This window comes from Lentibacillus songyuanensis (assembly GCF_039548255.1).
In the GTDB taxonomy this organism is placed as follows: domain Bacteria; phylum Bacillota; class Bacilli; order Bacillales; family Amphibacillaceae; genus Lentibacillus_C; species Lentibacillus_C songyuanensis.
Genome location: NZ_JBCLVH010000025.1, coordinates 1 through 57,671 on the forward strand (window position 1 = coordinate 1; position 57,671 = coordinate 57,671).

Sequence of the window (57,671 nt, forward strand, 5' to 3'; positions counted from 1 at the left end):
ATTCCATAAGTTGGAATTGCCTAGTCTTTACTGGAGTGATGTGACCATCCTCCATTTGAACTAAGAACATTTCGCACAGCAATAGCGCCCGTTAATTGAATATCAGATATGTATTTAAATGTAATTGAAATAAAAGAGAGAAAACGCATTCCAAATAATATGAATAAATATTACGGGAACTATTGACCTTGTTAATTTAAACGTAATACCAAAAACAACTCCCAATACGAATCCAAATAATGGATACCCAGGATGAAGAAGTGCGAATAAAATTGAGGAAATCAATAGTGCTACAATGAAATAGGTAATCCTATCCCCTCAAAGTTTTAAATATTAAAGAACAACAATCTATCAATAATGATTAGTAAGCTTTTTCCAAACGCCCCTTATTCACTCATCATAACTAAAAGTAATAACTTTTTTAAAAGAAAAGTGCTATAAAAGTGCTACTCAGGAGATAGCAGTGTATTAATCATATTCTCTTGTGTTTTCCTCCATTAATTGCGCCTCCCGATTCTTGAATACCCGTTTATAAAAAGGTGCTACTTATTTAATCTTTTATAGAATTCCGAAGTTTATAATTATACAGTCCAAACTGTATAACTATAACCATGACGATTAACACTACTGAAATTAAATAATTCATTGTGGGTTCCCCATGTTTGAATAACCCGATGAACACCGCAACGATACCGACACTCCAGACCCCTTACTTCGCCCAACACACTTCTTTTTATTCCATGAAATCTGATAATTTCCTTGCCAGAAGCCAAACATCCGACCCTATAAGTACAACTAGAGAGAACAAGAACCAAATTAATGAAAAATCTTGATCTATGAACAAATAAACAGTTTCACCATTCCTCCAATCCCCAAAATCATACCTATTTGAAATGAAAAATTCATAGATAATCCCCCGGTTCCGTAAAAAGAACATTACTTTTATTCCCGATAAGCACCCGATTGCAGTATAGCTTTATTTTCCCCAAACAGCTTCATACCCTACTTTACATGCCAACTGTTCCTGTCCTTATCATCATCCAGAATATCCTTCAAAACATGTAAATTTTGGTTTACCTCTCTTTTTACATTTCCTTGCATAAAACCAAAGATAACATTGTTGATTCCTGAAGTTTGAATTTCCGATTTATTGATCAACCTTGTAAATCCTGAGGATTGAGGAATTAAATCATATGTCATGGAGTATGAAAAATGATTTCCTATCGATTCCAGAACTAATCTACTGTCACGAATATACTCTGTAATAGTAATTTCCTCAAAGGCCTGTACTCCTTGATTTCTAAGCAATTGGTAACGAGACCCCACTACATCACCACTTGAGGGAATTTTTTCCACTCTTCGTACTGCATAATTCCAGATAGAGAAGTTCTCCATTCTTTCCAGAAATCTAAAAACGTCTTTTACATTAGCCTGAATTAATAATGAGTTACTAAATTGGACCAACGTTATTCCCCCCTACACTTTTTTAAGTTAAACATGTTATTTATCACAAAGTTCCTCCACTTTTTCAATCAACCTTTTCAGACCCTGTAAAGAGTCATTTGCATCTAAGAAATACACGTTGTTTTTCCCTTTTTTGTCCATTTTTACTATGCTCGCTTCTTTTAAAATTCTTAAATGATGTGAAACTGCTGGTCTAGATACTTTCGTCAGAGAAGTGACTTCGCTGACATTTAATTGCTCATTTTCAGCCAAGATAATAATTATGTCCTGCCGTACTGGATCACCCAATGCCTGCAAAAGCGATAAATTCTCCCTAAAAAGATTAATAATCATATCATTTTTTTTGATTTATAACACACCCTTTATTTAATAATACGTTAATATGTTTAAACTTATAAACTTGTTGTAACACGTTAAAAATAAAAATGCAACGAATAAAATGCTGATTTAAAATAAAGTTCGATCAAAATGGAACTTTTAAATAATTCCAATATAAAAATCCTAATTCTCAATACTGAGAAATTAGGATTCGTTATTCCATTAAATAGCCTGTTTCTGAAAAAAGGGCGCATTTTTTATGCCGTTATCGCACTCCGATTGCGGCAATCAAAATATTAATTAGAGCGTACCTTTTTCTTTTCTAAAAACGAAATTGCTAATGCAATCACAGGAACTAGAGATAAAAAGACAGTCCACCCAATAAAGTAAAATATAGGTGCAAGGAAAGCCATTCCACCAAATAAAATAGATAATTGGGATTTCTTTTGAAAACCAAAAATAAATAGTAATAACCCTGCGATTGACAATATAACAAGAAAAACATTAAGTGAATTCATAATAATTACCTCCAACTGGCCCTATTGCTGAACGAAATCCTAGTTCCAGAATTGTTAGCAATAGGTAAGCCTTTGAAATCATCTCCAGCTTTTCCCCTGCTCCGCACCGAACGTGCCAGTTTCCCAGCATTCGGCGGTCCATCTACCGATGTATAATAAATTATAAGTTCTTCGTTACTTTTAGACGTGAGATTATTCTACCTTTTCAAGCCCGCACTCCATTCGGTATTGGTTTAGTTTCTTTATTATTGAGCTGTTTAACCCGAATTTTTGTGTTTCTACTGCAATTATTTCACTATCTTTACGATGTACAAGCCGATGTATGTCCTTATGAAGGATACGAAGATTGTTGAACCTATCCGTTCCTCCAAGATGTTTGGGTGTATAATGATGGCAGTGAACTTCATAAGCAGTTAAATCCCAACCTGTGATTTCACATTTGCCCATCTTCATACTAAAACAACTAATGCGGTTATCCATGTATTCAACTGTTCTATCAGGAAGGTTTGCCTTCATTAGTACGCTGATTTCAAGTTCAACATTTGGCTTTAATTTATCGTAAATTTTCTTTCTGCCTTCTTCTGTGAAAAGAGATAGTATTGGACTAAAGTTCATTGCATTAACTGTTTTAACATTTCCTATCGGAAATAAGTGTACAGAAGCAATTTCAAACGTTTTAAACCCTGTACTATAAAACTTCTTGTAGGTTGAAGTCGGGTTGATTGGATGTCCATATTTCCCAACAGAACGAAGGCGATTATACAGAAAGGCTTTTAGGTCATAGGCAAGACGCGAGAACTCTGGATTGACATGTGTGGCACGGTTAAAATAGTTATGAATACCTAAAACAAAACTGTTAAAGCGTAAAGCGTTTTGGATTGTAGGAGAGTCCTTCATCCTGCGGATGTGCATTTTAGCTTGTTCTTTAAGTTTCTCTCGTTTCTTGTGTTTAATGCCTGTGTGAGCAACTCTTTTACCCTTCTTCACATTTGCTTTAATGGTAAACCCTAAGAACTCTGATTTTCTTTTTCGCAGATTTACAATCTGCGATTTTTCAGGTGAGATATCTAGTTTTAAACGTTCTTTAATATATAATCTGGCTGCATGATACCACTTTTGGGCTGTTTTTCCATCTCGACAGAGAATTTTGAAGTCGTCCGCATAGCGGACGAGGTAGCCTTCTTTGAGGTTGGTACGTTTCTTCGCATATCTTTCTCCAACTTTTGATTTATAGTTTTTCGAGAGGGGGAAAAACTCCCATTGACCAACAACCCACTGGTCTAAATCGTTTAATACAACGTTCGATAATATTGTTGATAAAATACCACCCTGGGGTACACCCTTAGACGGCACCCCTTCTTTATCAATTTCAGCTTTCAGCATCTAGATATACAAGCTAATACTTTCTATCATGGATACCTAAATTCCATAGTTGTTTGATAAGAAGTGTATGATTAACATTATCGAAAAACCCCTTGATATCAACATCGACAACATAATGGAGCTGCGATTGATTGATTAAGGATTGTACTCTTGCCATAGCGTGATGGGTAGACCGTAACGGTCTGAATCCATAGCTATGTTTATAAAAGTGGGCTTCAACGATTGGCTCAAGAACTTGTTTAAAACACTGTTGAATGATACGGTCGAGAATACATGGAATTCCAAGTGGTCTTAATTTACCGTTTTCCTTTTCATTCCATTTTCTTCTGACCTTCTTAGGTTGATAGTTTTTTAGTTTTGTTTGGATTGCTTTCACTAATTCATTTTCCGTAAGCCTTTTGATATCTTTGATGGTTTTTCCATCTGTACCAGATGTTTTTGACCCTTTATTGGACTTGACCATCCGATAAGCTAGTAAAATATTCTTTCGTGACGTAATCATTTCATATAAATGGTTGATTGACTCATTGTTACTAGCTCTTTTGTGTAAATCTGTAAAGTTTTCCGTCATATCGTAGTAATCCCAATACCTCAAAGTTGACACTGTGGCATCCCTCCCAAAGAGTGACGTTCCCACATTCCTACCCGATCGGTGTCATTCACGTGAAGAAAATAATCGTTCTAATTCGCTAGACTTGGGGCTGTTCCTCCACTCCCATTACAGGAGATTCGTCAGTCGTACCCCTACCTTCGCAAGGATAAATGTATTTCAGCTTTCGCCTTATTACAAACGTTTCAGATGACAGTCCTTATTTCAACGTTCCTTACTTCCCAAGTACCTTACAACGTAGCTATCCATTCCAGACGTAGGTGCTTCCTTTAAACCTGCGAGCTTGATACCGCCATTGTTCGGTATAGCGTATTTCAGAGGGCGCAGTTTTACTTTACACCACCCGCCCCAACGTTAGTTGGGACATAGCTTTACACTACGTTGAATATTTAGACCCTTACATTCAGAAGTTTGTCAGAACCCCACCCTTATTCAACAATTGTACGATATGGACGCAATCGCTTGTTAATCAAACGCGCCCTTTAATGGAACAACGTAAAATTCTCTATTTTGCTAGTTCCATTCCTCGTCTTCAAAAGTACAGAACTGCTAGAACTAAATTGATAAATCCAATTGTTAGGAAGGTCGCAGAAAAATATTTTCCTCCTATTGTTGATGAATCAGATATCGCTATTCCACAAAGGACGTAAAATACACAAACTGACAGAAAAAACGTTATTATTTTTCTTGTGTTACTTTTTAACAGTAAGTATCCACTTAAAATTATTATATAGGATAAGCTTAATACATCAGGGTGGGGTATATGGGACTATACTTGGCTGCGTATATAAAATGGTCCAGCTGGGATATATCGGAACTATTTGCAACTTCCCCATTAAACATCTTTGAAAAAAAAGCAGTGTATTTCCAGTTCCACGGGTCTTCCCTTATTGCACTTCCTTCATACCAAGTTACCAATGTCGAAAATACCAATAGAACCAATGATACTAGGTATTGAATTGTATATTTCATTTGTATAGCCCCCTTGTGGTAACTTACATTATCCGATACCCAACAACAATTGCGATTATTTAAAGGACGCATTTCTTGTTATACAAAAGCGCCCGTTTGCGGTATAAAGACAAATCTAATTTATTTGGTATTACCTAAATTCAAAGGTGGAAATTTTAGATTTCTAGGTTAAAATGTCTCCTAAATTCCTCACAACCTTTTTCAGTAATGGTTACAGCTCGACTAGCTGGTTTTCGATCTATCCAGTTTAATTCAAGAAGTTGCGAAGTAATAGCCTGCCCTAAAGACCCAGCAAGATGGTGATTCCGTTCACTCCAGTCCAAACATGCCCGGGAGAACGAACGGCGTTTTTTCCTCAGATCTTCGAGATTCAACCCGAAATCATGAAAAAACTCCACTCCATTGGGAGTCACCGTAAACTCTTTTTTCCCGTCTTTTAAATAACCCATATTCACCATAGAGTTGGTCAATGCCACACCTAACTGGCCAGCCAAGTGGTCATAACAGGTCCTGGCTTTCCTTATCGCTTTATTTTCTATTGATTGATTTAACGATTTTATCTCCCCGGGTCGTGATACGGCAAGGAATGATTCCAATATACTCGCTATCTCTTGATTGGCAAGATGGAAATAACGATGCCGGCCATGTTTTTCAACGATAACAAGATTTCCTTCTACTAACTTTGCAAGATGAAAACTGGCTGTCTGTGGCTTGATGGCTGCCATATAGGCCAATTCACTTGCTGTATGAAAGCGATCATCCATTAAACTGGTTAAAATAGACGCTCTTGAAGGTTCAACGAGAAGAGAAGCAACTTCGGCAATATTTGGATTTGAACCCATCTTTAATCTCACCCTTTTGTTTGTATTTCATATTTCGATTATAGTTGAATTATCCCCATGATACAATAATCCTGAATCAAATAGTAACCAAATCTAATACATGAAATGGGGTATTTTTATGAGTCTAGGAAAACAATCTTTGAAAGCACAGCAATTTCATCAGCTTCATCAACGATCATCAACTTTTGTTCTTCCAAACGCCTGGGATGTCATAAGTGCAAGGGTATTTGAAGAATGTGGATTTGAAGCTATTGGGACGACCAGCGCTGGTATTTCCGTCTCATTAGGATATACGGACGGCCAAAATATACCTGCGGATAAAATGATAGAAGTCATTAAGTCAATCGCCGACTCTGTAAATATACCTGTTACTGCAGATATTGAAGCAGGGTATGGAAAGACAATCGAAGAAGTCTTGGAAACGGTAAGAAAAGTTATAGATACCGGGGCTGTCGGAATCAATATTGAAGATGGAACTGGAGATCACAGCCAACCACTATATGACCTTTTCTATCAAAAAGAAAGAATTGCAGCAATAAGAGAACTATCAAACGATACGAAGGACACCTCCATATTTATTAATGCGCGCACAGATACCTACTGGTTCAACATTGGAGACGCTTCGACACGGCTTCATGAAACCATTAAACGAGCAAAGGCATTTGAGGACGCTGGAGCAGATTGTATTTTTGTTCCAGGGTTACATGATCCGAAGATCATTTCTCATCTTAGGGAAGAAATCTCTTCTCCTATTAACCTTTTGGCTAGTCCGAAGATGCCTTCTTTTGCGGAACTAGCGAGCTTCGGAATTAAAAGGCTTAGTTGTGGGTCTGGTCCTTTTAGAGCAACGGTAACCTTACTGAAAACCATTAGTGAAGAAATCACGAATCAGCGAAGTTTCCGACATATGATGGATGATGTTATGCCCTACAGCAAAGTTGTAGACTTAATGAAATAAATACAAAACCTTTCTAAACTGAAAAACATTCACATTTCGATAAGGATTGAATCTTTTTGGTACTACAATATTAATGTAATAACTCTCTAAAAATCTTATATTCGCTGAGGAGGTCACTTTATGCAAAAGATACAAACGGAAATTATGCCAGCTCAACCATACGCATTTGGTCAAGCACTTGCGTATCTGCGAACATCACCTTCTTCCATTGTTGAATGTATTGATAATCAAGGATACCAACGCGTCTTTACTATTGCAGGACAGCCCTTCCTGGTTCGAATGATCCAAGAAGGAACAATTCATCAAGCAAAACTGAAGGTGGAAGTTATTGGTGAACGGGTAGATTCCACAATCCTAAATCATGCTGTTAAGATTCTTAAACGAATATTCTCTTTAACAGTGGATCCTGAACCATTCCATATCCTAATCTTAAAAGATCCTATACTTGGTAAACTTCTGCGCTCTTATCCCGGTCTGCGGCCGGTATTAATCGGAGATCCATTTGAAGCTCTTATTTGGGCGATTCTAGGTCAGCAAATAAACACCACATTTGCAAAAAATTTAAATATAAGATTGCTGAATCTCTGTGGAGACACTTTCGAGTTTGAAGGAAGACTTTATCCGATTTTTCCAAAACCAGAACAAATTATTGAACTTGGTGAAAAAAAACTCTATGAAAATCAATTCAGCCGGCTGAAAGCTAAATATCTAGTTGCTGCTTCAACAGCCGTGGCTAACGGCGATATTGACTTTACGGCATTAACACATTTGCCCTCGGACGAAGCCTGTCAATCACTCATGCAATTTGAAGGATTAGGTCGTTGGACAGCAGAGTATGTTTTAATGAGAGGTCTTGGGTTTAAAGATGTCATTCCGGCCGGTGACCTTGGTTTACAAGATATTATTGGTCATTCCTATAAACTGGAGAGAAGAGCCACTGAAGATGAAGTCCGACAAATTGCAAAAATCTGGTCACCTTGGCGTGGATGGCATTCGTGTGGTGGCTACAACTTCAGTTAATTCATTTTATTGAACTAAACCATCAAAGTGGGGTGAACGCAGATGAGTAAGAAAAACGCCGTAAGCTTTTGGCTAGTGGGTTATACGCTTCTTATGTTAATGGTAGGGGCGAATATTCCATCACCTTTATACAACGTCTATCAACAGCAATGGGGATTCTCATCAGGGATACTAACACTAATTTTCGCTGTTTATGCTTTGGTTCTTATTCCTTCCCTATTAATTTTTGGGCAATTGTCTGACCGTTTTGGTAGGAAAAAAGTGTTGCTAATTGGTCTACTAATTTCAGCTGCGGGATCTGCTATTTTTGCATTGGCCTCCAGTCTGGCATGGTTATACATTGCCCGCGGCCTGCAAGGTTTGGCAGCAGGGATGATGAGTGGAACGGCAACCGCTGCATTGGTTGAGCTTCGCCCCGATAACCGAAAAACTGCTTCCCTTGTTGCCTCGATTGCAACAGCCGGCGGCACAGCCATCGGACCCATACTTGGGGGAGTACTTGCCGAATATGGCCCCATGCCTATTGTATTGCCTTATATCGTACATATAATTCTATTTGTACCAGGCCTGATTACCATTTTGCTAATGGATGAAACAGTGAAATCAAAGCAACCTGGACCCTGGCGACCTCAAAAACCTAGTGTGCCGTCAACTATCCGTACACCGTTTGCAATCGGGGCTGCTACTGCTTTCGCCGCATGGTCCGTGACAGCTCTATTTATGTCACTTGTGCCGTCTTATGTCTCTTCTTTAATGGGTATTCATAATTTGGCTATCACCGGCGGTGTCGTCTTCCTTATGCTTGGAACCTCAGCTATAACCCAATTGACGTTCAAAAAATTGTCTTCACGTTCGTCCATGGTTTCCGGGCTTATTTTATTAATCGTTGGCCTAGCAGGAACCTTACTTGCAGTGCCAGCTATGTCTGTTGCACTGTTAAGTCTTAGTACCGTTATTACAGGATTAGGCCAGGGACTTGCTTTTATGGGAAGCATGGTACTTGTTAATGAAATCGTTCCGGCAAGTCGTCGTGGGGACGTTGTATCCATGCTGTATGTAATCATTTATATTGGGGTCGGATTGCCCACCATAGGTATTGGCTTTGGAGCTGTTTGGATTGGTTTATACAAAGCCATTTTCATTTTCGCTTGTTTTATTGCTACATTGTCCATTTTTATTTCCATTCTGATTTCAAGAAAGTTGAAAACAAAATTTAAAATGAATGCGGTGTAATAATAATTTTTATAGAAAAGTCGATTACTTTTAAGCGTATACACGCTGAAGTAATCGACTTTTTCCCGTGAGAATTTGGTAAGGATCCTTTAGCTTTAAAAATTCATATTTTGTTTTTTATTCAACAAAGCGCCCGTTAGCTGAATATCATCGTTCACTCATTCCTACTGCAAATAAAACTAAACCGACAAATACTAACACAGCTCCGTTCAGTAAAATTCCTGTTATGATAAACCAAGTTTTTCTGGACAATACAGCAAAGATAATTCCAAATATAGATAGCACCGTCAACACGCCCGCAAACAAAGTTAAATTTATATTGGGTCCCCTTATTATTAAAAAAAGATAAAACTTATTGCCGCTGTTAATACAGAAACAGAACCCAAGATTGCTCTGTTCTTGCTCAATTTTATCCCTCCTTTTTCAGTATTTTATTTTGTAGATTTGGTAATTATTACATCTGGCTTTGATAAAACAATCTGGCCCTATCAATTCCTTTTGTCTCATTCTTTCCCGTCTTTCTTCTGGAGTTTCACTATCTCTGCCCATTTTGACACCCCCAAAAGTAATATTCACAATGCGACAAACGTTAGCAATAGGTAAGCATTTGAAGTTATCTCCGGCTTTTCCCCTGCTCCACACAGAGCGTGCAAGTTTCCCCGCACTCCGCGTTCCATCTAACGATATGTACTAGATGATAAGTTCCTCGTTACTTTCAAGTAGGAAAGAGCTACCGAACCTAACCTGGAAGCTCGCACTATGTAAAGTCACACATTCCTACCCGATCGGTGCGATGCACGCTTGGAAAACCACCGTTCCATTCGCTAGACTTGGGGCAGTTCTTCCACTCCCATTACAGGAGCTTCATCAGTCGTACCCCTACCCTCGCAAGGATTAATACTTTTCAGCATGTGCCTTATAGTAAACGTTTCGGATGACAGTCCTTGTTACAACGCCCCTTACTTTCCAAGTCCCTTACAACGTAGCTATCAATACTAGACGTAGGTGCCTCCTGTAAGCCCGTGAGCTGGATACCGCCATGGTTCGGTATAGCGTATTTCAGAGGGCGCATTTTTACTTTACACCACTCACGTCATCGTTGGATGACCCATAAGTTTCCTTATGTTCAATCTTTAGACCTGTACATTCGGAGATTTGTCAGTTCCTTTCTGTTAGGAACATTCTCACCATACCTAGTTTTTCAGCCGCGCGGCATATCCGTTGGCATACCTTTTCGCAAGGAGTGGCTCCAGCCTTCGTTCTGCCGAATCACCTGGCTTCATACCCCAAGACCTGTCAGCCTTGACGCATGCAGGATTTGTTGGCGGGATGGTTTCGGGAAACATGGTTCCGTCATTCCCATCCTCCGTTGTAAAGTTGGAATTGATTCTTAAATATTCCCCGCATTTCACGCCATGTGGCGTTTATAGCGGAACTTGTCGCGCGTACCCGATTGCTGTAAATTGTTTACGTTTGTTCTTGCCCCTTTTTCATTGCTTTAAAGTTAAGATCTATACCATATCCTCCAGCTAGAATTAAAAGTATTTGTCCGTATCCAAAGCTTAAATCAAGCCAATAGGCAAATAAAAATAAGGAGATAATCACAATGAAAAATATTGCAATGATATTATTTTGAAGATACTTACTCATTTTTCTTTAATCCCTCCCTCTATATACTTTAATTATCTTCAAAATTGTCTTGATTTCTTAGAATTACTACAACTTCTACTAAAGATTTTGCAGAGAGTACAAACTGAAACATCTGGTCCAGAAAATTCTAACATGGTTTTATCCATCCTCCTTTTTACATTAATATATAACTATTTGATTATATGGTGACAATTAGAAAAGCTCTGAGATTCTTTCAAAGCTAATTTATTCACCAGTTTTCGCAAAACATCTTATTCTTTCCCCGATCTCATCTCGTACACGTTGAAAAACTGCCCATTTTTCTTGGTCCGTTCCTTCTGCTTTTGCGGGATCGTCAAAACCCCAGTGTTCCCTTTTGACATGAAGTGGAGTCATTGGACATCTGTCTTCAGCATCATCACAAAGTGTAACAACCATATCAGCATTATTTAATATTTCTGTATCAATAACCTCTGATTTTTGGTCAGAGATATCAATCCCGGCTTCCTTCATGGCTTTGACGGCATTCGGGTTGAGCCCGTGCGCTTCAATCCCTGCACTTCTAACCTTACAACTGCCCCCAAGATAATGTTTCGCCCAGCCTTCAGCTATTTGGCTACGGCATGAGTTCCCTGTACAAAGAAAATAGATTACTTTTTCAGACATCCTAATGCTCCTTTATTTTATTCTTCGTCTTTTGATAAAACTTTTTAAAGATGGCCTGCTATAACTAGATCTATAAGACCAATAACGTTAAGAATAATCCTAGTAAAGTGATTAACAGGATTGGAATTGTTAACATGATTCCCGTTTTAAAATAAGTCCCCCATGAAATCTTTACGCCTTTTCGTGATAAAACATGGAGCCATACCAAGGTCGCAAGTGAACCAATTGGTGTAATTTTTGGTCCCAAGTCAGATCCAACAACATTTGCATAAATTTGTGCTTCTTTTAGCACACCAGACGTACTGGTTTCAGCAATCGCCAAAGCATCTATCATAACCGTTGGCATATTGTTCATAATTGAAGATAGAAATGCCGCGATAAAACCCATCACAATCGTAGCTATGAATAGGCCTTGTTCTGCAGCCGCTTGAATTACAGTAGCTAACGCATCCGTAAGCCCAGCATTTCCCAACCCATACACTACTACATACATTCCGATGGAGAAAAATACGATATTCCAAGGCGCTCCCTTAATGACTGCTGGGGTATCGACTGCTTTACTTCCTCTTGCCATTAAAATGAAGAAAATTGCTATGGCACCCGCAATAATCGAAACGGGAAGATTAATGAATTCACTTACAAAGTAACCAATAACTAATAACGCGAGTACATACCAAGATGTGTGGAACATTTTATGATCTTTAATGGCAGATTTAGGCTCACCAAGTTTAGATACATCATATGATTTCGGGATACTTTTTCGAAAGTAAATTAATAGTACAGTAATGGTTGCAGCTAATGAAAACAGGTTCGGAATAACCATTCTAGATGCATATTCCACAAATCCAATTCCAAAGAAATCCGCTGAAACAATATTAACCAGGTTACTTACTATAAATGGTAAAGATGTAGTATCCGCCATAAAACCACTTGCCATAATAAATGGAAAAATCATTTTTTCTTTGAAATTTAGATTTCGGACCATTGCAAGTACAATTGGTGTAAGTATTAACGCTGCACCATCATTGGCAAAAAAGGCAGCTACAATTGCACCTAGAATACTTATATAGACAAACATTTTTATGCCATTGCCTTTTGCTATTCTGGCCATATGAAGCGCCGCCCACTCAAACAGCCCAATTTCATCCAATATTAGTGATATGAGAATAATGGCAACAAATGCCAAGGTTGCATTCCATACGATTTCCGTTACTGCTATGACATCACTAAATCCAACTACACCAACTGTTAAAGCAAGGATCGCTCCACCAATTGCCGACCATCCAATCGATAGCCCTTTTGGCTGCCAAATAACTAAAACAAGTGTTACTATAAAAATCAAAATCGCAAGTATAAGCGTTAATGACAAAATATTCCCCTCCAATTACCAGCAAATAATTCGTGTGCCTTTTTCTACTAATTCTTTAAGTTTTTGATCTTGACTTGGTATTTGTTGAATAATTTGCTGAACAAAAGGATAATATTCATTATTTTTATTGATAGAGTAAAAAATCCATTGCCCTTTTCGTTCTTCTATAACCAATCCAACATCTCGCAGTTTTCTAAGGTGTTGACTAATGGATGGTTGGCTTATTTTAAAAATCTCAACAAATTCACAAACACAACAATCGTGGCTGTCAAGTATTTTCATCATTGTTAAGCGGGTTTTATCACCCAATAATTTTAGGATCTTTGCAGCTTTTTCCAATTCAATTACTGTTTTCAGCATAGCAATACACCTCCCACATAATTTGTATATTAACATATAACAATTTAATTATATGTTCAAGTGATATGTCATATCACCTTTGTTCTTGCTTAGAAAACTATACAATTTTGTAGTTGTAGGTAACTGAACAACTAACATGAGCCACGTCCGGCTCCAGCGCCCAGCTTCTGGCAAACTTCGAACTCCTCCAATACGATAGATAAGTCAACATCGGTTCGTATAGGAAGGAGGGCTGACTAAAAACGGGCTTTTCGCCTTTGTTCTGATATTAAGAGATATTAATAATCATTCTAATGTTTATTGCCGTGGCGCAAGTAACATCACTGAAACACCAACTAAGCAGATACCTGCACCTAGCCAATCATATAAATCAGGAGTTTTTTTATCAATACCCCACCCCCATAGCACAGATAGAACGATGAAAACCCTTCCATATGCGGCATAAACTCTACCGAATGATGGGAAATTTTGAAATGTAGCAATAACTCCGTACAAAGCTAAGGCTACACCTCCAAAGATACCCGAATAAAACGGCTGATTTTCTCTTAGCCATAGCCAAATAAGATAGCCTCCACCAATTTCGGCTAATCCTGCAAATATAAATAATACAATTGCATAAATCATAGAAGCGCCTTCTTGAAAAACTAATCAATATAGTTATTATAACGTATCCTTATGAATCATGGTAACTAGTCGGGTGGTATTAACCCTCTTTTTGTCCATATTAAAAAGGGGTTCAATAAGAACCCCACTTTTATCACCCGGCACAACAGGACAATTTGATACATCTTTATCAAATGTTAGAGAAAATAATTTTAATCCTTCTGCCATTGTTAAATATTGAGTAAGAGTTTCGTGGAGATCCTCTATGGTTAAACCAAATTTAACAGCTAATGTCGCGGCATAAATCACATCTCCTGCATTTACTGCTATCACATGAGCCTCTAATTAGTGTCTTCACATCCACCTCCAGTTTAAACACGCTTTTTGTTTCTCGATTCGTCAAGGCTTTTGGACAGCATCTAATGGTAAAACAGAAGTTTTCACTTCATAGCCCTTCTTTTTTGCCTGCTGCTCCGTTAAACCAACAGTTGCAATTGCGGTAGTGGTAAAGGTAACTGTTGGAATGACTCTAAATTGAACTTTTTGTTAATTCCCCAATAGAATTCCCCACCGTAATTCTCCATGATAAGCTGCTGCAACATAGACAAATTGAGGGCTTAGTATAACATCTCCTGCTGTATAGATCGGGTCATTCGTTGTTTTCAAATAGTCATCGAGGCACCTTTTTCTACCAGAAAAGTTATCGAAATTAATTTTTACCTAGAAAAATATATTCATGATTTGGGACTACTTAACCCTAATTCTACCATCCGCGTTCCTGCATTCTTTCTTCCTGGCGCAAACTGGACATCTCAATCCCTTTCATCGCGATTCCGAGTTCCTGGGACAGTTTGCCGATTAGTTCATAGTCGTTATAATTGGCCGTCGCCTGGACGATCGCTTTAGCAAATTTCTCCGGATTCCCGGATTTGAATATTCCAGATCCTACAAATACGCCGTCAGCCCCTAATTCCATCATTAATGCGGCATCTGATGGGGTTGCAACGCCACCTGCAGCATAGTTCACTACTGGCAACTTTCCTTCATCTTTTATTTGTTTTAGGATCTCATAAGATGCCCCAAGATTTTTTGCTTCTGTCATCAGTTCATCATCTTTCATCAATGTAATTTTGCGGACTTGTGCCTGAACTTTACGCATATGACGAACAGCTTCCACTATGTTTCCAGTGCCGGGCTCACCTTTTGTGCGAAGCATTGAGGCTCCTTCTCCAATTCTTCTTACAGCTTCGCCCAAGTCCCTGCATCCACATACAAACGGAACCGTAAAATCACTTTTTAAAATATGGAATTCCTCATCAGCTGGAGTTAGTACTTCACTTTCATCAATGAAATCAATACCTAATCCCTCCAGAACCCGCGCCTCCACGATATGACCAATACGCACTTTTGCCATGACAGGGATATTGACAACGTTCATTACTTCCTTAACAATGCGAGGATCCGCCATTCTGGCTACCCCCCCTGCTGCTCGGATATCCGATGGTACACGTTCGAGTGCCATAACCGCAATAGCCCCGCTCGATTCAGCAATTTTAGCTTGTTCAGCATTTACAACGTCCATAATGACGCCACCAGTTTTAATTTGTTCCATAGTTTTAACTGCTTCTGTTGCTGATAAATTTTCCAAATATAACACTCCAATCAATTAAAATAGTTGATTAATTTGCATTTTATTTTATTATAAATAATAATTGGTATTGTTTAAAGTGTCAGTTCCATATATTTTGACAAGGTCAGATTAGGAGGTTTTTGATATGAATATGTTCTCTTGTAACTTAGACCGGGAAAATGGGATACCGCTGTATGAGCAATTATATGCCTGCATCAAAACGGAAATAATGGAAGGACGTATTTCCTATGGAACAAAGCTTCCCTCGAAGCGTAAGCTATCCGAATTCCTATTAATAAGCCAAAACACGGTAGAACAATCATATGAACAGTTGGTTGCAGAAGGGTATATAGAAGGGATAGCAAGAAAGGGTTATTTTGTTTTGGCTAATGAGAACCTGGAATATGTACAACCCATTCTGATAAAAAATCACACCAAGCAGACAGAACAGAAAATACGGTATGATTTCCATCCTAGTCAGATAGACACAGAAAATTTTCCCTTTATGAAATGGAGGAAATATGCAAAAAATATCATTACTAAAGAGAATCAATCCTTGCTGCTAATGGGGGATCCACAGGGGGAATTTGTTTTACGTGAAGAAATTGCCAATTATTTGTATCAAGCCCGGGGAGTCCATTGCTCCCCTGATGATATCATTATCGGTGCGGGGGTGGAAACCTTGCTGCAACAGTTCATTCTTGTACTGGGACATAAAGCGACTTATGGTGTAGAGGATCCAGGTTATCATGTCATATCACGCATTCTAAAAAACTATCCGAATAAGGTTTATCCATTAAAGGTCGATGACAAGGGGATAAAGGTAGATTCACTTGACAGTTCATCAATTGATTTAGTTTATGTGACACCTTCACATCACTTTCCGTATGGATCAGTACTTCCTGCAAATCGAAGAATTAAACTATTAAACTGGGCATTTGGCAACAAAAATCGCTATATCATAGAAGATGATTATGACAGTGAGTTTCGATACGTCGGTAAAACTATTCCCTCATTGCAAAGCATGGATTACAATGAGAAAGTCATTTATCTCGGAACATTCTCAAAATCACTGATTCCTTCAATCCGTATAAGTTATATGGTACTGCCAAAACGATTGATGGTGTTTTATAAAGTTAAATTATCTTTTTTTCAATGCTCCGTGTCCCGAATTGATCAGCATATTCTTGCGCAATTCATGAAAGAAGGCGATTTTGAAAAGCACCTTAACCGAATGAGAAAAGTATATCGAAGAAAAATGGAAAAGACATTGGAATTATTGAAACCTTACAAGGAAATAGTAGAAGTTGCCGGTGATTTATCCGGGTTTCATGTTGTCTTAAAAATAAAAAATAATCTGAGTGAGGAAGAACTGGTAAACAGGGCGCTGAAAGCTAATATTAAAATCTATCCACTATCTTCTTACGTAATGGAAGGTCAATATGAATCCCAGCCGAAAATTATTTTAGGATTCGGCGGGATACCGGAAGCTGAATTAACAGAAGCTATTGGTCTTTTATTAAAAGGCTGGACGATCTGGCATTTTAAACATATCTCTGTGAACCGACACTGACATTAGAATGTTGATAACAAGAAATATATCTGCATATAATAAGGTAATAAATGGATCCCCACATTACTTTATTAAACAAATTTTAGCGTAATTACCTCCAAATTCATTATGACGGAGGTAACTTGTCTATTCTTTTACCCATAATTTTTTTAAAAGTCATCATCAGATGGCTTGTTTTGCTATGCCTCTTTACTTTAGAAACCACAACTTTTGCCTATTTCATGCTTTACTTCTTGAATTTGCCCATCAAAAATTTAATCGATCACTTCATTCATCAATTCTTTAATCTTTAACTTGGCTTCTTCCAAAGCTTCCTTTCCTTTATCGGTAATCGTATAATATTTACGGATTTTACCCCCTTCTAAACGTTCCTCTTTTTCAAGATAGCCACTTTGCTCTAAACGATTAAGAGTGGGATAAATGGTACCAGGGCTAACTTCATACCCGTGTCCTGCTAACTCTTCCATCATAAAGGCCCCGTACACTGGTTCCACATTGGCATGATAAAGAATATGAATTTTAATAAAACCTAAAAAGAATTCGCGTATCATAAGATCCCCACTTTCATTGAAAGTTTTAATCAATGAGTTGACTGTGATTGTTAAAGAAAGATTTGTATCCAAGTTGTACAAACAGAATCACGGTGAATGATACAGCTCCCGCAATGCCAAGCATAATCGCAAGCTGATACTCAATGGCGACAAGCGGGGAAATACCTGAAAGAATTTGCCCGGTCATCATTCCCGGTAAAAAAACAATCCCCATACCAACCATTGAATTGATTGTTGGCAGAATCGCTGAATCGAATGCATGATTGACGATCCTTTTCGTGGCAGCTTTCGGGGTAGCACCCAGCATTAAAGCGGCCTCTACCGTATGCTTTTGTGTTTTCATCCCTTCGACAAGCGTACTCACACCGAGGGTGATGCCTGTCATCGAATTTCCGATAATCATTCCTGCTATCGGGATAAAATAACGGGGTTCATACCACGGTGAAAATTGGATGACGATGAAATTAAAATAAAGCAAACTGGCAAGAGTGCCGATAACCATAGAAAGAGCAATAATTTTTTTTACAGCCCATGAAATATCCATCTTCACCCGTTTATATATATTATAAACCGCAAACCCTTCCATCATTGTCACAACAAGTAGGGTCAATAATGGATGAGGGTGTTCAAACAAGTACATTAACACATAGCCAACCATGACCAATTGAATCGTCATCCGTAATGTGGCAATCAAAATTTCTTTTTCACGCGGGATTTTCCGGAATTTAACGATTACGACTAACACCAATACAAAAAGATAGGCGGCAACAAGTTGCCAAAGTCCAAGATCAATAATGTTTTTATTCACCTAAAGGATCTCCTTTCACCTTAAAAGTTTGGATGTCAACTAGACGATCAGCAAATTGGCGGGCCAATTGGTTGGAATGCGTTACGATCACGACGGTCTTTTCTTGACCTTTAATGGAATCAAAAAACTGCTTCATCACCAGCTCTTCCAGTTCCTCATCAAGCGCTGAAGTCGGTTCATCCAACAAAAAAACAGGTGAATCGACCAACAGAATCCGTGCCAAAGCGAGACGCTGTTGTTCACCCCCAGAAAGCTGTTCAGCTTTTTCCCCTAACGCTTTATCCAATTGGACCACCTGTAACGCTTGATTTAGCTGTTCATCGTCTACTGATTGTTTTTCAGCAAAACGCATACCAATAAGCAAATTTTCTTTCACAGATTCTCCAAACAAAGCTGGCGTTTGTGGTAACATCACCACCTGTCGTCTTAGTTCAACCGGATTATAATTTTCGATCGGCTTTTCGTTAACCTGAATATTACCTTCATCACAGCTGATCAAATGATTCAGCAGTTTCAACAAAGTCGATTTACCACTTCCACTTTCCCCAACAACACAAGTCGTTTGTGCTGTTGGAATGTCAAGTTTCGGTATATGTAGAATGTTTTTATATGCTACTTTTCTTAATGTGAACATAGCACCTTCTCCTTTAGAAAATAATGAAAAAATACGTTCTAATAACGTTAAACGATATCGCCATCCGTTATCATAATTTGATAATATCATGAATAACATATAGGGACAAGCCATACTAAATGTTGTCTCTGTGAAACGTTTAATCAATATCAAATTGAGAGGTGATTCTATTGTATAATCAAAAGTCTATGCGAACTACATTGTTGATTCGCCTGTTGGTAGGTTCGGTTTTCTTGTCGGAAGGAATTCAAAAATTCCTCTTTCCGGATGAACGCGGGGTAGGCCGTTTCATCAATATTGGCATTCCGATGCCTGAAACAACTGCTTACTTTGTAGCGGTAGTTGAAGTAGGTTGTGGTCTACTGATTTTACTTGGTTTAGTAACACACTTGGCCTCGATACCCTTAATTATTGACATGCTGGTAGCCATTGCTACCACAAAAATTCCTATTTTATTTGAAGGTGGTTTTTGGGAGATGGCACGCGAAGCACGAACGGATTATGCCATGTTGTTGGGAGCGATTTTCTTGTTTTTCATGGGAGCAGGTGCATACTCACTTGACAGCTTTACCAAGAAAATTCACGTGATTAAGGTAAAGGACAACCGCTGATACATTAAAGGATTCTTAAAAGTTTATTTCCATTTCACTGTGCTTATTTCACCTGTAATATAGCTTATAATCTATACCAAAACGTATGGTAGGATAACGGGCTCCACTATTTGAAATGGAAACCGGGCCAGGATACCTTAACGGTGTAAATCAAAAGAATTCAACACCATCGCTCTGGAGCTTGACAACATATTGACAGGCTCCTTTATCATAATTAAAATATATGAAATTTACTTCTTTTATATCCATTTTGTCATTTTGAATTTTAGCGAGAATTAAAGGGTATGGGACTATTCAACAATATGGCCATTAAATATTTGTACTGGTATAGAGACAAGCGACTTTCGAACATTTCTTCCCTACGCCCAAAGATGGGAACATATGGCGGAGCTTATTGAAGAACCCACTTACCTTAAGTGTTAGAAAGGTAAGCCACGCCACCGGTGATAATTAACACTTAAAATCTTCTAGTGTCACCAGTCCTCTAAAGATATTCGAGCAATGACTTCATAACCGTTCCCAGGTCCATAAGGTTTTACAATTACAGTCCCCATGTTCGGAATTTCGCCTAAACCAATTTCTTCTGGAAAACTATGAGCAATAATAACTTGATTGTACCCCGGTAAAGGTTGTATTTCCAAAGCTAATTTGAAGGAGTTTAATATCCTTTCTTGTTCCATCTCACTCACATTACCGCTTAACTTATAAATTTCAAACCAAAAAGGGTCAATTTGAACAATCTTTTTTCCAAAAGCCAATTCCCCAGTTTGTCTGGCTCTGCAAAAAGGGCTAGTGAGAACCGGATACCCAACAGGTATGCGTAAATTGTAAAGCTTCTCCCCATATGCGATGGCTTGCTTTCTTCCATCCTCGGAAAGATTTCGTTGGGTAGAACAATCTTGAAAATTGATGACTCGTTGATCCTCCCCCACAGTTGCTTCGCCATGCCTAGCATAAAGAATATATCCTCCTTCTCGTAGCGAATTCATTAATGAGCGGTGATAAAATAAAGATGGGTAGTTTGCTGATGTTGTCTCTAAATGTTCGGAAAGCCCCATCTGTGCAAATTGATAAGAACTTTGATCTATGTCAGTATTTGAATGGTTAAACAATTTATTTTCCCCCCTCCGTTACTGTTCAGTTTTTTATAAAGTATGTTATCAGCCTTTTAGGTGTTACTGATGGATAAAGAGCCCTTCTTTACTTTTTAAATTGACCATTTATAGTTCAAAAGTAAATTTAACTAGTATTTTATAAACAACCTTGGTGATACCACACATTGTAAAACACCCTTCCATGTTTCCAATTGCATTCAAGAAATATGGTATGCACTGTTTTTGTATTTAAGTATCTGTTACACTGTTCGATGATCACTTGCATCTATTTAAAATTAAGTAGTATTATTAAAACTTTTTTATGTGTACACAACAAAGTCATTTTGTTTAAAATTAAACACTTACTTTGATGAAGTTTATGGTAAAATATATTGAAACAAAAAGGACATGGCATTTCATTAAGATTAAACATAGAAAGAAATGAGGAGAAATAAGTGAATTACGAATTGTTTAAGGGAATCCGTCAGCTTGCTGGTCATCATCCCATTTTAGATGGTTTTATGGTATTTATTAGTGAAAAATCGTTAATTATATATGCAATAGCCTTTATTTTAATGTGGATTTTTGGCAATGAAAAATATAAGAAAACCATATTCTTTGCTACTATTACAGGCTTTTTAGGGCTATTTCTCAACTTAATAATTAGTTATATATATTTTGAACCACGCCCATTTGTCACACATTCAGTTAATGTTTTAATTAACCATGCTGCCGATGCGTCATTCCCAAGTGATCATACAACTGGTGCTTTTTCGCTTGCCTTAGCTGTTTTTTTACGTCAACGTAAAATAGGTGTAGGTATGCTATTATTTGCAGTTTTAACTGGTGTATCCCGTATTTATGTAGGTCACCATTATCCGATTGATATACTTGGTAGTATAGTTGTAGCCGTATTGGTAAGTGTCTTAATTTATAAAATCAGTCCATTTTTGGAGCCGGTTTCTCGTACAATCATTAACATTTATAATCGGATTCCTTTCGTTCCAAAAGAACGTGAAAAATCCAATATGCAGTGAATAAAAAAGGCCACCCGAATAGAAAGGAATCAGTGAGAAATATCAAAAACGATCAACGTTGATATCTTGGAAAAGAATTGTAATCGTATAGGTGTCACTTTTGGAGTTATTTTGCACCTATTTCAAATGATATTTTACACAATAAACTGCCACGTACAGCTTCAACCACTTCAGTTGTTATATTTTAAGATAGTTATTTAGAGTATTCAATCATTTTATACGGGCAATCGTGTATAAGTCTCAAAAGGTGAGAAGGGTTTTAAAAAACTGGTTGCCTAAACATTTACACTCCCTGAAATACAAATGATGCCCATTTCTGTGCAAGCCCTGGACAGAGGAAAGAATATGTATGAAAAGGGTGGTTTTATTGCTCATTTCTTTTAAAAAAAAACGATAGAAAAGTTGTCAGATGGATTTGAAATTCTGCTAGTAAGTGTATTTGAAGAAGGTAGATAACCGAGAATACTTTATCTTGTTATTCAAGAAAAAGTTATATAAAAACCCGTATAACAGATGTGATCGTTTAAGAAATAATTCCTAATCTCTTTTTCGTTTGAACGAGAGAGTTAGGCTTTATTTAAGTGAGTGTAAAAGCAAAATAGCTGTAAAAATGACAGGTAAAAATACACGTTTTAAACATAGGGCTGGTGGAAGATACGCCAACAGGATGACTGATTTTTAATGTGATGCTCGCTTTTGCTGAATTTGAAGGGGATATGATTGTGGAGAGTAGATAGGAAGGAAAAGCTATTGCGAAACGAGGGAAGGTCTGCCAAGGGTTTATAAAAAGAACAGATTGAACTTCCCTCAAACTAAAAGATACGCATAGGTATCGGCAGGTAGAGGACAAAGCGGGTATTTCTAGGAGCACACTGATTCGTGCCAGACGCAAGAAAGGGCTTGATTGAACCCCCTTATGACTGAAATCATAAGGGGGTTCAATCGTAAATATTACGTCTATATCCTATTTCTAAAATTAAAATGATAATAGCCTCATCATTGATATGCGCGATAATTCTATAATCACCTATTCTGTATCGCCATTTTTCACAGATAATTCTTTCCCATGTGCTATAGAATTTGGCATACGGAGCGCAAAAGAATTAATCATATTAAAAGATTGCACCAAATGCAGAGGGTATTATAAATTACCCCCAACAATTAATGAATATGATAGTCTTTATATTTTTTGAATTCCCTTTTCCGTCAATATTCCGACATCTTGTGACCAGATCATTTTTATGCTTACATTTTAGGACTACCCCTTGTTATACCAGCGTCTCTTCGTTTAAGTATGCCATTACCTCTCCTTCAATTTTCAAACCCACATACTCTCCTGGCGTAAATCCTGGTGATCCCATGACACGAATTTGTACCTCATCTCCACCAAATCGCTCATCCAGTTTTAGATAAACTAATGCATCATGACCATAAAAGGTTGTCTTGACGACATGGCCACCGATTTCACTGTTTGGTTTTCCGATAAGAAATTGTTCCGGACGAATCATAATCGAGGCAAGTGCACAATCAGTGGGACAGCCTGATGCTACTGGAAGGTTTCCAAACAAGCTTTTAATATTGCCATTAATCACTTCCGCTTTAAGTATCGTTGCCTCTCCTACAAATTTGGCAACATGCAGATCTGCAGGATATTTATAAAGTGAGACAGGGTCTGTTGTTTGTACACATGATCCTTGACGCATGACAGCAACAAGGTCGGCCATTGAGAGAGCTTCTTCTTGATCGTGGGTTACCAGGATTGCCGTGGCACCGATTTTCTTGAGGGTTGTTTTAACGTCTTCACGAAGGGTAGCCCGCAGACCGGCATCCAGGGCACTAAAAGGCTCATCCAAAAGTACTAACGATGGAGAGGGTGCAAGTGCCCGTGCCAATGCGACTCGCTGCTGCTGACCGCCAGACAGCTCATGTGGCATTCTGGCGCCAAGACCGGCCATTCCAACCAGCTCTAGCATTTCATCAATACGATAAGAACGTTTTTCTTTCCCGGATAAGCCAAATGCAATGTTTTGTGCGACCGTCAAATGGGGGAACAATACACCTTCTTGTGGTACATACCCTATCCAGCGTTTTTCCGGTTTTACAATGGTTGTTCCATCATAAACGGTCCGTCCACTTATAGTGATGGTGCCGGTATCTGGTGTTTCAAATCCCGCAATACAACGGAGAAGGGTTGTTTTCCCGCAACCGGATGGTCCAAGTACGGCTAGCATTTGTCCTTCATCAAGATCCAGTTGGATATCGTGTAATGCATGAACGTTCCTGAACGTTTTGGATAGGTGCTTGATTTGTAATTTCTTCATCATGATTCCTCTTTTTTTCGGTGCGTAAATGATCGCATCGTTAATAAGTAAACAGGTAACCCGGAGATTAGAATAAGTAATGCTGCATACGGTGCTGAAGCAGCATATTCTACGGATGACGTATGTTCCCAAATCTTAGTGGCCAGTGTATCAATACCTGTGGGTCGAAGAAGCAATGTGGCCGTTAGTTCCTTCATTACTTCAAGGAAAACCAATGCTAGCCCCGCACCTACCCCTGGTGAGATAATTGGCAATGTAACTTTAAAAAAGATGGTAAGGGGACGTTTCCCCAATGATCCTGCTGTTTCTTCCAATTGTTTCGGGACCTGCTCCATGGCCCCCCTGATGGACGACTGGGCAAGCGGTAAATAAAGCATGGCATAACCAATTAGTAGTAATGGTGTTGTTTGGTATAAAGGATAAACAAATCGGACCGCAAAAAAGACCAGCGTTAGGCCAATTACCAGTCCGGGTAAGCTATGGATAAAGTACGGTAATCGATCGGCCATAGCGGAAAAGGCACCTCTGTAACGAATTGCAAGGACGACGAGTGGCAATGCGAAAATAATGGTTAATACAGATCCGCCCAAGCCAAATGACAGTGTCGCATAAAGGGCAGTGCTCACCTCTGTAAAGATAAAGGTAGCGGAACTGCCGATAACGAGCCAGTAGGTGATCGTCCCAAGTGGGATACCAACCGCAAAGAAAGTTAATACACTAAAACCAATCAAGGTAAATGGCATTTTCCAACCTAGTTTGATCACTTCCAGCTTTCCCGGTGCACCTTTTCGAGGGACTGCATATTTGGAAGTACCGCGGATAAGCATTTCCAGTCCTAAAATGAACAGACACAAGATAAGCAATACAAATGTAAGCATGGCTGCTGAAGCACTGTCAAATACTACATTATATTGGTCGAAAATAGCCGTAGTAAACGTTTCATAATTTAAAAATGCCAATGACCCAAACTCGGCAAGCATATGTAATGCTATGAGAATGGCTCCCCCCAATAATGACGGACGCAGCTGTGGCAATGTTACACGGAAAAATGTTGCTGTTCTTCCGTAACCGAGCGATCGAGATGTTTCTTCGAGGGCTGGATCCATTCCCCTTAAAGCAGCAGCAACTGGCAAATGGACTAATGGATAACTGGATAATGTCAGGATAAGTACAGCGCCGCCAAATCCTTCAAATCCAGGGTAAATGGATATCCAGCTATAGCTACTCACGAATGCAGGTACTGCAAACGGTAAGGTCACCAAAGCATTCCATATTTTTTTGCCTGGTAAGTTGGTTCGTTCAATAAACCAAGCCGTTGTGACACCGATTAGTGCACCTAAAACGGTAACCGCAACATCCAATTTCAACGTGTTCACTAATAATTTGTAAACCCGAGGTCGAAAAATTAGCTGTATTGCTTCACTCCAACCAGCCTCCTGTGCCCGTAGAGTAATATATAAAACTGGCAGACAAGATAGTAGGACTAATAATAAAACAGGGAGTAAAAGCAATATAGGGCTGCGTTTATGTCGGGAATGATGTTTCCCGAATAAACGCATGCCCCGGTTGGAACGGATCATTAGAGTAGACCTACTTCCTGAAGCAGTTCAATGGCTGCTTTTCCATCGCTGTATTCGCCTAAATCGAGGGTGCCATTAGGCGGTGTCAGTTCGGAGAATGGCTTCAAACCATGTGAATCAGCTTTTTGATTTAAAGGATACTGTGAGCTTTTGTCTGTTAAGATTTGCTGTGCCTCTTCACTTGTAGCAAATTCCATGAACTTTTGTGCTGCTTCTTGGTTTGGACTCGATTTCAAAATAGCTGCACCAGAAACAGTAACCATATCCCCGAGATCATGGGTACCAAAGAAATATAGCTTGGAATTCATGGCGTCTGCCCCTTTTTCCTTTGCCTGACGGTCCCAATAATAATTGTTAATCAGTGCGAATGGAATCTCTTCACGCTCAACAGCATCAAGGGCGTTTTGATTATGTTTGTATGTTTTGCCGTTTTTCTTCAAGCCTTCTAACCATGTTTTTGTTGCTTCTTTACCATCTAGCTTTATCATAGCTGATAGTTGCGCTTGAAATGCACCACTAGTCGGAACAAAGCCTAATTTATCCTTCCACTTTGGTTGTTCTAGATCCACGACAGATGTTGGTAGATCTGATTCTTTAATCAAATCTGGATTGTAGACAACAACCCTAGAACGCGCTAGGAGTCCGACCCATTTGCCATCAGCATCTCGGTATTCCTCTGGGATCGGCTTGAGTGCCTTATCGTCAATTTTACTGAGCATCCCTTTTTCAGCAAGCATGATCAACGGAGTGGATTCCTCGGTATAGATGATATCAGCCGGTGATTTGTCGCCTTCTTCCACAACCTGATGGGCCAGTTCATTACTGGATCCATCTCTTTCTTCAACCTTGATGTCAGTCTTTTTCTCGAAAGCTTTAATTAGTGCGGTAGTCGCGTCTTTATGCTGCCCGTTATAGATTGTTAGCGTGTCAGATTCAGAATCGTCATCTTCACCGTCACTATTATCGGATCCACACGCAGCAAGTAGGCTAATTAATACCGCCGACATCAGCGCTAGTAAACCGAATCGATATGCTTGCTTCGAAATCTTTTCCATTAAAATTCCCCCATTATAATTATGTAGAATAATTATAATTTTTATATAAAACTCTTTCTAATTAATAATGATAATCATTATCAATTATATATTCCATGATTAATATACCATAAACGAAGAGAAAGTCAATAACAAATATTTATCTTTAATTATAGTCCCTAGTTTCCAGCGAATAACAAGCCTTTTTATTAGACAATCAATGTTTTCAGTTTAAGTGAAGAAAGAATTAATACGATTATGTATGAAAATTACTCTTTTATTACATTGTTAACTTTATTTTCTTATAACCTACTGAAACAGATCTCTACACACTTATATTCCATTTAACGATGAAATTAAGAAAATTAAGATCCCTCCTTATTTAGGGGCAATTTTCTTGACTACTTCAATACATTTTTTCACGAACTTTTTTCAATTTTAATGATATAAACTTTATGGTGTTACATCAATGACAAGGGCAAAAACAATCTTTCATTGTTTTTGCCCTTGTATCTTTCATCCTTTAACTTGCTGATTGTTGTGTTGCGGCATCAATTGCGGATTTGACAGTTTCGGCAAGGGATTTGGGATCGCCCGAGCCTTGGAAATGAAGATAAAGAACCTCTGGTTGCTCGAACCAATGGTTATGCAGTGCGGAAATTTCTATATCCCCTTTTCGAAAGGCATCAATTACAGGGTTTACTTCTTTAGGAAACAGTGCAAATTCCCCCGTAACTACGGATGTATTTCCAACCCTTTCAAAATTAGCACCAAATGCAAGCTCAAGCATTTCTGGGGATACCTTTTCTCCCTCCAACGAGACGTTAAGGTTTTTACGACTAATTTCCACCTTACAAACATTGTCCACCTGCTTAGCATTATCAACAAACAGATTCTTTATATGAAGACATTCAGGGGATTCTGCTCCATATGCCATACCTGCTGGTTGCAACAAAAACAGGCTCAAAACGAGAATTGGAATTATTTTTTTCACATTTAGACCTCCCTTTAATTGGATTTATAATGTCCAAGATAAGACTATATATACACAATCATAAAAATAAGTTAATGTCCTTATTTATTTAAGTTTACCTAAAAATAATAATTGACTTTTAACAAAAAACAGGCATCGAAAAGTTCTAATGATAAATGAACTTTTTGATGCCTATTTCAGCTTTTTTGGCTTAAAATGTACGTTATTTATTGAAAAATAAAATAAAAAGCCTCCCTATATGTGTTAAAATTTTATTGGGTTAAAACAAAATATATGAACACAAAAAGGAGACTCTTCATGTCTAATCATAACACATTTAACCAATCAATTTATACCACAAAACGTTCCATTTTTCATTTTGCGTCCAAATTAGCCCAAGGGCTGCAAAAACCCAACAAAAACTTTATCCTAGATATGTTATTTGGACTAGCAAAAGGCAGATCTGTTTTGCTTACAAAAATTGCACGCGCTCTGGAAGAACCCATTGATGCGATACAAACCGTCAAGCGACTGTCCAATCGCCTAGACGAATTTCACGAAACATCCGAGCTGTTGGAGAACTATGAGGAAATGATAAAACCTTTTCTACAAGAGGAAGATAATCTGATTTTAGTGGATAACTCCGAGATTGTGAAATCTACTGCCTGTAAAATGGAAGCACTTGGACAAGTGAGAGATGGTTCAACAGGAAAGATAGGCAATGGATATTGGACAACCAACATGATTGCCGTTGCGCCGAAGACAAAGCATCCGATTTCGGTTTATTCCCATCTGTACTCCTCCGCGGAAAAGGGATTTGTCAGCGAAAATGAAGAAACATACAAGGGATTGGATTACGTGAATGGGATTGTAAAAGGGAAAAAAGCAACCTTCGTTATGGACCGTGGATATGACAATATAGAAGTCATGAAAAAGGTGCTCAAGCAGGAGAATAACTTTATCATACGGTTAAAGAAAAACCGGAATTTATTGTATCAGAATAAAAAATTCTCTGTACATGATTTGGCGATCAGAAGGAAAGGGAAAATCAATTTTCGTTCTGAAATAAAGGGAACTGTCTATGATTTGAAAGTCTCTCATCTTACTATAGAAATCCCTTCGCTAAAGGGAAAAAAGCTCACGATGGTTGTCGTGTATGGATATGGAAAAGAGCCAATGGTGCTGCTTACAAATAAACGGGTTCAAAAAAAGGAAGAGGTTCTGTCTATCTTAAAAGCTTATATTACTAGATGGCGTATCGAAGAAATGTTTCGTGTACAAAAGCAGGAATTTGACTTGGAAAATGTTCGGGTTCGTACATTGCCAAGACTGAAAAGAATGTTTTTACTCGTTTCCATTATGATAACATTTATGACACTGAAAGTAGAAAAGAAAAATGGATTTTTCCATGATGTGATTGAACGGGCAAAAGGTATTAAAGCAAAGGATCAAATTAAGATGTTTCTATATCGTTTTTCAGCAGGAATGAAAGCCATATTAGAAAAAGATAAACATGGCATCCGGCATTTTAAATACATAGAGAAGCCAGTAGGTTCACGACAGCTAGCATTACAACTCTGAATTTATTAATTGAATAATTCGAAAAAACATACTACAACGTATGTCTTTTTGTGCTGGTTAAAATTTGCTTCTTTCAAAAAAACCAATAGAAAAACCTTCTAGAGGACCCCTAGGGTGAAATAATTCCGTTTTAGTCGGAGAAAAAAGGTAAACTTAAATTATTTAGTCTTGAAAACTAATTTAATATATGTTATGTTATCAATATCGAAATCCAATAATGATATTAAATATCGGTATTCGTTATTTAGGAGATGGTAGATTGGAAGACAAGGTATTACGGAAGCTTTTTCTTGGTTTTATTCATATACACATATTACACCATGCGAAAGAACATCCCATTTTCGGTGTATGGATGTTAGAAGAGCTAAGGGAACACGGCTACAGTATCAGTTCGGGTACTCTCTACCCTATCCTGCATTCAATGGAGTCTGATGGACTTCTAATAAGAGAAGACAGAAACGTGGAGGGGAAAATCAGGAAATATTATACGATAACTGAAAAAGGTGATTTAGTTCTTGGTGAAGCTAGGAAAAAAGCTTATGAACTCTTTAAAAAAATCAAATAAGAAAGAGAGGGTAACATGGAAAAACAAATGAACAATAAAGGCAATTTCCAGATTCTTTTGGAGATTCTAATGGCTTCCACGAAATTGGGGTTAACATCGTTTGGTGGGCCTGTTGCTCATCTAGCTTACTTTAAAGATGAATATATTGATCGCAGGAGATGGTTAGATGATAAAACCTACGCGGATATAATTGCACTATGCCAATTTCTTCCGGGGCCTGCGAGTAGCCAAGTAGGAATATCAATAGGTATGATGCGTGGAGGCCTTTTAGGGGGAATAGTATCGTGGATAGGGTTTACATTGCCATCGATTATTGTTCTAGTAGTATTCGCTATGCTTTATCAGACCTTTTCCTTGGAAGACGCAGGTTTTATTCATAGCTTGAAGGTTGTAGCTGCAGCTGTTGTGTTACATGCTTTAATAGGATTAGGGAAGAAGTTAACACCGGATAAAACGCGTCTCGCGATAGCTGTTGTGGCTGCGTCTGTTATGTTAATTTATCCATCGGCATGGATGCAGATTCTAATTATTTTGGGAGCAGGATTATTTGGTCTAAAACTTTTTAAAGACAAAGCGGAGTCCAATGTAAAACCTTTTTCTGTAAATATCTCAAAGAAAACTGGAATAATTTCATTGAGTATTCTGGTTATCGCCCTCATTGTTTTACCGATCATAACAAAGCTTACGAATAACCCTTTGGTTAGCATATTTGATACATTTTTCAGAGTAGGTTCTTTAGTCTTTGGCGGAGGCCACGTAGTATTACCAATGATTGAACGTGAAATTGTACCACAGGGCTTATTGTCACCTGATGCATTCTTAGCTGGTTATGGAATGGCTCAAGCTGTACCCGGACCTTTGTTTACTTTTTCCAGCTACCTTGGAACAATGATGGAAGGAATAGGAGGGGCTGTAGTAGCAATCATTGGAATATTTTTACCGGCATTTTTATTTATTGTAGCAGCTTTACCATTTTTAAATGAGTTGCGTAAACGTGCTTCTTTCCAAGGAATTCTTATGGGTGTTAATGCCAGTGTTGTTGGGATATTATTAGCTGCATTTTATGACCCTGTAATAAAAAGTTCCATCCTAAATGCATCGGATTTTGCTTTAGGCGTTATATTATTTGCTTTGCTAAACATTTGGAAAGTTCCTGCATGGCTTATTGTTATATTAGGTGTTGTAGGTGGGTACATTATTAGTTTTATAAGTATCTAAACCCTTTTACTGTTTGGGAAGCCAGGAGTATATGAGTGATAAAAGGGGAAGGGGTTGTAATAGTCTTTCCCAATAATCCTTTAAAGTTCCACTGGGTATTTGTTTGGCAGTTAAAATGGGCATATATGACAGCCGTTTATAAGCATCCAAATATATCCGTTCCTTAACTTCTGCGGATAAGCAAGTATATGACTCAACTCATCAAGGGCGGTTTGTGTCCAATAGGCATTATAAGTTTTGTTCACCTTCAAACTCCTTGATTTTGTTCTGAAGGTACTTTAGTCCCTGCTCTTGATCATAAATACGTCCATTTACCCGATCTTCCCAACTTTTCAGTACTTGACGAATGAGTTCTTTATCTTTGGAAAAAAGGTCTAATTCCATTTCATCAATGGCTTCTCTATCCCGTTTCATATTTAAATAACCAATAAAGTCATATACCTCAGCCGTATCTTCTTCGTGAATAAAGTCAATTAGCCGCTTTAGTTCTTCACGGTTAACACTCATTTAAACACCGCCTTTATATACTTATACCATTATACCATTAAATTTATTACTTCTAGAACCCATTCTTATGCCAACTTAAAAATCCCCCCTAAAAAGTGATGAATATAACTTTCCTTAGAAATTGAGTTACACAGAAACTTATTATCGCTTCAAAATCTAGCCCGATTTCAAAGAGCGCACTATTCGTTCATTAAGTGCACCCGTAGCTGAAAATGTTCTCACATCTGGAACATCGTCTGTTAATAGCACTTTCTGGCGCACATCATGATACTTCTCCAATACCTTGTTCATTAGTTGAGAACCTACTTCGTTATTTTGATATGCCTTCAATATCAAAATATCCTGAATATAAATAACCGTATGTCCGTCTCCAATAAGCATTATTAAGCCAATAAGTTTCGACTCATCCCAGGCTGTTAATACATAGAGTGACTGATGCAAAGCATTCATTAATCGTGGCATATCATCAAAGCAGTCCAACCTACATCACTATACAGGGACTTGAGTTCATTTTCCACGATTTCAATATCCTCTTTAAATTTCATCTAAATTTTTCAACCCCTTTGTATTCCGTTAACTGGTCCGTTTATGAATTAAATTGTTCCTGAATCGCGCCCGTTTTGCGGAATAAATATTTCTTATATTATTTAACATTACCTTCCCAACCCAACATTCCATCAACTACATTCGTTGCGTTATAACCCATTTGTATTAATTGTTCAGTCACACTATCACTTCTCGCGCCTTTCGTACATACCATATAATAATGTTCGTTTTTATCAAACTCATTTAAACGATTTGTAATTTTCCCTAATGGGATATGTTTAGCTCCAGTAATTTTACCCTTTGCAACTTCATCAGCTTCACGAACATCGATAATGTTTACCTTTTCCCCTGCTTTTATCTTTTTTTCTAAATCCTTTGCTGTAATTTGTTTCATTTAAGACTCCTCCATTTCTTTATTTTTACTGCCAATAGACCAAATCACAAACGGAATAATTATTAAGGACAAAATCCCTCCAGCAAGTGATAACATTTCAAAACTGGAATCAGCAACAACCATTCCTGATAAGGCACCACCGGAAGCTCCTCCTAATGCAATAAAAACATCCACTGTCCCTTGAGTTTTAGCACGAATTGAAGGTTTTGTTGAATCGACAATTAAAGCTGTACCACTTATCAAGCCAAAATTCCAGCCTATACCAAGTAAGGAAAGAGCAAGAATCATTAGAAATAAAGAATCTACCGGTGCAATCGCTGCTATGATACCTGAGGCGAGCAATGTAATTCCAGAAGCAATCGCCATGGCAGGACGACCAATCTTATCAACAAGAATTCCTGTAAACAGTGATGGAAGGTACATAGCACCTATATGAAAGCCGATAACAAGTCCGATTGCACGTAAACTGTGACCATGATTCCCCATGTGAACTGGTGTCATTGTCATAATGGCAAGCATCACAATTTGAGTAAGCACCATAATGATAGCGCCAACTGTTATTGCTTTTTTATTTATTTGATTCTTCTCCGATATCGTATTAGATCCTGTATTTTGCTTATTCGCATTAATTTTTAATGCGATAATGAATGGATCAGGACGTAAAAAGACAAATAACACAAGACCTGCCAATATAAATGCTGCTGCGGATAAGATAAATGGTCCTGCGAGTTCTGGAACACCAATAGAGTGAGCGAAATTTCCCATCACATCCACTAAATTTGGACCTGCAACTGCACCGAATGTTGTGGAGACCATCGCTATACTTACAGCAGTACCTCGCTGTTTGTTCGTTGCCAAGTCTGTACCAGCATAACGGGCTTGTAAATTAGTTGCAGTACCTGCACCATATACAAGTAGAGAAGCGAATAATAAAAACATACTATTTAAGATAGCGGCAAGCACAACACCTACTGCTCCAAGGCCACCTGTTATAAATCCTGTTGCTAAGCCCATACGTCTTCCATAACGGTTAGAAAGTCTTCCTACTGCTAATGCAGCTCCTGCTGATCCTAAAGTAAATAAAGCAGCAGGAAGACCTGCAAATGCATCTGTGCCAAGCATTTGTTCTGCAAGTAATGCCCCAACTGTTATTCCAGCAGCTAATCCTGCCCCACCAAACATTTGTGAGATAACGACAATGATTAATGTACGTTTATATAATTGTTTTTGTTTTTCTGGATTATCTATATATCTTTGTACCGAATCATTCGTTTCACCAACCATAGTAAGCATCAACACCTTCTTCTCTAGATTTATCTCTTAACAAGTAATAACCTTATCAGCCAACATCCATAAGCTAATAATTTCAATTTAATTCAAATGGTCTTGAAATTCATTCCAGTCTTGAACGCTTTTTTCTAAACGATAGGCATTGATACCTTTACTTCTTAAGAGCTCTACAGCTTCTACCGACATCAAACAGTATGGTCCTCTGCAATAGGCAACAACTTCACGGTTGGTTGGTAAAGAGGAGAGTTTTTCCCTTAATTCCTCAACCGGTATGGAAACAGCACCGGAAATATGAGCATTTTCATATTCTTCTTTCGGCCTGACATCTAACAATAAAACTTCACCTTTTTTCATTCGATCTTTAAGTTCTGAAAGTGAAACCCCATCCATACCAAGATTGGCATTTAAGAATTCTTGTTTGATTTGTTGAACCTCTACAAACTGTTTTTCTGACAATGTATGCAAGGAATTTAAAAAGTCCAAAATAGCTGTATCCGCTAATTCGTAAATCACATAGTTACCATTCTTTTGATACTTTACCATCCTGGAATTATAGAGGGTTTGTAGATGTTGTGATACATTCGCCACAGACATAGTTGTTACTTTCGATAATGCTTCCACCGATTTTGGTCCTTGAGACAAAAGATCAAGAATCTCCAAGCGTTTGGGACTAGAAAGACTTTTACCTATCCTTGCAAACTCTTGGTACAATAAATTTTTTAAATTTCTTTCATTTAGCATTTTGAATCACCACCAAATCTATTCAAGTGTTTTATTGATTACTTGAATTATAATCGTAATTAATATTCTTTTCAACAATTTACCCTTGAATTAACCTGACTTGTTAGTTCTAGGATAAACATCCATAATCTCTTCTTTCTAACCTCTTGTTCAAGAATCTGGCCCAATTCCAGAATAATATTTATTACGGAATTGCACCAAATTCTGGAATATTTATTTGTTGTTTTTCTCCAAATTAGTGAAGCAATAAGAAGTATAACGCCAGCTAAGGCCACAATAATTTGAAGATTCTCCAGCCCAGAAATAAGAATAATAAAATTATCACCAAATATTATAATCATTAAAGTTGCAAATTGAATAAGGAATTGATTGATTTTCATTGAATCCTCCCTGTTATCTGGCCTGATAATGAATTTCTGGACATTTCTTTGTTCCATTAAAGCCGCCCGCCTTATTAAAGGCTAATGCAGTCAGGATTATTGAAAAAGGCGTTCATCTTTATCACTTAATTTTATACGAAAAAGAAGAAGTGGAACGAATATAAGACTTAGATACCCTAGTGTAAATAATCTTTGTGTTTCAGCGGAAATATATTGTTTATGCCCGCAATTAGGGCAGCTTTTTCCATTCTTTGAAAATCCGAGCGACAAAACTTCTTTGGCTTTCCATTTATAATTACTCAACTTTCGCACCGGAAAAATCGTAGCTAGATCAAGACATGCAAGTGCTTGTAGTCCTTGAAATATGTTCCTTGACATAACGCTTAAACATGAAAAAACACCTCAACATTTGGTATAGTTGATTTGTAGAATCACTACCAAAATAGAAGAGGTGCTCCTGTTATGATAGCGGAAAACAGTCAAAATAAGCAACCACCAAATGAAATGAAATCAACTTTTAAAGAATTGAACGTGTCAAAACACTTACGTAATGCAGGTATTACAAAGTCTTTTGGTTTTTCCTGTGCTTATATTTTCAAATTGATCTTTTGTTTAATCTTTGAAAACAAAAACTGGATTCGCATGCTTGAAAGCGGGAAATCTTCGGATGTTCCAGCTAAAGATACTGTTTATCGCTTTTTGAATGAATCCACGTTCAATTGGCGACGGTTTCTGCTTTCGCTGGCTGCTTGCGCGATTGCCAAAGTCTCAAAACTTACACATCATAATCGCCCAAGAGTATTCATTTTAGATGATTCATCCTATGACCGAAATCGAAGTAAACATGTCGAACTTTTGGCTCGTTGCTTTGATCACGCATCACAAAGATGCGTTTCGCATGCTTACCCTTGGCTGGTCCGATGGTGCAACTTTCATGCCGATTGACTTTTCTCTATTGAGTACAAGAAAATGCCAAATAAATGGTATATCCGAAACAGTTGATAAACGCACTTCGGGTTACAAACGCCGCCAAAATGCGTTACAAACAGCACCAGATCAAATTCCAAATATGCTTGAGCGTGCCTTCAATATTGGGATTGATGCTTCTTACGTGTTAATGGATTCATGGTTTACCCAACAACCATTGATAAAAACGATCACGGAACAAGGTCTTGATGTGATCAGTATGGTTAAAAAACTAAAGCAGCGTTATGTTGTAGATGGAGAGCGTGTCAACCTAGATCAGCTATATCGTTTAGCTAAGCCAAGTGACGGTAAAAAAGGCATTTTGCGTTCCATCCATACCATACAAGCCAATGGTGTTCCGATTAAGGTGGTATTCGTGCTCAATCGGAATAAAAAAAGCGATTGGCTTGCCATTTTGAGTACCGACTGCACTTTGAGTGAACAGGAAATCATTCGTCTCTATGGCATGCGCTGGTTGAAGTCTTTTTCAAAACAACCAAATCCCTTTTGAAACTTCAGAAGGAATTCCTAAGTCGTTCCTATGATGCGTTAATCAGTCACACAACCATTGTATTTACAAGGTATATCTTGCTTTCATGGCAAAATCGCTGCAGCACGGATGAGCGAACCCTAGGTGGCATATTTTATGAGTTATGTGATGAAATAGATGAACTTGATTGGGCTGTAGCGTTACAGCAATTAATCGAGCTTCTTGAAGATACCCTAAAACATACTAATAAAAAAATACAATAGTTGATCAAAAATCAACTACAACAATGGGTTGCGGGTTTCCCTAACTATATCAAGATTTACATGCCTGTCAGCCTGCGAAAGTTGAGTAATTACAGTTGGTGCAACGTGGCATAGAATCCCCTCCTATTTTCTACTTGGAAACCTGTCTCTTACTTTTCAGCATAATTTACTCAATAAAATGACTCGGTTAAAGAATATGTTATTCAGCTAAACCGCCCGATCATATTATAGGGTCAGCCAGTCATTTTTTCAGGCATATTGCTCATCCTTTACTACTCTGCGGTGTTAAGGTATCAAATATAGATTTGATATCGAAATCATCAGCGTTAAATTCTTTTTATGACCACTAATGCACTTAGAAAATCCCTTAAAGTATTTATATAATGGGTGATCGGAAAATAGTGTATGAAATCCTTTTGTAAACCTTGCTAAACTACTGTACCCTTCAGTACGGTGTTAGCCGGTTTACTTGAATAGGGAGTTGTAAAAAAAGTTCCTTTAGCCTGCACAACAAGATAATTTCGAAACGTCTTTATCGAACGTAAGTGCAGCTAATTTTAGCCCTTCAGCCATTGTTAAATATGGTGCTAGGGTTTCTGTTAAATCTTCTATCGTCAAGCCAAATTTAACAGCTAATGATGCTGCATAGATGACATCTCCTGCATTCCCAGATACAATATGAACCCCTAATACTTTTAATGTTTCTACATCTGCTACTAGTTTAAATACACCGGTTGTTTCACGGTTTACAATTGCTCTTGGAATAGCATCTAAAGGTAATACAGATGTCTTCACATTATATCCTTTCTCTTTTGCTTGTTCTTCTGTTAAACCAACCGTTGCAACCGTTGGATTCGTAAACGTAACAGCAGGAACTACCGATAAATCTATTTTTTTGTTTAACCCACCGATAGCATTATCAGTAACAATTCCACCTTCATAGGCTGCAACATATACAAATTGTGGTCCTAACGTCACATCTCCTGCTGCATAAATCTTTTCATTACTTGTTTGACTAAAATCATTGATCAGGATTTCATTATTTTTTCCAATTTCAACACCTGCCGCACTTAAATTTAAAGAATCCGTATTTGGTTTTCTTCCAGTGGCAACAAGTAACTGATCTGATTCAATGACTTCTTTACTGCCATCAACTGTTACGTAAACCTTTTTTATCTCTCCACTTTGTTCAACACGCTCAAAAATTGTCCCTTTGACAAGGTTTATACCCTGTTCAATTAACGCTTTTTCAACTGCCTCTGAAATCTCAGGATCATATTCTTTTAATAGTCGCTCACTTCTTTGCATAAGCGTTATTTCTGAACCCAAATGATGAAATAGTTGTCCAAGCTCCATTCCAATGTATCCTGAACCAATCACTGTTAATCGTTTTGGTATTTTCTTTAATTCAAGAAGTGTTGTACTAGTTAAATAGTCCATTTCTTTAAGTCCTGAAATTTGGGGCAACGAAGGAGTTGCACCTGTTGCAATTAAAAAGCGTTTTGCAGATAACTTTACCCCATTGACCTCAACCGTACTTGCATCAACGAATTTTGCTTCACCTTCAATTAAATCAATACCATATTCATCAATTAAATCCACATATTTTTGATTCCGAAGTTCGCTCACCAATTTATCCTTTTGCGTGATTAAACTAGCTAAATCCACTTCTCCTGCAGATGTTTGTAAACCTATAAACGGGTTTTCTTTTGATAAATAATTGATTTTCCCTGCACTAAGAAGAGTTTTTGAGGGAACACAGCCAATATTTACACAGGTTCCCCCAACCGTTCCACGCTCAATCATTACAACTTTTGCACCGTATTCAATAGCCTTAATTGCCGAAGAAAAAGCAGCAGCACCAGAACCAATAATAAGAAGGTCATAATTGTCTTCATTACTTAATGCCACGTTTTCTTGTAATGATACTTCTTCAATTTCTCCGGCTTGGTAATTTGCTTCATCAATCGCCTTTTTTGCACTTTCAACCTCAATATCATCGGGCAATTTAAATACTGCTTCACCACGACGAAAACTAGACTCAATATTTTTAGCACCTATATTTTCAAGTGCTGATTCTACGTGTTTTTCACAACCCGTACAAGTCATTCCTTGAATGTTTACTCTAAATTTATTCATAATAAAGCTCCCTTCGTTAATCTCTCATGTTAATGATTCTATTATTGGACACGAATGTAATTGCTTTTCATCTGGACATCGTTGTTTTAAGTCATCTAACATAGTTTCAATTCGTTTTAAATCCTCTATTTGCTTTTGAACTTCCTTTTGTTTTTTAGAAATAAATTCGAACATATCTTGACAACGAACTTCATCTTTATCTACAACGCCAAGTAATTTATAAATCTCACTTAAAGAAAAACCAAGTTCCTGCATTCGTTTAATAAACCCAACACGCTTAACGTCATCATATGAATATATTCGATAACCAGTATCCGTTCGGTGAGGTTGTTGTAATAAATTTTTTCGCTCGTAATATCTGATAGTTTCTTTATTAACTCCACATTTATCTGCGAACTCACTAATGCGATAAATCACCTTATTTCACCCCATGAATATTTTAAACTGTGTACCATAGTACACGGTCAAACAAATTGAACTCTTTTATTTTTCTTCCAACGTATCACTCGTATGTGATTGATACTTTTATGATACTATTGATTGTCCTAATATCCCATCAGATAATCCGATTTAAACACTAGTTGTTTTTAAACTAAAAAAAAAGTAATTCCACTATATATTCCGAATACCTTAAATTTATAATAATTCCTTAACCAATAGGCAATAGAATATCCATTCTAAAAACCTCCATTTCGGCTTGGACTCTTATTACATTAAAGGGCAAGAAAAGCCAATAAATAAAGCATTCTTATTCCAGGTAAGCGTCCATTGCTTGAATAATCTCTTTACAGTTCACTAATACCAACTGCAAGCAAAAGAAAATAAGCAACCACTAATACCGCACCGTTCAGTAGTTAACGTGGTATAAGCCATCCCCTATCCGAAGCCGATTCAGCTCATGATTAAAATCGCGAGTGTTTTCAGCTAGTTCATAAAATAAGCAAGCCCCTCTTGATTGAAGGGGCTTGCTTGCATGAATACCAAATTATCCCGCTGTTAGAATGCACAAACTATCTATTTATCCTTTAATTTTTTCAGATATATCCTGATCGTTTTAATTTCTTTTTACATATTAATAAATCCGAACTGGTAAAGCCAGCTGGATAAAGTCGTGTTTTTCCAATGGTTTGATAACAAACGGGCGTGTTGTACCATTGAATTCAATAACGACTGTTTCTTCATCAATACGTTTTAGAGCATCAATCATATATTTTGGGTTAAACGAAATTGTAATTTCCTCCCCCTCAATTTTTTCCACTATAATATCTTCTTTAGATTGACCTAACTCACTATTGGTATGGGACAATTCAATAGTCTCGAAAATCCCATTATTTTTATTTGTCACCTTTAATGTAATCGTGTTGTTTTCTGTTGCTAAAATTGCAGACCGCTCTATAGATGAAAGTAATTGCCTTCTATCTGCCGTTAAAAGTGTTTTATAATCCATTGGAATTAACCGATCTGTTTGCGGATAATTCCCCTCTAACACACGAGAAAGTACATAAAATTCATCCGTTTGAAATACAATTTGATTGTCTTTTTGCATCACAGTAACATAACTAGAATCACTGATTAGCGAAGACAATTCTTTTAGCGTCTTCTCAGGAAGAGTAACAGTATTAGGAATATCGCCCGCCACTTCATCGCCAACAACCTTTGATAAACGGTGTGAATCAGTTGCAACCATTGCAATTCTTCCATTTTGTGCGAATAAATTGACACCAGTAATTATCGGTCTTGCATCAATTTTTGATACAGCATATATCGTCTTATCAATCATTTCTTTTAAATAGGTTGCTTTAATCTGAAAGCTTTCTCCCTTAATTTCTGGCAGTTTTGGATATTCATTACCATCCATACCATTAAGAGTAAATTTTGATTTTCCAGATGAAATTTCTACTTTAAGACCATCCAGCATTTTAACGGAAATAATATTATCCGGCATAGAACGTACTATATTAGATAATTGTTTTGCTGGAAGAATAATACTCCCTGCGTTTAAGATTTCTGCTCCAGCCATCTCGTCATTTTGAATGAATGTACGGATTGACAGGTCAGAGTCGCTTCCAGTAATAATTATACCTTCCTCGTTAGCTACTAGGTGAACACCGGATAAAGCTGGAACAACAGCTCGTGTACTAACCGCGCCTGCACCTTTTTTAATCGCATTATTAAAGATTCCTTTTTCAATTTGAAATTCCATTATAAATCTCTCCTTTTTATTTTCTATACAAAAAAAGCATTAATTCTGGCAATAGACCAAATCAATGCTTTTTAAATAAAATCTTCAATTTCTTTGTTTATTTTATTTTGCGATTTCAAGTAAATCCACTTCACTTGGAATTTCTTCTCGTTTGTTTAATTTAAAAAACAACTCTTTTTCAAGTAATTGTCTAACAACTCCATAAAGAACCAAATTTTCTGTGTCATCATCACAGGTTTTACATTTGTGATAAGGTGCGTTCTTTACGATAAGCTCCCTTTCTTCACCATTATAATCATAATATAATGTTTTAGGGGAATAAATTACATCCAATTTATTTCCGCATCTGCTACAATGCTTTACTGATCCTTCTTTTTCAAGCAACTCTTTTAATTCATGAATCATCTTTAAATTCTTCCCTTCTTTTATTACATTACATAAGAAAGGATTATCTTTTATTGAAGCCATGCGATCAACTCCTTTAAGACTATCCTTTCATTGTATCATTATTCTTAACAAAAACACATTCTCTCTGTGAAATCATTATTCCATTTATGCAATTTAGCTAATGGTGTATAAACAGTGATAAGAGTCCATTCATATTCTTTAACTACTTCATAAACCAGATGTAATGGTCTTTGCTTTTCGGTGTAACCCATAATGACAAGTATAGGCATTTGAGTGTCCGCTGAAATATTCCTTTCAATAACCCATCCCCAAAATGTGACATCGGCAATGTCTTTTTCTGTTACAGCTCTTTGGAAATCACGAATCTTTGAGTGATGTGAAGCCCTAGCTTTATAGGTATTTGCCTTAATATGCTTTCGATACAATTCATGTTCGCTTTCTCCAATAGGAATAAATTTTTGTTGATTCCTTTTCCATCTTTTATGTTTTTCTTGGCATAGTTTTGGGTTGTGACAACTCATTTTTTTGCCTTGTATAATCAATTAGGGGAACTTGCCCCTGTATTGAAACATACAGAGGGCAATTCCTCCCTTCGTTTATTTTTTCTTTGTGTTTTAAAAAAACCGACGGAATCTTCTTTTTCGTTTGATGTTTTCATTGTTCCTTTTCATAGGATCCCTCTCTTCTAAGATTAGAAAAGAGCAGGCTCCTACTCTAAGCTGTCCCCATTTCTTCCTTGCTCTGGATAACCCACAGCAAGTACATTTGAAATCTCATCTATTAACCTCATTGGCAGGTAATCTTCCAACACATTTAGCAAGTGAATCTGATTGACTTCATACGTGGTAAAACGCTCACCACATTCTAAACATTCTCTCCTACGATAGTGCCTACCATCTTTTTTTCGAACATCAATCACTTTTGTTTTTCCTTTACAGAAGATACATTGCATAGCTTAAACCTCCTTTACCCTTTTGCGAAACTAAAGAAGGGATTGCACTCTTTGACACTTACCAAAGGGCTATCCTTTTTAGATTTTATATTTCACGTGTAAAAGAATATCCGGTTACACTAAGCAATTTTCTTATCTTCATTGACTTCTCCAAGAATATAGTCGCTTGCTTTTTGAGCTTGCTGAGAGGCATAAACAATCATTGTGTGATCGTTTTTCAACGCTTGCAGCCAACTTTGGATGTAACTTGTCGAGTTATCAATGGTTTCGTTATCAATTCCGGCTATATTACAAAGAAAACTAGCACCAATTTCAGCAACTAATTCTTCTTTTGAATATCCTTCACTACCAAAACGGTTTTCGGTAATTCCTTTACGGCTTAATCTGTTGGAATGACCAGTTGAATGAATTAATTCATGAAAAATAGTTGAATAGTATTCTTGTATACTTTCAAATTCCTTTTTGTTAGGAACATTTACACGATCTTGACTCTTGCGGTACCACGCACCTGTTGGTTCAAACGTAATGTTGGGCGGATTTTTATAGCCAGTCACGATCTGCTCTGCTGCTTCAATAGGATCATGTTCATATGCCACAGTTGGTCGTTTACTATCCAATCCATCAACTTGCGTATTAATTTCAAACACATTGTAATAGCGTAGGAATGGAACCTTTTTGATCATTTCATCATCATCTTTATCTTCTACTTCGAGCCATTTCCAAAAGACAGCTAAATGACTCTTTGCGCCTTTTTTCACCTTAGCATTGTACTTTTTAATCTGTGAGAATGTGGCATACTCCCCAGGTTGAAGAAGTATTGTATTGATACCACGATAAGGTTTTTGAGTTTGCCAATTAATAGCTCTGTAATTTTTAAAAGGCATTTTCCATGGAATAACCCCTTCCTCTAACTTTTCAACAATCTTTTGTGTAACGAGCTCATAAACTTTTTTACTCATTTCAAATCCTCCCTTTTTCTGATGTAAAAGAAGGCAAATCCCCATGTTAGAGAAATGCCTTTATTTTTACATATAACCTTGCTCTTTAAGTGATTTAAATCCCTGACCAATAATAATATGATCAAGCACTTCTATTCCTAACATTTTTCCAGATTCCGTCAGTCTCTTTGTTACCTGTATATCTTCCTGAGAAGGCGACGGGTCACTACTTGGATGATTGTGACCTACGATAACCGAAGCAGCAGAAATTTTGACTGCTTCACGAAAAATTTCACGAGGATGAACAATTGTTGCATTTAGACTTCCAATAGAAATAGTCTTTCTTTTTACTACCTCATTTTTAGTATTAAGGAATAATGCAACAAAATGTTCCTGTTTTTCATACTTCAAATCATACAGACAATCAGCAGCATCTTTAGGTGAACGAATGATGCAGCTTTTTCCTTTTTTCTCTTGAAACAGCCTTTTTGTTAATAAAAACGAAGCATGTAATTGAATGGCTTCATTTTTGCCTAAAGCTAAATCCATTAGTTCATTGATGGAGTATTCCATTAGATTCCGTAAGCCTATACTTTTTAATTTCATACAAGTTACATCATCCGCATTTTCTCCGATTATTGTACCAATTAATTCAGCTGTATCAACATTTTCCGATAAACCTGATACATCATAACTAAAAACTGCCTCTCGCGACTTATCTACAAACGAAAACATTTCTGCTTGTTTCGTTACCATTTTGGATCCTCCCTTTTTTAAATAAAAAAAAGCAAATCTCTAGCGTAGAGAAATGCCTTTCTATTTTGAATATCACTTTTTGAAATTTAGTTTGGCAATTACGCTTTCCGACCCTGAAAACGTGAGGTAGTATTTCTTTTACCGCCATATTGCTCTAATACTTCATCTTTCCAATCCAATTTTTTAAGGTTAGCAGTAGTAACATTTAATAATTCCCACGGATTCCTGCCGTCAAGAATCATTCCTTCTGCAACTTTTTTCAAACTATCTGCATCAAATTTCCACGAAACTGATTCGAAATAGCCCCAAATTTTATCACTGGTATGAACTTCCCCGTTTACGTCAACAAATTTTTGGAGATTTTTCTTCATTAGTTTTAGAGAACTTTCTACCCTTTCAATTTCATTGGCTAGAACAACTGCCTCCTTCGTAGTCATGACTACATTTAAGATATCTTCCATGATTTTATTTTTCCTTTCCAATTATATTGTTTATCAAAGTTAACAGCCCTTACATAGTGTCCGGCACCAACAAGCGTTAACTCACGCCTTTTGACTTTCGCGAGTGTATCAGCTACTCGCAACGGATTCAAAAAACGCACCTTTTTGTTTTTCTCTATTCGGAAGAAAATATAGTCTTGAAAACAAATGTTATCCGTTTTTCCTTCTTTGTCCTTATAAAAGATAAAGAATTTATTTACCTCCTTTTGATTTACATAGTCCATAAGGTTCTGCAAATTCATCTTAAATCAGCTCCTTTTATTGTAAGAATATAAAAAAGACAAGTTTCAACGCTTAGTAAGTAAGCGATTCGCTTGTCTTTTAAAAACAGGTTCGATTAGGTTATCCATATCAAAATCCTGTAACATCATTATCTTTTTTCTTTTTTCAAAATAAATTTATCCTTTGTACAATAAGAACGATAATAGATCTTCTTTAATTTTCAGATTCTTTTTCAACCCGGTTACGGACCGATTCCTATAGTCAAGTTTTTTGTACCTTAGAGGATCACGAACAGCACTCTGTCTCAAGATTAAAAAGACATAGTAAACACTCTCCTTTTTTTTATTTTTGAAATAAAAAAAGCTGACAGTAAACCCATCTAAAATGGGTAAAACTATCAGCTTTAATAAATTTATATATGTGCTCAAACATAGAAACACTTTTCAACGTTATATACGCTCCACATACATCATAAGTGTATATGTCAAATCTACTTTGGCAAGTCTGACTCTTTGTTTAGAGTATATCTTGCTTTTTCCATTTATCTAGAATAAATAAACAGAAACATCAGAAACAATACTTAGTACATACATTATAACAGCAAATTCATGTGAAATCAAATGGACTTGATAGAATCGTATAAAAAATTGGGGTAATTAGAAACGTAATGTGATCCACCTCAATCTTGAAGGCTGTTCAAAACAGAAATGAAGGACTGCGAACCTACAGTCATTCGAATCCGACTGGCATTAGTCAGCTTGCCCCTTGAGGGGGAGTTTCAAAAATTGCTTTCACACAAAGGGATTCAACGCTACTGGCGCATTCAATTTTTGACGTACAATTTCTTGAATATTAGCATCGGGAATGAAAGCAGCTAGGAATTCCAATGATTAATGGAGATCTTGTGCGTGAATTTGAATAGACCACATTAGTCAGATCATCGTATCCACTTCTACAGGCATTATCCAATAAGCCGTTAGTCGATGTGTTAGAGCAGTTTAAGCTTCCGGGTTTTAAAACCGAGCTTGTAGTATGGGATAAGTTTTCCCTTGAGTTTTGTAAGTTATTTTAACGCTTTATCTAGGAATTATTTCCCCGTTCTTTAATTTTTTCATCTGAAAGCTTGCAAAAATCTTCCTTACCAATTCCCGATCTATTACCTCTTTTAGTAATGCAATCCATTCCGGAGAAAGTTCTTCATTATCAAATGGTTTAGCAGTTCGAACAGACATTTAACTCCTCCTTCCACATTAAAGTTTCTTTGAAAGCTTGGAACATGAACTAACCCAAATTGTTAGACACTACTAACAATTTGGGTGATAAACTATCGGTGAAAATTGTTGATGGGCTTTATTCATTTTTAAAATTTATAAGGTTCTAATTGGTTTCTCGTTGGAAAAATCTGTGATTTGAGATAATGAAATCATCAAAGGACTTCACTTTTTAATCACTTTAACATCCTCCCATTTAGATAACTGTTGCAATCGGACTAAATTTTTTAAAGCATTCAATGGCCAATGGACAGTGTGAACAATAACTGGAAGGAGTTGAATGAAATAACTCATCTCTTAACTCTGGTATCATTTTCACTATATCCAGTTTCCCCTGTATTTCTTTTGCCGTTCGGTACGCCCAGACTCGTGCTTGTTCCATTTCCTGTTGCCTAAAAACAAAGGCATTTCTGCGCCGAAATCGTAAAAAGAAAAGTGTACCGGTAACTTCATGTATTCCCTTAACCTGGCTCATTGCCCATGCATACAAAGCTATTTGAAAGGTATCTTTTATATCATAGGGCACCCGATTGGTTTTCCAATCAAAAATTTGGTTCCCATCTATAACGTCGATAAAGCCTTGTATTTTAGGAGTATTTGATTCATTAGATAAAGGGATTTTAAAATATACTTCTGTTTCACCTTTAATTTTGTGAAGTGGCGCACGACTAGTTAACTTCGATAATTCCTCTATATTTACTTCGGGATGGAACTTCGCTTCAACAAGCCCATTCAAAATAGCTTCTGAATGACTTACACCTTTCATTTTATCCTCTATTGCTTTATGAACAGCTTTACCAAGTGCTAATGGCAACGTGGTTGGTTCCGGAACTTTATCTACGTATTTTCTGTAGAAACGATACGGGCATGTTTGATAAAGTGACAATCTGGAAAATGAAAATGTATCCATCATCATCCCTCTTTTACGAAATTTTCGTCAACAATTTTTAACGGTATGTTTAACGTCATTCCTAGCGATTTTAGGACTTGTTTCAATTCTTTAGGATTATCGGTTGAAAATTCCTTAAGAACATCATAGGCGTAAGCGTATCGACCAGTAGGGCATGTTAAATCGTGTCCTTTTCTTTTAAAGTCTATAAAACTTTCAGTGATTGGTTTCGCTAGTGCGATTTCTCGCATGAAATTTTGATGACCCTGTCTTTTAATATAATCATCTGGATCTAACTGGTTGATTAAATGTGCGATTTTCACGTTACAACCGACTTGATTTAGTACAGATGCACTTTTAAAACTCGATTCCACTCCGGCATCATCTCCGTCAAATGCAATAACAACATTTGGAGTAATGCTTTTAATTAGTAATGCCTGTTTTGTAGTTAATGCAGTTCCAAGTGTTGCTAAAGTGTTCTGGATACCATATTGATGGGCAGTAATTGCATCAAAATACCCCTCAAATACGATTGCATATCCCTGCCTTTCAGTTTCCTCTTTAGCTAAATGGAAGCCATATACATTATCCCCTTTAATAAAATAATCTGTTTCTGGAGTATTGATGTATTTGATTTTGCTTGAATTGAGTGTGCGTCCACCGAAGGCAACGGTTTGCCCGGCGTAGTTTTGAATAGGAAAAATGATACGGTTCTTAAACGGATCAGTTAGCTTTCCATTCTTAAATCGTGAAAGCACCTTATCTCGAACTAAATCATTAAATTCAAATCCTTTAGCCTTTAAAAAGCCGAGTGTTGGTTTCACATCACCAGGGGCAAAGCCTAACTTAAACTTTTTCATCATTTCTTCATTGATCCCTCGATCAAAAAGGTACTGTTTTGCTTCACATCCAAGCTTGGTATACAGCAATACATAATGATAATATCGCTCTAACCAGTCATGAGCAGTATGTTTCATGGATATCCTCCTCGTCAGGAAATTAGTTTAATTAAATTTGTTGTATTTTTCTATATAAGCGTTTTGAACTGCATTCATATCACTTGTGAACATGATGGTTTGGCTTTTGCTAAACAGTTCATATTTTATTTGTTCTAATTCTTCCAAATTCATTGTGCCTTTAAATTTGCTCACAAATTGTTTCATTATCTTTTTTGAACGACATATCGGACAGTCGTCCCAAATCTTGAAAATACATAATGACACATGCCGCAAGCAATTCGATCCTCACCGATTACCTTGTTTTTTCCATCCATTTAAAAACCACCCCTTTTGTTTTTTTAAAATAAAAAACCGATAGTAAACCTATGTAAATAGGTAACCCATCAGCTTTTAATAATCTTATATTATTTTAAAACAATTTTATTTTGTGATTTTTTTTTGACGTATTCTTTTACCTCATCTGGAGTAGTGTGCTCTAAATACATGCTTTTAGCAACCATCCATAACATTTTTGTAACGTCATCTTTCCTATGTTTATCAAGGAAAGGGTAATGGATAGACACTATTTTCCTTGATTTTTCTGGTTTTAAAAAAGGTGTTGCTTTTTTTTCCTTCAAAGCAGTATCTAAAGCTAATTTTGCTGTTTGCAGCCGGTAGGATGAACCACCTTTATGATATTCATACTCCTGCTTTAATTTATTTAAAAACACATCAAACGGTACATACTCCTCCATTCCTGAACAGCTCCTTTTGTTCAGTTTTACCACTGTGTATTTATTATATTCCTTTTTGTTCAAAAATGCGATCCAACTGATGAACATTTAAATCAGGATTGGCGGGATTTAGAAGGTTTTGTTTATATTCCTCCACCATACCTAATAATTTATCCTTATTACAATTATCAAGAATAGACATTTCTTCCAAGTCACGCAAATCCTTTAAACGAGTGGAAAATATTTTACAGCAGGCGAGTAGTTCAAGGTTAGGAAGAAACACGCGAATGGCTTCAAATCCAACCTCTAATTCATAAAGAGATTTTTGATCTTTAGTATTTCTAAATTCAAAATCCTCTAATGGTGGTACTTCCATTACTCCACCTACAACATCAATTTTCACTTTTTCTAATTGCTTATAAAAAGATTCTTTGTTCATTGTATTAATGATATTTATGTCTATGTCCATTGTTGGTCTGAAATTTTGTCCGTTCAATTCCATTAGTGTCAATATTGCCGAACCACCCATCATCACTAACTCTGCTGAAATATCCTCCTTCTTACAATAATAATCAAGAGTATGCAGCTGATTTAGAATATCATCTTTGTTACGACATTCTTCTTGGAATGACATGTAAATCCTCCTGTTTTTAATATAAAAAAAGCCAATAGGATTGTTAAGCAACAAAACTATCAGCCTTAATTGAAAATTATTATACGAATCTCAAGAGCTCTTTTGATGTAAAAGAACTACATCTTCCTTACAGCATGTAGTAAGGTTAAACATTGGGCGAATCTCTCTAACAAAGAGTATGACGCTTTTTATCATATTATTTCTCCCTGAAAGAAAAACAAATGACAAACTTTACACATGTAAATCAATATATTCATTATATCAAGTTTATTAAGTAAAATCAAAAAGGTCCGACTAGATTGATAGGAAATTTCAGTGCAATGCTTAAAAAAGATATTAACAGTGCAGTGAATATAGGAAAGAGAGCAAAAAAGCTATTGCCTCGAGCGGGCTACATAGGCGTGAAATCCCCTATGTATACACATTAACGAGGGATCTTTTTTTGCATTTCCTAACAGGGGTAGCGCCAGCAAAACCAATTAAACTTATTCTTACATTACCTTTAATTCCGAACCATCCAAATATGGCTCCTAATAACCCTCACACAAAAGGCAAAAACAAACTTATATCTATAACGTAATCAAATGACTTGTTATTCCAAAGTGGAGTCGTCGTCAACATAAACAAAGACTAGGGATAATAAAGAAAATACACTTTTCCATAGTTTTTGGCTTACCCTTTATAGTACCTACGATAAGAACGGCTAATAAAATAAGCCATGTAATTGCATCACCACATCCTTAATATCCACTTTTCAACCCCTTTATCCCAATTCCTCTAGCATTTTTTCCAGCACCCTTTTGTTAGCAAAATGGCCCGCTTCCGCAATACGCGACGAAAATCCTTTATTCCGGAAATTCGCCATTTGTTGAACAAGAAAGAGGTTATATTAACATTGGAAAGTGTATGGAGAGGAAGACTCACTCCACTGGGATTATTAGGCATTAACTTATTTACTGTTTGAAAATCTACCTATTTTATCTCAGAAATTTTATTTTCATTTTGAATTGAGGGATTTTCATGAATTATTTTTACTTTGAATTATAAATAAAGGGTGATGATCTTTTTCCTTAGAAAAGGCTTCGTTAACCGAAACAACGTTTTCAACTTCTGTTGTTAAGCCTACTTCTTCTTTAACTTCGCGAATAACTGTCTACTTAAACGTTTCTACCTTTTCAACCTCCACGACTTTAGTATCATGATCATAAAGACACCGGCCCATTAGAATGAATTGGATCCAGTGTGAACACTTTTATGTGTAGAAATCAATAGATTTTTACATCCTGTTTTTTCATACCTTAAAAATAATAGATGTGGCATGAATATCTATATCTGACCCCAAGCCTTATAGAAAACGAAGTAAAAAAATAATGTTGGTGTCCCTTTTTGTATGATTCACCCTATTTTTAACTTAAAAACGTCAAATATATATAAATTATCCCAACTCCAAATGTACCAACAAATGCGCTATAAACTATAGACGAATTCTTAATTGCTTCTCCTAATATTTCTTTTATAGCAACCATAAATATAATAGCTATGGCAATGTTGATCAGGAATGCAATGAAAGAAGGTATTCCAATCTCGAACACTTGACTGAGTAATGACCCTGCCGCGATAGGGATTGCTAAAATTATTGTGAACAGTATCCAAGTAAGCATGCCGAAACCAGCTAAAAACAATGGCGTGAAAATGATTATTCCTTCAGGTATGTTATGTAGAACTAGGGTGGTCAACATGAAATTTCCAATACTTGTTCCAATTGTTGGTCCAAGCGCGATGCCAACAGGGAAATTATGAATCGCTATACTGATAGTTAAAAGTACTCCCGATCGAACGAAAATATCTTTTTGATGGCTATTAGTGATAATTGTAATTTTATCCATTAATAGATGAATGGATTGGAATAACACTAAGCCTGTTGCTATTCCAACGGTTAAAATTACCCACCCGCCTAATTCAATACTTTCCGGAATCATTTCAAAGAATAATAAGCCAATTATAAGACCTGCACATAATGAATAAATAAAACCATGACCACGTTGATAGCCTTTTATTATCCAAGCAAGTCCACCGCCAACACCAATTCCAAGAGCAGAAGCGAACGCTCCAATTATCCATACTGCACTCATTCAATCGCTCCTTAAAAAGACTTTGTTTATTTTATGTTTAAAAACTGAGTCAATTTCATAATTCAAATGTAAATCCGGACTATAAGAATATGCGCTGAAGCTATTGATTTCCACAGCAGGCGGACGCTTTTTAGCGAGCATGGCTTGAGCCTCCTCGTTCGCTACGCTCACTGCGGGGTCTCAAGGCCTTCCCCGCCAGGGTCGCCGCCTGCCGTTCCAATCAACGGGATTTGTGCACCTAATTGACGAACAATACATTTTAATGTGGGTAAAATGTTCGTGTGAATAACGAAAGTAAGCAATTATGAAATTTATTCAATCAAAACGATATACGAGTTGATATTGAATATTGTTTGACACTTTATTCAAATGATAATATGATGTATTAATATGAACATATGTTAATATACGCAGATAAATACTGATTATTATATATAATGTTTTGAATTGAAACCTAAAGTGAGGGAACGATAATGGATGAAAAAAAAGAAATTGAAGAAGTAAATAATAATTACTTAGATGATGAAACATTATTTGTTGTATCACAAACATTTAAAGCATTAGGTGATCCTACAAGAATCCGGATTCTTCATTTGCTTTTTTATAAGGAACATTCGGTAAACGGGATTGCTGAGACGCTACATCTAAGACAATCAACGGTTTCCCATCAATTGCGGTTCCTGAAAAATTTACGGTTAGTAAAATTCCGAAGAGAAGGTACAACAGTGTTTTATTCCCATGATGATGAACATGTGATGAATATGTTAAAACAGACGATCGATCACGCCTGTCATAACTAGTACCACATAACCTATAATAAGGAATAATTATTCATATCATCAATATCGTTATATGAACATATATAAATATATATAAATAACATACAGGAGGTATTATAAATTGGGACACAAACATGGACATGGACATAACCATACACATGGTGCAAACAAAAAGGCATTAATGATAAGTTTTATAATCATTACGGTCTATATGATTGTTGAAGCGATAGGAGGATTCATTACCAATAGTCTTGCTTTATTATCTGATGCAGGGCATATGTTAAGTGATTCCATATCACTGGGAGTCGGTCTATTGGCCTTTACATTAGGGGAAAAAGCGGCCAACTACGGTAAAACCTTTGGATATAAGCGGTTTGAAATATTAGCTGCTGTTTTTAACGGAGTGACCCTTATAGTAATTGCGCTATATATTTTTTATGAAGCGTATCATCGATTTACGAATCCTCCTGAAGTAGCGTCCACTGGAATGTTAATAGTCGCTTTTATTGGCTTGTTGGTAAATATACTTGTCGCATGGATGCTTATGCGTGAAGGTGATACAAAAGAAAACTTAAACTTACGGGCAGCCTTCCTTCATGTATTAGGCGACTTATTAGGGTCTGTGGGTGCAATTGTTGCTGCATTGTTAATCATGTTTTTTGGCTGGGGCTGGGCCGATCCACTTGCAAGTGTTGTTGTGGCGATTCTTGTTTTGATAAGCGGTTGGCGGGTTGCCAAAGAGGCTGTTCATGTATTAATGGAAGGTACCCCGAAAAATGTTGATCTAGATGATATCATTCAAACCTTAGAAAATGTCCCTGGTATATTAGATATACATGATTTACATGTATGGAGTATTACTAGTGGACAAAATGCTCTGTCTTGTCATGCGGTAGTCGATGGAGCTTTATCTGTTCAAAGTAGTCAAAAAATGTTACGGACAATAGAACAAGAATTGGATCAAAAAGGTATTGGTCATGTAACGATTCAAATGGAAAACAATGATCATCCACATGAAGATTCCCTGATGTGTCAATATGATCAGGAATCTTCAGCTCATGAGCATAATCATGATCATTAAAAATAATGAAATAAAAAATACAAATAAATGATTAACCTCCATCGAAAAATCGGTGGAGGTTAATTGTAGAGCATCCCTATACTAATTCAAAAAAGATAATAAGGTTTGTATTGTTTCGTTTTCGTAAATGATAAACACACCTAATACGATATAAACAGTTGCCATAATCCACCTACTAAACTTTTCTACAACTTCTCCTATACCAGGTATATTAGATAGTTTTTGAGCAGTAAATACTAGCACAAAAATAAGCACCACAAAAACTAATATGGTTACAATTAATTCATTTATATTTAACATAAGGAAATAAGGAACAAATAAACCTATGTTGTCTGCACCACAGCTAACTATGGTAATTAAGGTCACAGTTTTAGCTAATTTACTTAGACCTTTTTTATCTAACTGGCTTTCTACCTCTTCCCCCTCATCATCATCACTAAATATTGCTACTTTAAGACCGAAATATATTGGAATTAAACCTAATAAACCTAATATCCATTTTTCCGGAACGAAGTTTAAAACATACGCTAGAAACAAGCTAATAGCAATTAGAGTTAAAGAACCTATATATTGTCCAATATATATATCTATATATTGCTTTTTAGTCTTAGCTTTCGCAAAAAATATTAGTAATAAAACTAATAAATCCACAGCAGTTGCTATATATAAAATTGCTGCTGTAACAATAACCTGAAACATAAATACACCTCACCCAAAATATTTTAAATGATTTTCACATCATATATTCCTAAATTCTGGCGCTCGTTTGTCTAATCTGGAATATAAATAATTGTTCCATTTAGTTTGACACACATATTAATTATTACTAATATGATATTAACATATTAGTAATAATTAATGCGAGGAGGATAAAAATGCTAAACGTTGATATGGATACGAAGATGAAATTCTTGCACGGTTTTTCACATAAAACGAGAATTCAAATATTCGAATGCATAAAAGAAGATGAAAAAACAGTTTCACAGATCGTTGATAACCTCAAAGGCAATCAGTCCAACATATCTCAGCATTTGGCGTGTTTGAAAGGATGTGGGCTAATAGTGGGGAGACAAGAAGGAAAATATGTTTATTACCGTGTACGCAATCAACTGGTACGCGATTTATTAACCATGTTTGATGAAGTGCTTGAGGACGTTCAAAATGATGTTGCTTATTGTGAAAATCATATAGATTAAGAGGTGAAATAAATGGCTGATCAATGTTGTGGTTCAAATGAGAAGGACCCTAAAACGATTGACTATAATAAGGGCTGTTGTGATAGTCAACCTAGAACGAACGAAATGGAAACAAAAAATGATTTATGCTGCAGTAATCAGACTGAAAAAACGAATCCCATAAATATAACAGAAACCAGCCATTGTTGCTGTAACGATGTGAATGAAATGGAAGAATCAGTATCCTGTCGTTGTAACGATGAAGACGATACAAACGAAAACACAAGTGTAGAGAAATCAAGCTTTGGCAGTAATAATATTGACAAAGTACTAATGGAAAATCAAACGCCCGTGATAGGCAAAAAGGCTGAATACCGTATAAACGGAATGGATTGCCCATCCTGTGCTTTAACAATTGAAAAAGGGGTAAGTGGACTAGACGACATACAAGAAGCAAAGGTAAATTATAATACAGCAAAATTACAGGTTGTCGGCAATAAAACCCAAGCTTTTGACCAAATCGAAAATGTTGTACAAAAATTGGGGTATACAGCCGAACCGATTGAGCAAAACAAGCATGTGAGAGCGTTCGATGTAGTCGGAATGGACTGTGGTAGTTGTGCCAAAAGCATTGAGAACCATTTAAATACGATTCCGGCAGTTAACAATGTTAGTGTCAACTTTTCAACTGGAAAAATGAAGGTGAATCATGAAAATACTGTAGATGAGATTGTTTCCGAAGTATCGAAACTTGGTTATAAAGCTTCCCTCATTACACGGGACAATAAACCTGCTGAAACGAAGAAAAACAAAGAAGGATATGGATTATTTACCCTATCTGGTATTTTAATTGCGATTGGTTTTGTTGGTTCTCATAACGGTCTCTCACCTCTGCTGTCAACTTTTTTATATGCTGTGGCAATCGTTATCAATGGCTATAAACCAGTGAAAAGCGCCTATTTCTCAATAAAAAGCCTTTCACTTGATATGAATGTTCTTATGTCGGCTGCAGCAATTGGGGCTGCTATCATTGGGGACTGGTTTGAAGGTGCAACTGTTCTATGGTTATTTGCATTAGGTAATGCACTACAAAATAGGTCGATTGAGCAAACCAGAAAATCCATCAGCAACCTAATGGAACTGGCTCCATCAGAGGCCTGGGTTAAAGTTGGTGCAGAATTAGTTAAAAAGCCAGTTGAAGCTGTATCCGTTGGTTCGATTGTGATCATTAAACCTGGCGAGCGAATTCCATTGGATGGCGAAGTAATTCACGGCGAAACAAGTGTGAATCAGGCACCCATAACAGGTGAATCCATTCCAGTTGATAAACAAATTGGAGACACGATTTATGCTGGTACCATTAATGAAAGTGGTTCCATTGAAATAAAAGTTACCAAGTTAGTTGAGGATACAACCATATCCAATATTATTCATCTGGTGGAAGAAGCCCAAGAACAAAAGGCACCTACCCAGGCATTTATCGATAAATTTGCCGGTATCTATACGCCGATTGTTTTTGTGCTAGCCATAGCCGTCATAGTTGTTCCACCCTTTCTCGGTTTTGGTACATGGGGAGAATGGGCTTACAAAGGCCTTGCTTTATTAGTAGTAGCTTGCCCTTGCGCATTAGTGATATCTACTCCTGTTGCCATTGTTTCTGCTATCGGAAACGCGGCAAAAAATGGTGTTCTAATAAAGGGTGGAACGTTTCTGGAGAAAGCAGGTGCTATCAATGCCATTGCATTTGATAAAACAGGTACATTAACAGAAGGAAAGCCAAAAGTTTCTGATGTAAAGGTGTTGACCGTTTCGAAAGAAAAGTTAATTTCTATAGCATTAACATTAGAAGATTACTCCACTCACCCAATAGCAAAAACGATTGTAGAATATGCAAAAAATAAAGGGCATCAGCCTAAAAACGGAGAGTTATTTAAAAGCATAGTTGGTAAGGGTGTTCAAGCAACAATTGATGGCGAAGTTTATTATGCGGGTAATCTAAAATTGTTTGAAGAAATGAATTTATCTTTGGATAATGTTACTACCATCGTAGACGAAATACAAAGTCAAGGGAAAACGGTAGTGATCATCGGTACTGGCAAAGAGATAATGGGTATTATTACCGTTGCTGATACAATCCGTACAACTACTGTCAAGGCGTTAAATAAATTACAGCAGGTTGGCATTAACCAGCTTGTTATGCTAACAGGTGATAACGAAGGTACGGCAAAAGTCATTTCAAACGAAACGAAAATCAATCGCTATTTTGCAGAACTAATGCCTGAAGATAAGGTGAATGCAATTAAGCAATTACAAAATGAAGGTCAAAAGGTTGCCATGGTTGGTGATGGCATCAACGATGCACCGGCACTTGCTACATCTGATTTAGGAATTGCAATGGGTGGTGCAGGGACAGATACAGCGATGGAAACTGCAGATATAGTCTTAATGGCAGATAATCTGGAACAATTGCCCCATACAGTTAAGTTAAGTAAAAAAGCGTTAGCGATTATTAAACAAAATATCTGGTTTTCCTTAGTAATAAAATTAGTAGCATTAGTTCTTATATTCCCGGGAATACTTACGCTTTGGATGGCTGTATTAAGTGATACTGGGGCTGCTATTATTGTAATATTGAATGCTCTCCGTCTTTTAAGGGTAAAAGGATAAAAGTAAGGATAACTAGGTAAATCTGTTCAATCAAAAATGAACGGCTTATTTTTTATCAAAATCAAATACTGGAACAAGTTTAATATAACAGTTACCCTTGTTCCATTAAATGGACCGATTGTTTAACCTTATTGTATCAGTAATATCTTGAAGTGACTAAAATTTGTTCTCACCATGCGTTTATAAAAGTACACATTTACGAACAGGTTATAATCCTCCCAAATTATTAAAATTATGAGTACGCAAATATCATAAAAACATTTACGGACGTTCGTTGAATTACGTATATTTTTGCGAACGAATTATATTATAAAGAAAGAAAAACCAACAGAAAGAGTGAATGTAATTAATATGCATTCAAAGGCACCCAATAGATAGTGTAGAGCTTTGCGACGACTTACCTAAATAAACAATTAACCAAGCTAAGTTGCAAATGATGTATTTGCAATCTTATGCTATTCGCTGGATTTTGTCTCAGTCTCTTTAGACAACTTTATTCAATGGTTATAAAACAGAGTATT

The 57,671-nt window shown here is 36.8% G+C and carries 58 protein-coding genes and 4 pseudogenes; 15 read left to right on the forward strand and 47 right to left on the reverse strand.

Translation table 11 applies throughout. The annotated features are described in order from the left end of the window. Positions 1 to 114: 114 nt before the first annotated feature. From WMZ97_RS22005 to WMZ97_RS18330, 7 genes and pseudogenes are all read right to left on the reverse strand, one after another. Positions 115 to 309: a CPBP family glutamic-type intramembrane protease gene (locus WMZ97_RS22005; protein WP_405027720.1), complete on the reverse strand. Its 195-nt coding sequence runs from the start codon at positions 307 to 309 to the stop codon at positions 115 to 117. A 693-nt stretch (positions 310 to 1,002) separates the two neighbouring features. After that, positions 1,003 to 1,464: an SRPBCC family protein gene (locus WMZ97_RS18300; protein ID WP_343273535.1), complete on the reverse strand. Its 462-nt coding sequence runs from the start codon at positions 1,462 to 1,464 to the stop codon at positions 1,003 to 1,005. 36 nt (positions 1,465 to 1,500) lie between these two features. Further along, the gene (locus WMZ97_RS18305; RefSeq protein ID WP_343273536.1) at positions 1,501 to 1,761 is read right to left on the reverse strand and encodes an ArsR/SmtB family transcription factor; all 261 of its coding nucleotides are present in this window, start codon (positions 1,759 to 1,761) and stop codon (positions 1,501 to 1,503) included. 317 nt (positions 1,762 to 2,078) lie between these two features. Then, positions 2,079 to 2,300 (reverse strand): hypothetical protein, encoded by a 222-nt coding sequence (locus WMZ97_RS18310; RefSeq protein WP_343273537.1) that lies wholly within the window; start codon positions 2,298 to 2,300, stop codon positions 2,079 to 2,081. A gap of 192 nt (positions 2,301 to 2,492) precedes the next feature. Further along, positions 2,493 to 4,287 (reverse strand): annotated as a pseudogene (gene ltrA / locus WMZ97_RS18315) (group II intron reverse transcriptase/maturase). 747 nt (positions 4,288 to 5,034) lie between these two features. Further along, the gene (locus WMZ97_RS18325) at positions 5,035 to 5,265 is read right to left on the reverse strand and encodes a YjdJ family protein (RefSeq protein WP_343273540.1); all 231 of its coding nucleotides are present in this window, start codon (positions 5,263 to 5,265) and stop codon (positions 5,035 to 5,037) included. A 155-nt stretch (positions 5,266 to 5,420) separates the two neighbouring features. Continuing rightward, positions 5,421 to 6,107, reverse strand: coding sequence for an ArsR/SmtB family transcription factor (locus WMZ97_RS18330; RefSeq protein WP_343273541.1), 687 nt, complete (start codon positions 6,105 to 6,107; stop codon positions 5,421 to 5,423). A 118-nt stretch (positions 6,108 to 6,225) separates the two neighbouring features. Here WMZ97_RS18330 and WMZ97_RS18335 point away from each other — a divergent pair, with 118 nt between their 5' ends. The 3 genes from WMZ97_RS18335 to WMZ97_RS18345 all read left to right on the forward strand — a co-directional run bounded on the left by WMZ97_RS18335 (position 6,226) and on the right by WMZ97_RS18345 (position 9,318). Continuing rightward, positions 6,226 to 7,065: an isocitrate lyase/PEP mutase family protein gene (locus WMZ97_RS18335; RefSeq protein WP_343273542.1), complete on the forward strand. Its 840-nt coding sequence runs from the start codon at positions 6,226 to 6,228 to the stop codon at positions 7,063 to 7,065. Between the two features lie 120 nt (positions 7,066 to 7,185). Then, positions 7,186 to 8,085: a DNA-3-methyladenine glycosylase family protein gene (locus tag WMZ97_RS18340; protein ID WP_343273543.1), complete on the forward strand. Its 900-nt coding sequence runs from the start codon at positions 7,186 to 7,188 to the stop codon at positions 8,083 to 8,085. 42 nt (positions 8,086 to 8,127) lie between these two features. Then, on the forward strand, positions 8,128 to 9,318 hold the full coding sequence (locus WMZ97_RS18345; RefSeq protein ID WP_343273544.1) for an MFS transporter: 1,191 nt from the start codon (positions 8,128 to 8,130) through the stop codon (positions 9,316 to 9,318). 423 nt (positions 9,319 to 9,741) lie between these two features. On the opposite strand, the gene WMZ97_RS22010 is transcribed toward WMZ97_RS18345, so the two are convergent. The 8 genes and pseudogenes from WMZ97_RS22010 to pdxS all read right to left on the reverse strand — a co-directional run bounded on the left by WMZ97_RS22010 (position 9,742) and on the right by pdxS (position 15,593). Next, positions 9,742 to 9,867: a DUF6366 family protein gene (locus WMZ97_RS22010; RefSeq protein ID WP_405027718.1), complete on the reverse strand. Its 126-nt coding sequence runs from the start codon at positions 9,865 to 9,867 to the stop codon at positions 9,742 to 9,744. Between the two features lie 918 nt (positions 9,868 to 10,785). Next, positions 10,786 to 10,968 (reverse strand): hypothetical protein, encoded by a 183-nt coding sequence (locus WMZ97_RS18350; protein WP_343273545.1) that lies wholly within the window; start codon positions 10,966 to 10,968, stop codon positions 10,786 to 10,788. 225 nt (positions 10,969 to 11,193) lie between these two features. Continuing rightward, positions 11,194 to 11,613 (reverse strand): arsenate reductase (thioredoxin), encoded by a 420-nt coding sequence (gene arsC, locus WMZ97_RS18355; RefSeq protein ID WP_343273546.1) that lies wholly within the window; start codon positions 11,611 to 11,613, stop codon positions 11,194 to 11,196. 70 nt (positions 11,614 to 11,683) lie between these two features. Next, the gene (locus WMZ97_RS18360) at positions 11,684 to 12,982 is read right to left on the reverse strand and encodes an arsenic transporter (protein WP_343273547.1); all 1,299 of its coding nucleotides are present in this window, start codon (positions 12,980 to 12,982) and stop codon (positions 11,684 to 11,686) included. A 15-nt stretch (positions 12,983 to 12,997) separates the two neighbouring features. Then, the gene (locus tag WMZ97_RS18365; RefSeq protein ID WP_343273548.1) at positions 12,998 to 13,342 is read right to left on the reverse strand and encodes an ArsR/SmtB family transcription factor; all 345 of its coding nucleotides are present in this window, start codon (positions 13,340 to 13,342) and stop codon (positions 12,998 to 13,000) included. 297 nt (positions 13,343 to 13,639) lie between these two features. Continuing rightward, entirely contained in the window at positions 13,640 to 13,966 is a 327-nt protein-coding gene (locus tag WMZ97_RS18370) for a YnfA family protein (protein WP_343273549.1), read from the reverse strand. 36 nt (positions 13,967 to 14,002) lie between these two features. Further along, positions 14,003 to 14,470 (reverse strand): annotated as a pseudogene (locus tag WMZ97_RS18375) (hypothetical protein). Between the two features lie 238 nt (positions 14,471 to 14,708). Then, entirely contained in the window at positions 14,709 to 15,593 is an 885-nt protein-coding gene (pdxS, locus tag WMZ97_RS18380; protein ID WP_405027719.1) for a pyridoxal 5'-phosphate synthase lyase subunit PdxS, read from the reverse strand. A 127-nt stretch (positions 15,594 to 15,720) separates the two neighbouring features. Between pdxS and pdxR the strand changes: the two genes are divergently transcribed. Beyond that, the gene (gene pdxR, locus WMZ97_RS18385; RefSeq protein WP_343273550.1) at positions 15,721 to 17,148 is read left to right on the forward strand and encodes a MocR-like pyridoxine biosynthesis transcription factor PdxR; all 1,428 of its coding nucleotides are present in this window, start codon (positions 15,721 to 15,723) and stop codon (positions 17,146 to 17,148) included. 254 nt (positions 17,149 to 17,402) lie between these two features. Here pdxR and WMZ97_RS18390 read toward each other — a convergent pair whose 3' ends face one another. The 3 genes from WMZ97_RS18390 to WMZ97_RS18400 are packed head-to-tail and all read right to left on the reverse strand — an operon-like array spanning position 17,403 to position 19,141. Next, positions 17,403 to 17,699, reverse strand: coding sequence for a PadR family transcriptional regulator (locus tag WMZ97_RS18390; protein ID WP_343273551.1), 297 nt, complete (start codon positions 17,697 to 17,699; stop codon positions 17,403 to 17,405). A gap of 25 nt (positions 17,700 to 17,724) precedes the next feature. Beyond that, positions 17,725 to 18,507 carry an ABC transporter permease gene (locus tag WMZ97_RS18395; protein ID WP_343273552.1) on the reverse strand — a complete coding sequence of 261 codons (783 nt, stop codon included), beginning with the start codon at positions 18,505 to 18,507 and terminating at the stop codon, positions 17,725 to 17,727. Continuing rightward, entirely contained in the window at positions 18,500 to 19,141 is a 642-nt protein-coding gene (locus tag WMZ97_RS18400; protein ID WP_343273553.1) for an ABC transporter ATP-binding protein, read from the reverse strand. Before WMZ97_RS18400 ends, WMZ97_RS18395 begins: the two co-directional genes overlap by 8 nt. Positions 19,142 to 19,311: 170 nt before the next feature. Here WMZ97_RS18400 and WMZ97_RS18405 point away from each other — a divergent pair, with 170 nt between their 5' ends. Next, a complete protein-coding gene (locus tag WMZ97_RS18405; protein ID WP_343273554.1) occupies positions 19,312 to 19,752 on the forward strand; it encodes a DoxX family protein in 441 nt (146 codons plus the stop codon). Between the two features lie 473 nt (positions 19,753 to 20,225). On the opposite strand, the gene WMZ97_RS18410 is transcribed toward WMZ97_RS18405, so the two are convergent. Next, a complete protein-coding gene (locus WMZ97_RS18410) occupies positions 20,226 to 20,864 on the reverse strand; it encodes a histidine phosphatase family protein (protein ID WP_343273555.1) in 639 nt (212 codons plus the stop codon). A gap of 437 nt (positions 20,865 to 21,301) precedes the next feature. On the opposite strand from WMZ97_RS18410, the gene WMZ97_RS18415 reads away from it, so the two are divergent. Together WMZ97_RS18415 and WMZ97_RS22015 are read left to right on the forward strand one after the other, a co-directional pair. Continuing rightward, on the forward strand, positions 21,302 to 21,883 hold the full coding sequence (locus WMZ97_RS18415) for an undecaprenyl-diphosphatase (RefSeq protein WP_343273556.1): 582 nt from the start codon (positions 21,302 to 21,304) through the stop codon (positions 21,881 to 21,883). A 617-nt stretch (positions 21,884 to 22,500) separates the two neighbouring features. Continuing rightward, positions 22,501 to 22,791: pseudogene (locus WMZ97_RS22015) on the forward strand (recombinase family protein); the annotation flags it as partial. Between the two features lie 30 nt (positions 22,792 to 22,821). On the opposite strand, the gene WMZ97_RS18420 reads toward WMZ97_RS22015, so the two are convergent. The 5 genes from WMZ97_RS18420 to WMZ97_RS18440 form a co-directional block, all read right to left on the reverse strand. Beyond that, positions 22,822 to 22,941, reverse strand: a complete 120-nt coding sequence (locus WMZ97_RS18420; RefSeq protein ID WP_343273595.1) for a type II toxin-antitoxin system RelE family toxin — start codon at positions 22,939 to 22,941, stop codon at positions 22,822 to 22,824. A 210-nt stretch (positions 22,942 to 23,151) separates the two neighbouring features. Further along, a complete protein-coding gene (locus WMZ97_RS18425) occupies positions 23,152 to 24,207 on the reverse strand; it encodes an ABC transporter ATP-binding protein (protein ID WP_343273557.1) in 1,056 nt (351 codons plus the stop codon). Then, positions 24,204 to 25,580, reverse strand: coding sequence for an ABC transporter permease (locus WMZ97_RS18430; RefSeq protein ID WP_343273558.1), 1,377 nt, complete (start codon positions 25,578 to 25,580; stop codon positions 24,204 to 24,206). The genes WMZ97_RS18425 and WMZ97_RS18430 overlap by 4 nt, the downstream gene beginning before the upstream one ends. A 203-nt stretch (positions 25,581 to 25,783) precedes the next feature. After that, on the reverse strand, positions 25,784 to 26,839 hold the full coding sequence (locus WMZ97_RS18435) for an iron ABC transporter substrate-binding protein (RefSeq protein WP_343273559.1): 1,056 nt from the start codon (positions 26,837 to 26,839) through the stop codon (positions 25,784 to 25,786). 502 nt (positions 26,840 to 27,341) lie between these two features. Then, on the reverse strand, positions 27,342 to 27,812 hold the full coding sequence (locus WMZ97_RS18440) for a DUF1259 domain-containing protein (RefSeq protein ID WP_343273560.1): 471 nt from the start codon (positions 27,810 to 27,812) through the stop codon (positions 27,342 to 27,344). A gap of 297 nt (positions 27,813 to 28,109) precedes the next feature. Between WMZ97_RS18440 and WMZ97_RS18445 the strand changes: the two genes are divergently transcribed. The 3 genes from WMZ97_RS18445 (at position 28,110) to chrA (ending at position 31,155) form a co-directional block, all read left to right on the forward strand. Then, on the forward strand, positions 28,110 to 29,372 hold the full coding sequence (locus WMZ97_RS18445) for a transposase (protein ID WP_343273561.1): 1,263 nt from the start codon (positions 28,110 to 28,112) through the stop codon (positions 29,370 to 29,372). Between the two features lie 259 nt (positions 29,373 to 29,631). Then, a complete protein-coding gene (locus tag WMZ97_RS18450; RefSeq protein WP_343273562.1) occupies positions 29,632 to 29,937 on the forward strand; it encodes a PadR family transcriptional regulator in 306 nt (101 codons plus the stop codon). A gap of 15 nt (positions 29,938 to 29,952) precedes the next feature. Beyond that, entirely contained in the window at positions 29,953 to 31,155 is a 1,203-nt protein-coding gene (chrA, locus tag WMZ97_RS18455) for a chromate efflux transporter (RefSeq protein ID WP_343273563.1), read from the forward strand. A 228-nt stretch (positions 31,156 to 31,383) separates the two neighbouring features. Here chrA and WMZ97_RS18460 read toward each other — a convergent pair whose 3' ends face one another. The 6 genes from WMZ97_RS18460 to WMZ97_RS18485 all read right to left on the reverse strand — a co-directional run bounded on the left by WMZ97_RS18460 (position 31,384) and on the right by WMZ97_RS18485 (position 35,013). Beyond that, entirely contained in the window at positions 31,384 to 31,662 is a 279-nt protein-coding gene (locus tag WMZ97_RS18460) for a hypothetical protein (RefSeq protein ID WP_343273564.1), read from the reverse strand. Positions 31,663 to 31,818: 156 nt separating this feature from the next. Further along, entirely contained in the window at positions 31,819 to 32,124 is a 306-nt protein-coding gene (locus tag WMZ97_RS18465; RefSeq protein ID WP_343273565.1) for a GNAT family N-acetyltransferase, read from the reverse strand. Positions 32,125 to 32,305: 181 nt separating this feature from the next. Beyond that, the gene (locus WMZ97_RS18470) at positions 32,306 to 32,602 is read right to left on the reverse strand and encodes a rhodanese-like domain-containing protein (protein ID WP_343273566.1); all 297 of its coding nucleotides are present in this window, start codon (positions 32,600 to 32,602) and stop codon (positions 32,306 to 32,308) included. After that, entirely contained in the window at positions 32,603 to 33,886 is a 1,284-nt protein-coding gene (locus tag WMZ97_RS18475) for an MFS transporter (protein ID WP_343273596.1), read from the reverse strand. Between the two features lie 87 nt (positions 33,887 to 33,973). Next, positions 33,974 to 34,633, reverse strand: coding sequence for an ArsR/SmtB family transcription factor (locus tag WMZ97_RS18480; protein ID WP_343273567.1), 660 nt, complete (start codon positions 34,631 to 34,633; stop codon positions 33,974 to 33,976). A gap of 71 nt (positions 34,634 to 34,704) precedes the next feature. Continuing rightward, entirely contained in the window at positions 34,705 to 35,013 is a 309-nt protein-coding gene (locus WMZ97_RS18485; protein ID WP_343273568.1) for a hypothetical protein, read from the reverse strand. 462 nt (positions 35,014 to 35,475) lie between these two features. Between WMZ97_RS18485 and WMZ97_RS18490 the strand changes: the two are divergent. Continuing rightward, positions 35,476 to 36,846 (forward strand): annotated as a pseudogene (locus WMZ97_RS18490) (IS4 family transposase). A 384-nt stretch (positions 36,847 to 37,230) separates the two neighbouring features. Here the strand turns inward: WMZ97_RS18490 and merA are convergent. The 16 genes from merA to WMZ97_RS18570 all read right to left on the reverse strand — a co-directional run bounded on the left by merA (position 37,231) and on the right by WMZ97_RS18570 (position 51,448). After that, positions 37,231 to 38,871 carry a mercury(II) reductase gene (gene merA, locus WMZ97_RS18495; protein ID WP_343273569.1) on the reverse strand — a complete coding sequence of 547 codons (1,641 nt, stop codon included), beginning with the start codon at positions 38,869 to 38,871 and terminating at the stop codon, positions 37,231 to 37,233. A gap of 24 nt (positions 38,872 to 38,895) precedes the next feature. Next, positions 38,896 to 39,288 carry an Hg(II)-responsive transcriptional regulator gene (gene merR / locus WMZ97_RS18500; protein WP_343273570.1) on the reverse strand — a complete coding sequence of 131 codons (393 nt, stop codon included), beginning with the start codon at positions 39,286 to 39,288 and terminating at the stop codon, positions 38,896 to 38,898. A gap of 655 nt (positions 39,289 to 39,943) precedes the next feature. Continuing rightward, positions 39,944 to 41,074: a DNA polymerase III subunit beta gene (dnaN, locus tag WMZ97_RS18505; protein WP_343273571.1), complete on the reverse strand. Its 1,131-nt coding sequence runs from the start codon at positions 41,072 to 41,074 to the stop codon at positions 39,944 to 39,946. A gap of 102 nt (positions 41,075 to 41,176) precedes the next feature. Further along, positions 41,177 to 41,542 carry a hypothetical protein gene (locus tag WMZ97_RS18510; RefSeq protein WP_343273572.1) on the reverse strand — a complete coding sequence of 122 codons (366 nt, stop codon included), beginning with the start codon at positions 41,540 to 41,542 and terminating at the stop codon, positions 41,177 to 41,179. Positions 41,543 to 41,586: 44 nt separating this feature from the next. After that, positions 41,587 to 42,024: a DUF4258 domain-containing protein gene (locus WMZ97_RS18515; protein ID WP_343273573.1), complete on the reverse strand. Its 438-nt coding sequence runs from the start codon at positions 42,022 to 42,024 to the stop codon at positions 41,587 to 41,589. A gap of 167 nt (positions 42,025 to 42,191) precedes the next feature. Then, positions 42,192 to 42,434, reverse strand: a complete 243-nt coding sequence (locus WMZ97_RS18520) for an NrdR family transcriptional regulator (protein WP_343273574.1) — start codon at positions 42,432 to 42,434, stop codon at positions 42,192 to 42,194. A 119-nt stretch (positions 42,435 to 42,553) separates the two neighbouring features. Next, positions 42,554 to 43,393, reverse strand: a complete 840-nt coding sequence (locus tag WMZ97_RS18525; protein WP_343273575.1) for an ArdC family protein — start codon at positions 43,391 to 43,393, stop codon at positions 42,554 to 42,556. A gap of 66 nt (positions 43,394 to 43,459) precedes the next feature. Continuing rightward, positions 43,460 to 44,128, reverse strand: a complete 669-nt coding sequence (radC, locus tag WMZ97_RS18530; protein WP_343273576.1) for a RadC family protein — start codon at positions 44,126 to 44,128, stop codon at positions 43,460 to 43,462. A gap of 98 nt (positions 44,129 to 44,226) precedes the next feature. Beyond that, a complete protein-coding gene (locus WMZ97_RS18535; RefSeq protein WP_343273577.1) occupies positions 44,227 to 44,589 on the reverse strand; it encodes a hypothetical protein in 363 nt (120 codons plus the stop codon). Beyond that, a complete protein-coding gene (locus WMZ97_RS18540) occupies positions 44,574 to 44,870 on the reverse strand; it encodes a hypothetical protein (RefSeq protein ID WP_343273578.1) in 297 nt (98 codons plus the stop codon). The genes WMZ97_RS18535 and WMZ97_RS18540 overlap by 16 nt, the downstream gene beginning before the upstream one ends. Before the next feature lie 1,056 nt (positions 44,871 to 45,926). Continuing rightward, complete coding sequence (locus tag WMZ97_RS18545) at positions 45,927 to 46,082, reverse strand: hypothetical protein (RefSeq protein ID WP_343273579.1); 156 nt, start codon at positions 46,080 to 46,082, stop codon at positions 45,927 to 45,929. 235 nt (positions 46,083 to 46,317) lie between these two features. Beyond that, complete coding sequence (locus WMZ97_RS18550) at positions 46,318 to 47,037, reverse strand: PD-(D/E)XK nuclease family protein (RefSeq protein WP_343273580.1); 720 nt, start codon at positions 47,035 to 47,037, stop codon at positions 46,318 to 46,320. Next, positions 47,034 to 47,987 (reverse strand): DNA primase, encoded by a 954-nt coding sequence (locus WMZ97_RS18555; protein ID WP_343273581.1) that lies wholly within the window; start codon positions 47,985 to 47,987, stop codon positions 47,034 to 47,036. The genes WMZ97_RS18550 and WMZ97_RS18555 overlap by 4 nt, the downstream gene beginning before the upstream one ends. Before the next feature lie 386 nt (positions 47,988 to 48,373). After that, positions 48,374 to 48,703, reverse strand: a complete 330-nt coding sequence (locus tag WMZ97_RS18560; protein WP_343273582.1) for a hypothetical protein — start codon at positions 48,701 to 48,703, stop codon at positions 48,374 to 48,376. 43 nt (positions 48,704 to 48,746) lie between these two features. Further along, entirely contained in the window at positions 48,747 to 49,316 is a 570-nt protein-coding gene (locus WMZ97_RS18565) for a DUF6036 family nucleotidyltransferase (RefSeq protein ID WP_343273583.1), read from the reverse strand. A 1,406-nt stretch (positions 49,317 to 50,722) separates the two neighbouring features. After that, positions 50,723 to 51,448: a ZIP family metal transporter gene (locus tag WMZ97_RS18570; protein WP_343273584.1), complete on the reverse strand. Its 726-nt coding sequence runs from the start codon at positions 51,446 to 51,448 to the stop codon at positions 50,723 to 50,725. Between the two features lie 473 nt (positions 51,449 to 51,921). Here WMZ97_RS18570 and WMZ97_RS18575 point away from each other — a divergent pair, with 473 nt between their 5' ends. Both WMZ97_RS18575 and WMZ97_RS18580 read left to right on the forward strand, forming a co-directional pair. Then, positions 51,922 to 52,248: an ArsR/SmtB family transcription factor gene (locus tag WMZ97_RS18575; RefSeq protein WP_343273585.1), complete on the forward strand. Its 327-nt coding sequence runs from the start codon at positions 51,922 to 51,924 to the stop codon at positions 52,246 to 52,248. Between the two features lie 100 nt (positions 52,249 to 52,348). Then, a complete protein-coding gene (locus WMZ97_RS18580) occupies positions 52,349 to 53,308 on the forward strand; it encodes a cation diffusion facilitator family transporter (protein WP_343273586.1) in 960 nt (319 codons plus the stop codon). 81 nt (positions 53,309 to 53,389) lie between these two features. On the opposite strand, the gene WMZ97_RS18585 is transcribed toward WMZ97_RS18580, so the two are convergent. Beyond that, positions 53,390 to 54,007: a CadD family cadmium resistance transporter gene (locus WMZ97_RS18585; protein ID WP_343273587.1), complete on the reverse strand. Its 618-nt coding sequence runs from the start codon at positions 54,005 to 54,007 to the stop codon at positions 53,390 to 53,392. Positions 54,008 to 54,183: 176 nt separating this feature from the next. On the opposite strand from WMZ97_RS18585, the gene WMZ97_RS18590 reads away from it, so the two are divergent. Both WMZ97_RS18590 and WMZ97_RS18595 read left to right on the forward strand, forming a co-directional pair. Then, a complete protein-coding gene (locus tag WMZ97_RS18590; RefSeq protein ID WP_343273588.1) occupies positions 54,184 to 54,504 on the forward strand; it encodes an ArsR/SmtB family transcription factor in 321 nt (106 codons plus the stop codon). A 105-nt stretch (positions 54,505 to 54,609) separates the two neighbouring features. Beyond that, positions 54,610 to 57,150: a heavy metal translocating P-type ATPase gene (locus WMZ97_RS18595; protein WP_405027721.1), complete on the forward strand. Its 2,541-nt coding sequence runs from the start codon at positions 54,610 to 54,612 to the stop codon at positions 57,148 to 57,150. Positions 57,151 to 57,671 lie beyond the last annotated feature (521 nt).

Coding starts and splice junctions, on each gene's coding strand:
- WMZ97_RS18310 (WP_343273537.1), bottom strand. CDS start 2,300: ATGAATTCACTTAATGTTTTTCTTGTTATATTGTCAATCGCAGGGTTA.
- WMZ97_RS18325 (WP_343273540.1), bottom strand. CDS start 5,265: ATGAAATATACAATTCAATACCTAGTATCATTGGTTCTATTGGTATTT.
- WMZ97_RS18330 (WP_343273541.1), bottom strand. CDS start 6,107: ATGGGTTCAAATCCAAATATTGCCGAAGTTGCTTCTCTTCTCGTTGAA.
- WMZ97_RS18335 (WP_343273542.1), top strand. CDS start 6,226: ATGAGTCTAGGAAAACAATCTTTGAAAGCACAGCAATTTCATCAGCTT.
- WMZ97_RS18340 (WP_343273543.1), top strand. CDS start 7,186: ATGCAAAAGATACAAACGGAAATTATGCCAGCTCAACCATACGCATTT.
- WMZ97_RS18345 (WP_343273544.1), top strand. CDS start 8,128: ATGAGTAAGAAAAACGCCGTAAGCTTTTGGCTAGTGGGTTATACGCTT.
- WMZ97_RS22010 (WP_405027718.1), bottom strand. CDS start 9,867: ATGGGCAGAGATAGTGAAACTCCAGAAGAAAGACGGGAAAGAATGAGA.
- WMZ97_RS18350 (WP_343273545.1), bottom strand. CDS start 10,968: ATGAGTAAGTATCTTCAAAATAATATCATTGCAATATTTTTCATTGTG.
- arsC (WP_343273546.1), bottom strand. CDS start 11,613: ATGTCTGAAAAAGTAATCTATTTTCTTTGTACAGGGAACTCATGCCGT.
- WMZ97_RS18365 (WP_343273548.1), bottom strand. CDS start 13,342: ATGCTGAAAACAGTAATTGAATTGGAAAAAGCTGCAAAGATCCTAAAA.
- WMZ97_RS18370 (WP_343273549.1), bottom strand. CDS start 13,966: ATGATTTATGCAATTGTATTATTTATATTTGCAGGATTAGCCGAAATT.
- pdxR (WP_343273550.1), top strand. CDS start 15,721: ATGAATATGTTCTCTTGTAACTTAGACCGGGAAAATGGGATACCGCTG.
- WMZ97_RS18390 (WP_343273551.1), bottom strand. CDS start 17,699: ATGATACGCGAATTCTTTTTAGGTTTTATTAAAATTCATATTCTTTAT.
- WMZ97_RS18400 (WP_343273553.1), bottom strand. CDS start 19,141: ATGTTCACATTAAGAAAAGTAGCATATAAAAACATTCTACATATACCG.
- WMZ97_RS18425 (WP_343273557.1), bottom strand. CDS start 24,207: ATGATGAAGAAATTACAAATCAAGCACCTATCCAAAACGTTCAGGAAC.
- WMZ97_RS18435 (WP_343273559.1), bottom strand. CDS start 26,839: ATGGAAAAGATTTCGAAGCAAGCATATCGATTCGGTTTACTAGCGCTG.
- WMZ97_RS18445 (WP_343273561.1), top strand. CDS start 28,110: ATGTCTAATCATAACACATTTAACCAATCAATTTATACCACAAAACGT.
- chrA (WP_343273563.1), top strand. CDS start 29,953: ATGGAAAAACAAATGAACAATAAAGGCAATTTCCAGATTCTTTTGGAG.
- WMZ97_RS18460 (WP_343273564.1), bottom strand. CDS start 31,662: ATGAGTGTTAACCGTGAAGAACTAAAGCGGCTAATTGACTTTATTCAC.
- WMZ97_RS18465 (WP_343273565.1), bottom strand. CDS start 32,124: ATGCCACGATTAATGAATGCTTTGCATCAGTCACTCTATGTATTAACA.
- WMZ97_RS18470 (WP_343273566.1), bottom strand. CDS start 32,602: ATGAAACAAATTACAGCAAAGGATTTAGAAAAAAAGATAAAAGCAGGG.
- WMZ97_RS18475 (WP_343273596.1), bottom strand. CDS start 33,886: ATGGTTGGTGAAACGAATGATTCGGTACAAAGATATATAGATAATCCA.
- WMZ97_RS18480 (WP_343273567.1), bottom strand. CDS start 34,633: ATGCTAAATGAAAGAAATTTAAAAAATTTATTGTACCAAGAGTTTGCA.
- WMZ97_RS18485 (WP_343273568.1), bottom strand. CDS start 35,013: ATGAAAATCAATCAATTCCTTATTCAATTTGCAACTTTAATGATTATA.
- merA (WP_343273569.1), bottom strand. CDS start 38,871: ATGAATAAATTTAGAGTAAACATTCAAGGAATGACTTGTACGGGTTGT.
- dnaN (WP_343273571.1), bottom strand. CDS start 41,074: ATGGAATTTCAAATTGAAAAAGGAATCTTTAATAATGCGATTAAAAAA.
- WMZ97_RS18510 (WP_343273572.1), bottom strand. CDS start 41,542: ATGGCTTCAATAAAAGATAATCCTTTCTTATGTAATGTAATAAAAGAA.
- WMZ97_RS18520 (WP_343273574.1), bottom strand. CDS start 42,434: ATGCAATGTATCTTCTGTAAAGGAAAAACAAAAGTGATTGATGTTCGA.
- WMZ97_RS18525 (WP_343273575.1), bottom strand. CDS start 43,393: ATGAGTAAAAAAGTTTATGAGCTCGTTACACAAAAGATTGTTGAAAAG.
- radC (WP_343273576.1), bottom strand. CDS start 44,128: ATGGTAACGAAACAAGCAGAAATGTTTTCGTTTGTAGATAAGTCGCGA.
- WMZ97_RS18535 (WP_343273577.1), bottom strand. CDS start 44,589: ATGGAAGATATCTTAAATGTAGTCATGACTACGAAGGAGGCAGTTGTT.
- WMZ97_RS18540 (WP_343273578.1), bottom strand. CDS start 44,870: ATGAATTTGCAGAACCTTATGGACTATGTAAATCAAAAGGAGGTAAAT.
- WMZ97_RS18545 (WP_343273579.1), bottom strand. CDS start 46,082: ATGTCTGTTCGAACTGCTAAACCATTTGATAATGAAGAACTTTCTCCG.
- WMZ97_RS18550 (WP_343273580.1), bottom strand. CDS start 47,037: ATGATGATGGATACATTTTCATTTTCCAGATTGTCACTTTATCAAACA.
- WMZ97_RS18555 (WP_343273581.1), bottom strand. CDS start 47,987: ATGAAACATACTGCTCATGACTGGTTAGAGCGATATTATCATTATGTA.
- WMZ97_RS18560 (WP_343273582.1), bottom strand. CDS start 48,703: ATGGAGGAGTATGTACCGTTTGATGTGTTTTTAAATAAATTAAAGCAG.
- WMZ97_RS18565 (WP_343273583.1), bottom strand. CDS start 49,316: ATGTCATTCCAAGAAGAATGTCGTAACAAAGATGATATTCTAAATCAG.
- WMZ97_RS18570 (WP_343273584.1), bottom strand. CDS start 51,448: ATGAGTGCAGTATGGATAATTGGAGCGTTCGCTTCTGCTCTTGGAATT.
- WMZ97_RS18575 (WP_343273585.1), top strand. CDS start 51,922: ATGGATGAAAAAAAAGAAATTGAAGAAGTAAATAATAATTACTTAGAT.
- WMZ97_RS18585 (WP_343273587.1), bottom strand. CDS start 54,007: ATGTTTCAGGTTATTGTTACAGCAGCAATTTTATATATAGCAACTGCT.
- WMZ97_RS18590 (WP_343273588.1), top strand. CDS start 54,184: ATGCTAAACGTTGATATGGATACGAAGATGAAATTCTTGCACGGTTTT.
- WMZ97_RS18595 (WP_405027721.1), top strand. CDS start 54,610: ATGGAAACAAAAAATGATTTATGCTGCAGTAATCAGACTGAAAAAACG.